This window comes from Sinomonas sp. R1AF57, assembly GCF_002224485.1.
GTDB classification, from domain to species: Bacteria; Actinomycetota; Actinomycetes; order Actinomycetales; family Micrococcaceae; genus Sinomonas; species Sinomonas flava.
This window is the reverse complement of the sequence record NZ_CP022463.1, coordinates 311798-368625: the sequence shown is the minus strand read 5'-3', so window position 1 is coordinate 368625 and position 56828 is coordinate 311798. Positions and strand designations below refer to the sequence as shown.

General features: G+C 71.8%; 50 protein-coding genes and 1 pseudogene (2 of these 51 running past the window's edge). 30 read left to right on the top strand and 21 right to left on the bottom strand.

What is annotated here, in order from left to right; genetic code table 11:
* Positions 1-547, top strand: the 3' end of a protein-coding gene (locus CGQ25_RS01815) for an ATP-dependent helicase (RefSeq protein WP_208712814.1). 4385 nt of this gene lie to the left of the window's left edge; 547 of the gene's 4932 nt are visible here — the last part of the coding sequence; its start codon lies beyond the left edge, outside the window; the stop codon is at positions 545-547.
* Positions 540-1385, top strand: coding sequence for a DNA-formamidopyrimidine glycosylase family protein (locus CGQ25_RS01810; RefSeq protein ID WP_208711545.1), 846 nt, complete (start codon positions 540-542; stop codon positions 1383-1385). Before CGQ25_RS01815 ends, CGQ25_RS01810 begins: the two co-directional genes overlap by 8 nt.
* Positions 1386-1487: 102 nt before the next feature.
* Here the strand turns inward: CGQ25_RS01810 and mgtA are convergent, their stop codons facing one another.
* Entirely contained in the window at positions 1488-4211 is a 2724-nt protein-coding gene (gene mgtA / locus CGQ25_RS01805; RefSeq protein WP_208711544.1) for a magnesium-translocating P-type ATPase, read from the bottom strand.
* A gap of 126 nt (positions 4212-4337) precedes the next feature.
* Here mgtA and CGQ25_RS01800 point away from each other — a divergent pair, with 126 nt between their 5' ends.
* Entirely contained in the window at positions 4338-5246 is a 909-nt protein-coding gene (locus tag CGQ25_RS01800) for a polysaccharide deacetylase family protein (protein ID WP_255405501.1), read from the top strand.
* A gap of 48 nt (positions 5247-5294) precedes the next feature.
* Here CGQ25_RS01800 and CGQ25_RS01795 read toward each other — a convergent pair whose 3' ends face one another.
* A complete protein-coding gene (locus CGQ25_RS01795) occupies positions 5295-6011 on the bottom strand; it encodes an SRPBCC domain-containing protein (protein WP_208711543.1) in 717 nt (238 codons plus the stop codon).
* On the bottom strand, positions 6008-6649 hold the full coding sequence (locus CGQ25_RS01790; RefSeq protein WP_208712812.1) for a helix-turn-helix domain-containing protein: 642 nt from the start codon (positions 6647-6649) through the stop codon (positions 6008-6010). Before CGQ25_RS01790 ends, CGQ25_RS01795 begins: the two co-directional genes overlap by 4 nt.
* Positions 6650-6791: 142 nt before the next feature.
* Between CGQ25_RS01790 and CGQ25_RS01785 the strand changes: the two genes are divergently transcribed.
* Positions 6792-7481 (top strand): hypothetical protein, encoded by a 690-nt coding sequence (locus CGQ25_RS01785; RefSeq protein ID WP_208711542.1) that lies wholly within the window; start codon positions 6792-6794, stop codon positions 7479-7481.
* A 95-nt stretch (positions 7482-7576) separates the two neighbouring features.
* Complete coding sequence (locus tag CGQ25_RS01780) at positions 7577-8251, top strand: response regulator transcription factor (RefSeq protein ID WP_208711541.1); 675 nt, start codon at positions 7577-7579, stop codon at positions 8249-8251.
* Here the strand turns inward: CGQ25_RS01780 and CGQ25_RS01775 are convergent.
* Entirely contained in the window at positions 8248-9942 is a 1695-nt protein-coding gene (locus CGQ25_RS01775; protein WP_255405500.1) for a GAF domain-containing sensor histidine kinase, read from the bottom strand. The genes CGQ25_RS01780 and CGQ25_RS01775 overlap by 4 nt on opposite strands.
* Positions 9943-10136: 194 nt before the next feature.
* On the opposite strand from CGQ25_RS01775, the gene CGQ25_RS01770 reads away from it, so the two are divergent.
* Together CGQ25_RS01770 and ppsA are read left to right on the top strand one after the other, a co-directional pair.
* Positions 10137-10547 carry a four-helix bundle copper-binding protein gene (locus CGQ25_RS01770; protein ID WP_208711540.1) on the top strand — a complete coding sequence of 137 codons (411 nt, stop codon included), beginning with the start codon at positions 10137-10139 and terminating at the stop codon, positions 10545-10547.
* Between the two features lie 5 nt (positions 10548-10552).
* Positions 10553-12979, top strand: a complete 2427-nt coding sequence (gene ppsA / locus CGQ25_RS01765; protein ID WP_208711539.1) for a phosphoenolpyruvate synthase — start codon at positions 10553-10555, stop codon at positions 12977-12979.
* Between the two features lie 389 nt (positions 12980-13368).
* Here ppsA and CGQ25_RS01760 read toward each other — a convergent pair whose 3' ends face one another.
* Positions 13369-13794: an Hsp20/alpha crystallin family protein gene (locus tag CGQ25_RS01760; protein WP_208711538.1), complete on the bottom strand. Its 426-nt coding sequence runs from the start codon at positions 13792-13794 to the stop codon at positions 13369-13371.
* Between the two features lie 135 nt (positions 13795-13929).
* A complete protein-coding gene (gene ppc / locus CGQ25_RS01755; RefSeq protein WP_208711537.1) occupies positions 13930-16806 on the bottom strand; it encodes a phosphoenolpyruvate carboxylase in 2877 nt (958 codons plus the stop codon).
* Positions 16807-16854: 48 nt separating this feature from the next.
* Here ppc and CGQ25_RS01750 point away from each other — a divergent pair, with 48 nt between their 5' ends.
* From CGQ25_RS01750 to CGQ25_RS01740, 3 genes are read left to right on the top strand one after another with little or no spacing between them, the layout of a single operon-like run.
* Positions 16855-17820, top strand: coding sequence for a pseudouridine synthase (locus CGQ25_RS01750; protein ID WP_208711536.1), 966 nt, complete (start codon positions 16855-16857; stop codon positions 17818-17820).
* A 53-nt stretch (positions 17821-17873) separates the two neighbouring features.
* Positions 17874-18392, top strand: a complete 519-nt coding sequence (locus CGQ25_RS01745) for an O-acetyl-ADP-ribose deacetylase (RefSeq protein ID WP_208711535.1) — start codon at positions 17874-17876, stop codon at positions 18390-18392.
* Positions 18393-19046 carry a DedA family protein gene (locus tag CGQ25_RS01740; protein ID WP_208711534.1) on the top strand — a complete coding sequence of 218 codons (654 nt, stop codon included), beginning with the start codon at positions 18393-18395 and terminating at the stop codon, positions 19044-19046. It begins immediately after the preceding gene.
* Between the two features lie 38 nt (positions 19047-19084).
* On the opposite strand, the gene CGQ25_RS01735 is transcribed toward CGQ25_RS01740, so the two are convergent.
* Together CGQ25_RS01735 and CGQ25_RS01730 are read right to left on the bottom strand one after the other, a co-directional pair.
* Entirely contained in the window at positions 19085-19396 is a 312-nt protein-coding gene (locus tag CGQ25_RS01735; protein WP_208711533.1) for a hypothetical protein, read from the bottom strand.
* A 160-nt stretch (positions 19397-19556) separates the two neighbouring features.
* Positions 19557-20345 (bottom strand): annotated as a pseudogene (locus CGQ25_RS01730) (MFS transporter); the annotation flags it as partial.
* A gap of 123 nt (positions 20346-20468) precedes the next feature.
* Between CGQ25_RS01730 and CGQ25_RS01725 the strand changes: the two are divergent.
* Together CGQ25_RS01725 and CGQ25_RS01720 are read left to right on the top strand one after the other, a co-directional pair.
* Positions 20469-21116 (top strand): LysE family translocator, encoded by a 648-nt coding sequence (locus tag CGQ25_RS01725; protein ID WP_255405498.1) that lies wholly within the window; start codon positions 20469-20471, stop codon positions 21114-21116.
* Between the two features lie 43 nt (positions 21117-21159).
* Positions 21160-21975, top strand: a complete 816-nt coding sequence (locus CGQ25_RS01720; RefSeq protein ID WP_208711530.1) for a DUF1684 domain-containing protein — start codon at positions 21160-21162, stop codon at positions 21973-21975.
* Between the two features lie 171 nt (positions 21976-22146).
* Here the strand turns inward: CGQ25_RS01720 and CGQ25_RS01715 are convergent, their stop codons facing one another.
* Positions 22147-22923 (bottom strand): 3-hydroxyacyl-CoA dehydrogenase, encoded by a 777-nt coding sequence (locus CGQ25_RS01715; protein WP_208711529.1) that lies wholly within the window; start codon positions 22921-22923, stop codon positions 22147-22149.
* 117 nt (positions 22924-23040) lie between these two features.
* On the opposite strand from CGQ25_RS01715, the gene CGQ25_RS01710 reads away from it, so the two are divergent.
* The 6 genes from CGQ25_RS01710 (at position 23041) to CGQ25_RS01685 (ending at position 30010) form a co-directional block, all read left to right on the top strand.
* Positions 23041-24264, top strand: coding sequence for a glycoside hydrolase family 76 protein (locus CGQ25_RS01710; protein WP_208711528.1), 1224 nt, complete (start codon positions 23041-23043; stop codon positions 24262-24264).
* Between the two features lie 103 nt (positions 24265-24367).
* Positions 24368-25264, top strand: a complete 897-nt coding sequence (locus CGQ25_RS01705) for an alpha/beta hydrolase (protein ID WP_208711527.1) — start codon at positions 24368-24370, stop codon at positions 25262-25264.
* A gap of 132 nt (positions 25265-25396) precedes the next feature.
* Positions 25397-26431 carry an iron ABC transporter substrate-binding protein gene (locus CGQ25_RS01700; protein WP_208711526.1) on the top strand — a complete coding sequence of 345 codons (1035 nt, stop codon included), beginning with the start codon at positions 25397-25399 and terminating at the stop codon, positions 26429-26431.
* 24 nt (positions 26432-26455) lie between these two features.
* A complete protein-coding gene (locus CGQ25_RS01695; RefSeq protein WP_208711525.1) occupies positions 26456-28036 on the top strand; it encodes an iron ABC transporter permease in 1581 nt (526 codons plus the stop codon).
* Entirely contained in the window at positions 28033-29181 is a 1149-nt protein-coding gene (locus CGQ25_RS01690; RefSeq protein ID WP_208711524.1) for an ABC transporter ATP-binding protein, read from the top strand. Before CGQ25_RS01695 ends, CGQ25_RS01690 begins: the two co-directional genes overlap by 4 nt.
* Positions 29182-29194: 13 nt before the next feature.
* Entirely contained in the window at positions 29195-30010 is an 816-nt protein-coding gene (locus CGQ25_RS01685; protein WP_208711523.1) for an MBL fold metallo-hydrolase, read from the top strand.
* 54 nt (positions 30011-30064) lie between these two features.
* Here CGQ25_RS01685 and CGQ25_RS01680 read toward each other — a convergent pair whose 3' ends face one another.
* Positions 30065-30406, bottom strand: coding sequence for an acylphosphatase (locus CGQ25_RS01680; protein WP_208711522.1), 342 nt, complete (start codon positions 30404-30406; stop codon positions 30065-30067).
* Between the two features lie 82 nt (positions 30407-30488).
* On the opposite strand from CGQ25_RS01680, the gene CGQ25_RS01675 reads away from it, so the two are divergent.
* Both CGQ25_RS01675 and CGQ25_RS01670 read left to right on the top strand, forming a co-directional pair.
* Positions 30489-32471, top strand: a complete 1983-nt coding sequence (locus tag CGQ25_RS01675; protein WP_208711521.1) for a glycogen debranching N-terminal domain-containing protein — start codon at positions 30489-30491, stop codon at positions 32469-32471.
* A 123-nt stretch (positions 32472-32594) separates the two neighbouring features.
* A complete protein-coding gene (locus tag CGQ25_RS01670; RefSeq protein WP_208711520.1) occupies positions 32595-34250 on the top strand; it encodes a GAF domain-containing sensor histidine kinase in 1656 nt (551 codons plus the stop codon).
* Positions 34251-34393: 143 nt separating this feature from the next.
* On the opposite strand, the gene CGQ25_RS01665 is transcribed toward CGQ25_RS01670, so the two are convergent.
* Positions 34394-34984 carry a YdeI family protein gene (locus CGQ25_RS01665; protein WP_208711519.1) on the bottom strand — a complete coding sequence of 197 codons (591 nt, stop codon included), beginning with the start codon at positions 34982-34984 and terminating at the stop codon, positions 34394-34396.
* 83 nt (positions 34985-35067) lie between these two features.
* Here CGQ25_RS01665 and CGQ25_RS01660 point away from each other — a divergent pair, with 83 nt between their 5' ends.
* The 3 genes from CGQ25_RS01660 to CGQ25_RS01650 all read left to right on the top strand — a co-directional run bounded on the left by CGQ25_RS01660 (position 35068) and on the right by CGQ25_RS01650 (position 37526).
* A complete protein-coding gene (locus CGQ25_RS01660; RefSeq protein ID WP_208711518.1) occupies positions 35068-35781 on the top strand; it encodes a VOC family protein in 714 nt (237 codons plus the stop codon).
* Between the two features lie 2 nt (positions 35782-35783).
* On the top strand, positions 35784-36323 hold the full coding sequence (locus tag CGQ25_RS01655) for an NUDIX hydrolase family protein (protein ID WP_208711517.1): 540 nt from the start codon (positions 35784-35786) through the stop codon (positions 36321-36323).
* A gap of 90 nt (positions 36324-36413) precedes the next feature.
* On the top strand, positions 36414-37526 hold the full coding sequence (locus CGQ25_RS01650) for a DUF6707 family protein (RefSeq protein WP_208711516.1): 1113 nt from the start codon (positions 36414-36416) through the stop codon (positions 37524-37526).
* A 102-nt stretch (positions 37527-37628) separates the two neighbouring features.
* Here CGQ25_RS01650 and mctP read toward each other — a convergent pair whose 3' ends face one another.
* The 6 genes from mctP to CGQ25_RS01620 all read right to left on the bottom strand — a co-directional run bounded on the left by mctP (position 37629) and on the right by CGQ25_RS01620 (position 43773).
* On the bottom strand, positions 37629-39287 hold the full coding sequence (gene mctP, locus CGQ25_RS01645; RefSeq protein ID WP_208711515.1) for a monocarboxylate uptake permease MctP: 1659 nt from the start codon (positions 39285-39287) through the stop codon (positions 37629-37631).
* Positions 39284-39631, bottom strand: coding sequence for a DUF3311 domain-containing protein (locus CGQ25_RS01640; protein WP_208711514.1), 348 nt, complete (start codon positions 39629-39631; stop codon positions 39284-39286). Before CGQ25_RS01640 ends, mctP begins: the two co-directional genes overlap by 4 nt.
* Positions 39632-39751: 120 nt before the next feature.
* Positions 39752-41110: a serine hydrolase gene (locus CGQ25_RS01635; RefSeq protein WP_208711513.1), complete on the bottom strand. Its 1359-nt coding sequence runs from the start codon at positions 41108-41110 to the stop codon at positions 39752-39754.
* Between the two features lie 131 nt (positions 41111-41241).
* On the bottom strand, positions 41242-41937 hold the full coding sequence (locus tag CGQ25_RS01630) for an ABC transporter ATP-binding protein (RefSeq protein WP_208711512.1): 696 nt from the start codon (positions 41935-41937) through the stop codon (positions 41242-41244).
* The gene (locus CGQ25_RS01625; RefSeq protein WP_208711511.1) at positions 41934-43076 is read right to left on the bottom strand and encodes an ABC transporter permease; all 1143 of its coding nucleotides are present in this window, start codon (positions 43074-43076) and stop codon (positions 41934-41936) included. Before CGQ25_RS01625 ends, CGQ25_RS01630 begins: the two co-directional genes overlap by 4 nt.
* Before the next feature lie 121 nt (positions 43077-43197).
* Positions 43198-43773, bottom strand: a complete 576-nt coding sequence (locus tag CGQ25_RS01620) for a TetR/AcrR family transcriptional regulator (protein ID WP_208711510.1) — start codon at positions 43771-43773, stop codon at positions 43198-43200.
* A 34-nt stretch (positions 43774-43807) separates the two neighbouring features.
* On the opposite strand from CGQ25_RS01620, the gene tgt reads away from it, so the two are divergent.
* On the top strand, positions 43808-45112 hold the full coding sequence (tgt, locus tag CGQ25_RS01615) for a tRNA guanosine(34) transglycosylase Tgt (RefSeq protein ID WP_208711509.1): 1305 nt from the start codon (positions 43808-43810) through the stop codon (positions 45110-45112).
* Between the two features lie 22 nt (positions 45113-45134).
* On the opposite strand, the gene CGQ25_RS01610 is transcribed toward tgt, so the two are convergent.
* From CGQ25_RS01610 to CGQ25_RS01600, 3 genes are all read right to left on the bottom strand, one after another.
* Positions 45135-46262 carry a CynX/NimT family MFS transporter gene (locus CGQ25_RS01610; protein ID WP_369802313.1) on the bottom strand — a complete coding sequence of 376 codons (1128 nt, stop codon included), beginning with the start codon at positions 46260-46262 and terminating at the stop codon, positions 45135-45137.
* Positions 46263-46409: 147 nt separating this feature from the next.
* Entirely contained in the window at positions 46410-47102 is a 693-nt protein-coding gene (locus CGQ25_RS01605) for a queuosine precursor transporter (RefSeq protein WP_255405496.1), read from the bottom strand.
* Positions 47103-47229: 127 nt separating this feature from the next.
* Positions 47230-48648, bottom strand: a complete 1419-nt coding sequence (locus tag CGQ25_RS01600) for an MFS transporter (protein ID WP_208711507.1) — start codon at positions 48646-48648, stop codon at positions 47230-47232.
* Positions 48649-48763: 115 nt separating this feature from the next.
* Between CGQ25_RS01600 and CGQ25_RS01595 the strand changes: the two genes are divergently transcribed.
* From CGQ25_RS01595 to CGQ25_RS01580, 4 genes are all read left to right on the top strand, one after another.
* The gene (locus CGQ25_RS01595; protein WP_208711506.1) at positions 48764-49450 is read left to right on the top strand and encodes a response regulator transcription factor; all 687 of its coding nucleotides are present in this window, start codon (positions 48764-48766) and stop codon (positions 49448-49450) included.
* Positions 49447-50919 carry a HAMP domain-containing sensor histidine kinase gene (locus CGQ25_RS01590; RefSeq protein WP_208711505.1) on the top strand — a complete coding sequence of 491 codons (1473 nt, stop codon included), beginning with the start codon at positions 49447-49449 and terminating at the stop codon, positions 50917-50919. The genes CGQ25_RS01595 and CGQ25_RS01590 overlap by 4 nt, the downstream gene beginning before the upstream one ends.
* Positions 50912-51859 (top strand): TAXI family TRAP transporter solute-binding subunit, encoded by a 948-nt coding sequence (locus CGQ25_RS01585; protein WP_208711504.1) that lies wholly within the window; start codon positions 50912-50914, stop codon positions 51857-51859. The genes CGQ25_RS01590 and CGQ25_RS01585 overlap by 8 nt, the downstream gene beginning before the upstream one ends.
* Before the next feature lie 122 nt (positions 51860-51981).
* A complete protein-coding gene (locus CGQ25_RS01580) occupies positions 51982-52215 on the top strand; it encodes a hypothetical protein (protein WP_208711503.1) in 234 nt (77 codons plus the stop codon).
* A gap of 37 nt (positions 52216-52252) precedes the next feature.
* On the opposite strand, the gene CGQ25_RS01575 is transcribed toward CGQ25_RS01580, so the two are convergent.
* A complete protein-coding gene (locus CGQ25_RS01575) occupies positions 52253-53824 on the bottom strand; it encodes a helix-turn-helix domain-containing protein (RefSeq protein WP_369802274.1) in 1572 nt (523 codons plus the stop codon).
* A gap of 154 nt (positions 53825-53978) precedes the next feature.
* Here CGQ25_RS01575 and aceA point away from each other — a divergent pair, with 154 nt between their 5' ends.
* Positions 53979-55313 carry an isocitrate lyase gene (gene aceA, locus CGQ25_RS01570; protein WP_208711501.1) on the top strand — a complete coding sequence of 445 codons (1335 nt, stop codon included), beginning with the start codon at positions 53979-53981 and terminating at the stop codon, positions 55311-55313.
* A gap of 84 nt (positions 55314-55397) precedes the next feature.
* A protein-coding gene (gene aceB, locus CGQ25_RS01565) for a malate synthase A (protein ID WP_208711500.1) crosses the window boundary here: on the top strand, positions 55398-56828 show its 5' portion. The gene runs 243 nt beyond the window's last position; only the first 1431 of its 1674 coding nucleotides appear in the window; it begins with the start codon at positions 55398-55400; its stop codon lies off the right edge, out of view.

The following is a 56828-nucleotide window of genomic DNA, read 5'->3' as shown; positions in this document are numbered from 1 at the left end:
GTTCGGCCTCCTGTACAAGGTGCTCTCGCGGCTCGAGGAATCCGGGACGTGCCGCCGCGGCTACTTCGTCGACCGGCTGGGCGCGGCCCAGTTCGCCGTCCCGGCCACGGTGGACCGGCTGCGGCAGTTCTCCCGCGACGACACGCTCGCCGCCGGCCCGGAGGCCGCGCCCGCTCGGGCAGCGCTCGCGCTCGCCGCGACCGACCCGGCCAACCCGTACGGCGCGGCCCTCGCGTGGCCGGAGGTGCCGGGCGCCGCGACCGGCCACCGGCCCGGCCGGAAGGCAGGGGCGCTCGTCGTGACGGTCGACGGCGCGCTAGCCCTCTACGTGGAGCGCGGCGGCAAGACCCTGCTCGCCTTCACGGACGACGACGCCGTGCTGGCCCCGGCCGCGGCGGCACTCGTCGGCGTCGTACGATCCGGGGCCGTGGACCGGCTCGCGATGGAGAAGGTCAACGGGCACGACCTCCTCGACACGCCCCTCGCTCGGGCGCTGACAGCGGCTGGGGCGTACTCGACCCCCCGCGGGGTGCGGATCCGTGCCTGAAGGCGACAACGTCTACCAGGCCGCGACGCGCATGCACGCGGCCCTCGCCGGCAAGAGGCTCGCCGCGAGCGACTTCCGCGTGCCTGCCTTCGCCACGCTCGACCTTGCCGGGTGGACGGTCCTCGAGGTGGTCTCCCGCGGGAAGCACCTGCTCCACCGCCTCGCTCCGCCGCCGGGAAACACGCACGACGGCGACGGCCGGCTGAGCGTCCACTCGCATCTGTCGATGGAGGGCAGCTGGCAGGTCTACGGGCCGGGCGAACGGTGGCGCAAGCCGGGGCACACCGCCCGGGCGGCGCTCACCACCGAAGACGGCACGAGCGCGGTCGGGTTCTCCCTCGGCCTGCTCGAGGTGATCCCGACCGCGGAGGAGGACTCCGCCGTCGGGCATCTGGGGCCCGACCTCCTGGGCCCCGACTGGGACCCCGCGCTCGCCGAGGCGAACCTGCGGGCGCTTCCCGAGCGGGCCGTCGGCGCGGCGCTGCTCGACCAGCGCAACCTAGCAGGGATCGGGAACATCTACCGCTGCGAGCTGTGCTTCCTGGGCCGCGTGCACCCCGCGACCCCCGTGGCCGCCGTCCCGGACCTGCCCGGCATGGTCGCGATGGCCAAGCGGCTGCTCGAGGCGAACAAGTCCCGGTCCAGGAACACCGTGGGCGGATTCGGACCGCGCAACGCCACCTGGGTGTACGGGCGCACCGGCCAGCCCTGCCTCCGATGCCGGACCAGGATCGTGCACGGCAGCCTCGCGGAGCCCCTCCCCGGGACGGGGCCGCTGCTCGGGGAGACGCGGGAGCGCGACATCTACTGGTGCCCGAACTGCCAGCCCCTCCGCTGAGCCCGCACCCGCCTCCCGCAATTGTCGGCTTGCGGCGGGTCGCAGGCCCGGCACCCGCTGTTACTCGACAATTGCGGCTCGTGGGGTGGACGGGGCAGGCGCCTACCGGCGGCCGGCTGAGACCCCGTGCCCCGGCGGCCGCCGCACCTTCGCCTTGCCGGTGTGCACGAGGAACGGGGCAGCACGGCGGTGCACCCGGGCCCGCCCGTGGTGCAGGCCCACCGCGACGCGCGCCTCGGCGCGCTCCTGGGCGCGTGAGGGCGCCTCCCGCACCGCCCTGGCATCTGCCGCGCGGTAGTAGAAGTGCTTGGCGGTCTCGACGAGCACGAGGTACAGGATCACCATCCCGACCAGCGCCAGGAAGAAGTCGGCCGGGAGGGGCCAGAACCCGATGACCGCCCCGATCGGGGTGTACGGGATGACCGCACCGATGGCCACGATGGCAAGGACGCTCGCGGTCAGCGCGACGGAGGCACGGCTGCGCAGGAACGGGATGCGCCGGGTGCGGATCGCGAAGACGATGAGCGTCTGCGTCGCGAGCGACTCGACGAACCAGCCGGCCCGGAACTCTTCCGGAGCGGCCTGGAAGACCCACAGCATGAGCCCGAAGGTCGCGAAGTCGAACAGTGACGAGATGGGCCCGAACACGAGCATGAAGCGCCGGATCGCCCGGATGTCCCAGTGCGCTGGCTTCCGCAGCTGCTCCTTGTCGACCCGGTCGGTGGGGATGGCGAGCTGGCTCGAGTCGTAGAGCAGGTTGTTGAGCAGGATCTGCCCGGGCAGCATCGGCAGGAACGCGAGGAAGGCGCTCGCGGCCGCGGCGGAGAACATGTTGCCGAAGTTGCTGCTCGTGCCCATGAGCAGGTACTTGATGGTGTTGGCGAAGATGCGCCGGCCGCCCATCACCCCGTCTGCGAGCACGCCGAGGTCCTTCTCGAGGAGCACGACGTCGGCGGCATCCTTCGCGACGTCCGTCGCCGAGTCGACGGAGATCCCGACATCGGCCCGGTTGAGCGCGAGCGCGTCATTGACGCCGTCGCCGAGGAACCCCACCGAATGCGCGCGGCGCAGGACCTTGACGATGCGGGCCTTCTGCTCGGGCGAGACCCGCGCGAAGGTCCGGGCTCCGGCGGCGGCGGCCGCGAGCGTGTCGTCGTCCATCGCCTCGACCTCAGCCCCGGTGAGCACGGTCCCCGGGGACATGCGCAGCACGGAGGTCACGTGCTCGGCCACGAGGGCGTTGTCCCCCGTGGCGATCTTGACCTCGACCCCGAGGCCGGCGAGCCGGGCGAGGGACGCCCGCGCGTCCCCCTTGGGCCGGTCGATGAAGCTCAGGTACCCGGCGAGCGCGAGCTGCCCCGCGGCGTCGTGCGCGCAGCCGGCCCCGGTCGCCTGCGCGGGGCCGCTTGCGACGGCGACCACGCGTGCGCCGCGCCGGAACAGGGACTCGAGCGCCGCGCGGTCGGCGTCGGTGACGCCGGCACAGGCCTCCAGGACGGCCTCCGGCGCGCCCTTGACGATGCGCACCGCTCCGCCGGGTCCGGCGACGGCCGTCTCCATGGTCCGGCTCTCGTGGTCGAAGGGCCGCAGTGACAGCCGCCGGTGCCCCGCCAAACGCGCGGGAAGGTCCGGGAACGCCTCCCAGAGCGCCGCGTCCACCGGGTTCTGGCCGGCACCTGTCGCACCCGGCTCTGCGGGATCCACCTCGCAGCACAGGAGCGCGAGCTCAGCGAGCCGCCGCGCGCCGTCGTCCGAGCCGAGCCCCGCGGACGGGACCGCCTCCTCGAAGCCGATCCTTCCCTCGGTGAGGGTGCCGGTCTTGTCCGTGATGAGGACGTCGAGGTTGCCGAGGTCCTCGATCGCGAGGAGCCGCTTGACGAGCACGCCCCGCTTGGCCAGCAGCCGCGAGCCCGCGGCGAGCGAGGTGCTCACGACGGCGGGCAGCAGCTGCGGCGTGATGCCCACCGCGATCGCGAGCGAGAACAGGACGGACTCGAGGAAGGGCCTCTGCAGGAGCAGGTTGATGACGAGGATCCCCGCGGTCAGGGACAGCCCGACCCACAGGAGCATGAGCGAGAACTCCTTGAGCCCGCGCTGGAACGAGGTCTCGGGCAGGCCCTGCGCGAGACCGGCCGCGATCCGCCCGAACTCGGTGCGGCGGCCGGTCGCGACGACGACGGCGCGGCACGAGCCTGCGTGGACCACCGTGCCCATGAGGATGCACGAGGAAAGCTCGGCGAGGTTCGTCCCCTCGGGAACGGGCTCAACGGCCTTGTCGACGGCGGCGGACTCGCCCGTGAGCACGCCCTCGTCCGCCTCGAGGCCCTCGGCTTCGAGGAGCCGGGCGTCCGCGGGGACGATGGCGCCGAGGCCCACGCGTATGACGTCGCCCGGTACGAGCTCGCGCACAGGCACCGGCCGTTCCGTTCCGCCGCGCAGCACGACTGCGGTGTGGGAGATGCGGCCGTGGAGGTCCGCGGCGGTCTTCTCCGCGCGGTACTCGTTGACGAATCCGAGGAGCGCGCTGCCGAGCAGGATCGCGAGGATGATGAGGGCGTTGACGCGGTCTTCGGTGGCGAAGGACAGCGCGGCGGCCGCGACGAGGAGCCCCTGGAGGGGGCTCGCGAACTGGCGGACCAGCACGTGGAACCAGCTCACCCGCCGCGCCTCGAGGACGTTCGCCCCCTCTGCGAGGCGGCGCGCGGCCTCCTCCTCGGAGAGGCCGGCGGGGCCGGAGGCGAGGTCGGCGAGGACGGCGTCGGCGGGCCGGGCAGCGGCCGCGGCGGCGGTCAGGTCTGGGCGCCCGGAGGCGACAGTCACGCTCACGGGCCACACTCTACGCGCGCAGTCCGAACGGTTGCCGCGTCATGGAAAGTCGACCGCCTCTCGCCGGCACCGGCCGTTTCCTTCGCCGGGGTACACTCTCGCTGCAGCCCAGCCAGGAGATCACCCGTGTCCACCGCAGTACCGCGCGGCTTCCGCATGCCCAGCCCGTCCCGTCGGACGGTCCTCGCGGCCGCCCTCGGCCTCGCCGCCCCCTCCCTCGCGGCCTGCGACGCGACGCCGGACGCCGCGCTCCCCCCGGAGCCGCCGGCCACCGACACCGCCCTACCCACGCCCAGCGCCACGGCGACCGCCACGCCCACGCGCCCCGCCGCGCCGTCGGCCGCCGAGATGCAGGCGCGCTTCGGCGCCGACGTCCCGCGCGAGTGGGGCCTCGAAGTCACCGGGACGGTGCTGCGCACGGGAACCACTGGCACCGCCCTGACCTTCGACGCGTGCGGCGGGCCCCAGGGGGCGGGGATCGACTCGCAGCTCATCGCGGCGCTGCGCTCCGCCAAGGTCCCCGCGACCCTGTTCCTCAACACGCGCTGGGTGGCCGCGAACAGGGCGCTCGCGCACGAGCTGGCCGCGGATCCGCTCTTCGCGATCGGCAACCACGGGTCGCGGCACCTGCCCCTCTCGGTGAAGGGCCGGGCGGCGTACGGGATCCCGGGCACGGCGAACATCGCCGAGGTCGTCGAGGAGGTGCGCGCCAGCCGGGACGCGCTCGAGCAGGAGCTCCAGCGCGACATCCCGTGGTTCCGCGCAGGGACGGCGCACATGGACGACGTCGCCGTGCGGATCTGCCGCTCCCTCGGGAACATCCCGGTGAACTTCAGCGTCAACGCCGACGCCGGCGCGACCTTCACGGCGGCCCAGGTCGCCACCCAGCTCGCGGGGCTCAAGGCCGGCGACATCGCGATCGGCCACATGAACCGCCCCGGCTCGGGGACGGCCGCCGGCTTCGCGAAGTCCCTGCCGGCCCTCGTGACACGCGGCCTCCGGTTCGAGACGCTCGCTGCGCTGAAGACGGCCTGACGGCAGGGACATGACCCCTCAACGCAGGAACATGACCCCGCAACGGGGCTAGGGGTAGAGCGTCCCGAGGTACTCGCCCCACGCCTGGGCGTGCTGCTCGGCGCGGGCCGAGCGCGCGGCGTCGGGCGCGGTGCCGAGCGAGAAGTCGTGGACCGTGAGGCCCAGACGGTCCCCGAAGAGGTTGCGGCCGAAGACGCGGACCATCGCCTCGTCCGTGCGCAGCCCGAGGAAGTACTCGTTCGCGTAGTCCACGGTGGCCTCGACCGGCCCGAGCCCGGGGAGGTCCAGGTCCTTCTTCTCGCCCTGGATCACGCCCGTGAGGGCGAACGCGGCGAGGAAGCGGTCGAACGCGTCCGGGGCGGTTGCCCCGTCGGGCCCCTGGACGTCCACGAACACGACCGGGCGGCCGTCGAAGTGCGCGAGGTACTCGCCGAGCGTGTGGAGGTAGAACGCGGTGTGCCTGAGGGCGCCGTCGTACTCCTGCTCCCAGTTGTCGGTGAGCACGCTCGAGTGCACGTAGTGCAGGTGCGTCCCGTCGGGCCCGGGCGTCAGGACATGCTCGAGCTGGTTGTACCAGCCGTCGGGGCCCTCCATGCGCTGCACGATGTGCTTCGGGTAGTCCTCGGTGAGCCGTCTGTGGGGGTAGAGGTCCTGGAGGGGGAACATCCAGGCGGCGGTGTCCTCGGTGACGGCCTTCCAGATCTGCTCGGGCGAGGCGCCGATCACCACGTCCTGCACGATCTCGAAGGGATGCTGCTCGGTCATGGCTGCACTTCCTTGGCTGGTGGGGGCTGATGGGGTTCCGGGCCGGCGGGAGGGCGGTCTTCCCTGAGCGCGGGATGGAGGGCGACGACGAGGCGGTGCCGCCGCCCCCCTGGCGCCGACGGCTCGTGGTACTTCGCGGCGAGGCGCGCCACCTCGGCGCCGAGCTCCGCCGCGAACGCCGCCCGGGACGCCGCGGACGCGAAGGTGATCTCGCCGTCGACCGCGTAGGTGGACAGCTGCTGCTTCGCCGCGACAGCCCCGGCGAGCAGCCGGCCGACCTCCCGCACCATGCGGGAGGCGAGGGCCAGCAGCCAGTAGGCACTGAAGCGGTCCCGCACGTGGGCCGGGTCCGGCTGGACCACCGAGAGCGCGGCGGGCGAGATGACGTATGATGCGGCGGTGGCCTGGAGCACGCGCTCCATGACGTTGCCCTTGCGCCGCTCCTCCACGAGGGCCACGAGCCCGTGCTCCTCGAGGGAGCGCAGGTGGTAGTTGACCTTCTGCCGCGGCAGGCCCACCTTCGCGGCGAGCCCGGCGGCCGACGACGGCGAGGCCAGCTCCCGCAGGAGTCTCGCCCTTAGGGGGTCCAGACTGGCGGCCGCTGCGGCAGCGTCCTCGATCACCACGATGTCCTGCACGCTTCCAGCGTGCATCCGACAATTTATCTTGTCAAGGAAAACGTATCCGCCGGGGCCTGCGGGTCGACCCGGCGTACCCTTGGATCAGCTACCGGCTGGGAGGCAGCAGCCCCTCGGGGCCCAGACCAGTCAAGGAGCAGCCATGTCGACGACACCACTCCCCCCGGCGCCCGCCCCGCTCGGGAGCCTCCCCGGCGACGCGTCTGCGGGCCTCGCCGGCTACACCGCCGCGGGGCTTGGCGCAGTTGCAGCGGCTGCCCTCGGAGTGATGTATGCCGTCGAGGTCCCCCGCGGCGGCCCATACGTCTTCGGCGCCGTGAACGACTTCACCGGCGGCCTGTTCTTCGCCGCCTCCATCCCCGTCATCGTCCAGATCCACCGGCGGCTCACTGCCGGGCCATGGAGCAGGGCGGCTCTCGGGGCAACGGTGACCGCTTCCGCCGGGGCCGCCGCGAGCGGGGTGCTGCTGTCGCTCGGCCTGATCGGCTTCGCTCCGTCGACGGTGGTCTCGGTCGCGGGCATCGTCACCCAGGCCGTCTGGACCATGCTCGCGAACCACAGGCTGTCCGGCCGGCCCCCGTACCCGCGGCGCCTGGCCCTGGCAGGCCGGGCGATCGGGGCCGGCATGCTCGTGGCCGTGCCCGTAGTCTGGGCGGGCCTCGCGGCGTCAGGCGCCCCGGCCCTGCAGACGGCCCTGCTCGCACTCGGCGGGGCGGTCGGAGGCGCCGCGTACCTCGCCTGGCCCGTCTGGCTCGCGTTCGCCGGGCGCAGGCTCACGGGCTCCGCGGTGCACCGGCGCCCGGCGAGGGGAGCCGCCGCCACGCCTGCCTGAGTCCCCGACACGCACGGCACTAAGTCCCTAGCCGCCCTCCCCCACGTAGCCCAGAATGGATCATCTGGGGACAGCCGATCAGGGAGGAGCACTCCGTGCACCACGAGACAGCGAGTGGGAGTGCCGGCGCGAAACCGCTCACAGTCTTCATCCTCGATGACCACGAACTGGTCCGCCGGGGCCTCCAGGAGCTCCTGGAGGGCGAGGGATTCGAGGTGGTCGGCACCTCCGGGACAGCGGCCGAGGCCACCCGCCGCATCCCGGCGCTGCACCCCGACGTGTCGGTGCTCGACGTCCGCCTTCCCGACGGGACCGGGATCGAGGTCTGCCGGGACGTCCACACGGTCGACCCCACCCTCTCGTGCGTCATGCTCACGAGCTACGACGATGAGCAGTCGCTCCGAGGGGCGATCCTGGCCGGCGCCAACGGCTATGTCCTCAAGGAGATCCGCGGCACGGAGCTCATCACCGCCCTCCGGCGCGCCGCCCGGGGCGAATCCCTCTTCGAGCCGGCAGTGAAGGAGAAGGCCCTCGCGGGCCTATCCACCATCGAGAAGCCGACCGACCCCCGGTTGGACCTGCTGAGCCCGCAGGAGCGCCGGGTCCTCGAGCTCATCGGGCAGGGCATGACGAACCGCGAGATCGGCGAGCACCTCTTCCTGGCCGAGAAGACCGTCAAGAACTACGTGTCGTCGCTGCTGGCCAAGCTCGGCTACGAGCGCCGCACCCAGGCCGCGCTGTTCATCGCCCGCAACCGCTCGGGCAGCTAGCCGGAGAGGGGCACTGCCCAGCGGAGGCGGGTCCCGCCGTCGTCCGAGGGCCCGACCTCGCAGGTCCCACCGAGCGCCTCCGCGCGCTGCTCGACGTTCTTCAGCCCGCTCCGGCGCGTCACCTCGCCCAGCCCGTCGCCGTCGTCGGCCACCACGAGCTCGAACCGCCCGGCGGCCACCGCAGCGCTGACCCGCAGCGAGTCGGCGTTCGCGTGCCGCACCACGTTGGAGACCCCCTCCGTGAGCACGGCGAGCGCCTGCCCGGCGACCTCCGCGGGCACGGCCGTGTCGATGGGGCCGTAGAGCTCGACCTTCGGCGCCGTGGGGAAGGAACCCGTGCCGTCCTGGACGACCTGGACGAGCCGCGCGCTCAGACTGTCCTTGCGCCGGGCCTCGTTGAGCGAGTAGATCGTGGTGCGAACCGCCGCGATCGTCTCGTCGAGCTCGGCGGTGATCGAGTCGATCTTCTCGTGCGCCGAGCCGACGGGCATGAAGCGCCTCAGGCCCTGGAGGCTCAGCCCGGCGGCGAAGAGCCGCTGGATGACCACGTCGTGGAGGTCCCTGGCGATCCGGTCCCGGTCGGTGAAGACGAGCAGCTCCTCGCGGAGCTTGTGCGAGCGGGCCACCTGCAGGGCCAGGGACGTGTAGGCGCAGTAGACGGAGGCCATCTCGACGTCGGCGGCCGGGAAGGGCGGCGCGTCGGCGGCCCTGCCCAGGACCATCGCGGCGACGTCCTGGCTCCCGGGCACCACGAGGACCTGCCGGATGCCGCTGTCGGCGACCCCGAACACCCCCTGCCCCTCGGACAGTATCGGCTTGCCGCTCGCGAGGGCCTCCGCGGCGAGCGCGACGGCGCCCGCACGGGCCACCTCGCCGAAGGCACCGGACGCCGGGCCCGCCACGACCGCCCACTCGACCTCCGCGCCCTCGCGCCACGGACGGGCGATGGCCACGAGAGCCGAGTCGGACAGCTCGAGCGCCTGCTCGGCCACGAGGTCCAGGCCCGCGCGCGGGTCGTCCATCCCCAGCACCTCGCCGGCCACGTCCATGCTCGCCTCGCGCCACCGCTGCCGCCGCTCCGTGTCGGCGAAGAGCCGGGCATTCTCGATGGCCACGCCGGCCGCCGCGGCGAGCGCCACGACGAGGTCCTCGTCCTCGGCGTTGAAGTCCTCCCCGTCCGCCTTCTCAGTGAGGTAGAGGTTGCCGAACACCTCATCGCGCACGCGGATGGGCACGCCCAGGAAGGTCCTCATGGGCGGGTGGTGGCGCGGGAAGCCGTACGAGTCCGAGTGGGTTCCGAGGTCGTGGAGCCGGATGGGGTGCGGCTCGTGGATCAGGAGACCCAGGACGCCGTGCCCGGTGGGACGGGGCCCGATCCTCTCGACCGTCTCCGGATCCATGCCGACTGTCACGAAGTGGCTCAGCGACGTCCCATCCGGGGCGAGGACCCCGAGTGCGGCGTACTTCGCCCCGACCAGCTCCCGGGCGGAGTTCACCACCCGGTCCAGGACCGCCTCGAGGGTGAGGTCCTCGGCGATGGACACGACGGCGGAGAGCAGGCCGCGCATGCGCTCCTGCGTCTCGAGCAGTTCGTGGGCCCGCGACACGAACTGCTTGAGCAGGTCCTCGATCCTGCTCGCAGCGGTCGCCGGGAAGATCGAGCCCGGCTCACCGTCAGCAGCTGCGTCCACGTTGCCTCCCACGTTTCAGTATGCCTACGCCGGCACCCTCCAACCACTCTCAAACACACACGTTTGCTCTTTCAAGCGAACACTCCGGGGACCAAAGACTCTCCCGCTGTTCCTCAGGGGCCGAAAGGATGGGAGAGGTGGGCGGGATCGCTGCCGAGTGCGCTCCTGCCCCGTCATGGATCAGGAGGCCCCTCATGTCGCATTCCCGTCAGGCACTCGTTGTGCACCCTGCCGCGCCGGACATGGGGGAGTCCCACCGCACCGCCCTGAGCGAGTGCATCGACGCGGCGCTCACGTGCGCCCAGGCATGCACCACGGGAGCCGACGCGTGCCTTGAGGAGCCCGAGGTCACCGCCCTGCGCCAGGCGATGCGGGCGCAGCAGAACTGCGCGGCGATCTGTTCGGCGAGCGCACAGATCCTCTCACGCTTCGGTTCCGACTTCGGCCCCACCCCCGCCTCCGTCCTGCGCGCGCTCGACGACCTCAGCGCCCTGTGCGAAGATGCCTGCCGCGTCCACGCCGGCGCCTACCCGCACTGCCGCGTCACCGCCGAGGCGTGCGCGCGGGTGCGGACCGCCGTCGTCGCCCTCTTCGCGGCGGTCTGAGCGCGATGAGCGCCCCGGCCCGCCCCGAGACGGAACTGGTCCTCGACTTCGAGGACGTCGGGATCGGCGACGTACCCCGCGTGGGAGGGAAGAACGCCTCGCTCGGCGAACTCACCCGCCACCTGCTGGCCGCCGGGGTCGCCGTCCCCGAGGGCTTCGCGACGACCTCGGCCGCCTACCGCCTGTACGTCGAGGCCAACGGGATCGGCGGCTCGCTCTCGACCCTCCTCGCCGCCTTCCGCGCAGGGCAGGCCACCCTGTCGCAGACCGGCTCCGCGGTCCGCGAACTCTTCCTCGCGGGCACCTTCCCCGAGCGGCTCACGACGGCGATCACCTCCTCGTACCGCCGGCTCGCCGAACGCCTCGGCCAGGACGCGCCCGCGGTGGCCGTGCGCAGCAGCGCGACGGCCGAGGACCTGCCCGAGGCGAGCTTCGCGGGACAGCAGGAGACCTTCCTGAACGTCACCGGCGAGCGGGCCCTGCTCGACGCGTGCCGGCGCTGCTTCGCCTCCCTCTTCACCGACCGGGCCATCAGCTACCGGGAGCTCCGGGGGATCGACCACCTCGACGTCGCCCTCTCCATCGGCGTCCAGCGCATGGTGCGCTCGGACCTGGCCGGCTCCGGGGTCATGTTCACCCTGGACACCGAGTCCGGGTTCCCCCGGGTGGTGGAGATCAGCGCCGCGTGGGGGCTCGGCGAGACGGTCGTGCAGGGGTCGGTGAACCCGGACGCGTACGAGGTGTTCTCTCCCCTGCTCGCCGAACCGGGGCTGCGGCCCATCATCGGCAGGAGCGCCGGCGCGAAGGAGCGCAAGCTCGTCTTCGCCCGCAGCGGCTCCGGGACACGCCTGCTGCAGACGTCCCGCCGGGAACGCGAATCCTTCGTGCTCGGCGACGACGAGATCCTCACGCTCGCCCGCTGGGCCGTCGCCGTGCAGGAGCACTACGGGCGGCCCATGGACATGGAGTGGGCCAAGGACGGCCTGACCGGCGAGCTGTTCATGGTCCAGGCGCGCCCCGAGACCGTCCAGGCCCGCCGCAGCGCCTCGGCCTTCCAGATCCACCACCTCACGGGCACGGGTCCGGTCCTGGCCCGCGGCGCGGCGATCGGGGACGCCATCGCCTCCGGCGAGGCGTGCATCATCTCCGACCCCTCCGAGATCGGGTCGTTCCGGGACGGCGCCGTCCTCGTCACCACCATGACCGATCCCGACTGGGTGCCGATCATGAAGCGCGCGTCCGGGATCGTCACGGACCATGGCGGCCCCACGAGCCACGCGGCGATCGTGAGCCGCGAACTCGGCGTGCCCGCCGTCGTGGGCACGGTCCACGGCACGGCGGCGATCACCGACGGCGAACCGGTCACCGTCTCGTGCGCGCAGGGCGCCGAGGGGCTCGTCCTCGGCGGCCTCATCCCGTTCACCGTCGAGGAGGCCGACACGGGGGCACTGTCCGAGACGCGGACCCGGATCATGGTGAACCTCGCGGACCCCTCCGCCGCGTTCCGCTGGTGGCGCCTGCCCGCCGCCGGCGTGGGGCTCGCGCGGATGGAGTTCATCATCAGCAACCTCATCCGCGTGCACCCGATGGCACTCGTGCACCCGGAGCGCGTCACCGATCCGGCCGACCGCGAGGCCATCGCGGAGCTCACACGCGGCTACGCCGACCCGACCGAGTACTTCGTGGACCGGCTCGCGACGGGCATCGCGAAGATCGCCGCGCCGTTCCATCCCGGCCCGGCCATCGTGCGCCTGAGCGACTTCAAGACCAACGAGTACGCGAACCTGCTCGGCGGCGCGGCGTTCGAGGAGGCCGAGGAGAACCCCATGCTCGGCTTCCGCGGCGCCTCGCGCTACCACGACGACCGCTACCGGGAGGGCTTCGCCCTCGAGTGCCGGGCCTTGAAGAAGGCGCGCGAGGAGCTCGGGTTCGCCAACGTCGTCGTGATGGTGCCGTTCTGCCGGACGCCGGCGGAGGCGGACGCCGTGCTCGCCGCGATGGCCGAGCACGGCCTGGCCCGCGGGGAGAACGGGCTCAAGGTCTACATGATGTGCGAGATCCCCTCCAACGTGGTGCTGGCCGAGCAGTTCGCCGAGCGCTTCGACGGGTTCTCCATCGGCTCCAACGACCTCACGCAGCTCGTCCTCGGCGTGGACCGCGACTCGGAGCGGCTGGCCGCCCTCTTCGACGAGCGCGAGGAGGCCGTGACCGTCATGATCGCCGAGGCCATCCGCAAGGCCCATGCCTCGGGCATCCCCATCGGGATCTGCGGGCAGGGGCCGAGCAACCACCCGGACTTCGCCGAGTTCCTCGTGGGCGAGGGCATCGACTCGATCTCCCTCAACCCCGACAGCTTCCTGAGGACCGTGCCCATCATCGCTGCGGCGGAGGGCAGGGCCGAAGGAGACCCAGGCGGCGCGGAGCGCCCCTGAGGGAGGGGCAGCACAGGCCAGCGCCGTCAGGAGGGGAGCCAGGTGTCAGATGGGGGGATCTGGCTCCCCACCCCATCTCGGGTACGCCAAACACGCCCCCACACCATCTCGGGTACGCGAAATGCACCTCCACACCATCTCCGGTACGCACGACGGCGGGTGCCCCACGGCGGCGCCCGGCCCGCCGGCGTCGTGCGTGCGGTCCCGGGCAGAGACGGCGGTCCGAGGCAGCTGCGCTGCGTACCCGTGTCCGCGTACCCGGAACGCCCCCCAGCGGATTGTGGCGCACCCGAAACGTCGGGCGGCGACTGCTGGCGTACCCGAGAACGCGGGAGGGGGACTTGTCTGTACCCGAGACAAGTCCCCCTCCAGCGGCTGCTGCCCCGGCGTCAGCCCCGCGTCACCTGGATCTTGGCCGGCGGCGGGGTCGGCGGCTGGGACGGGACAGGGACCCTCACCTCGAGGACGCCGTCCTTGTACGAGGCGGTGACGTCGTCCGCCGTCGCGCCCTCCGGCAGGGGCAGGGTCCGGGAGAAGGAGCCGTAGCGGAATTCGGAGCGGTAGGAGTCCTTCTCCTTCTGCTCGGACCTCTCCTCCCGGAACGCGCGGATGTGGAGTGCGCCGTCCCTGATGCTCACGTCGACGTCCTTCTCCGGGTCGATCCCGGGGAGCTCGGCCCGGACCACGAGCGAGTCGCCGTCGCGGACCTCCTCGACCTTGATGCCACCAGCCTGGGCGGCATCGCCCTCGAAGAGCCTCTCGATCAGCTCGAACGGCGTCCTGCGATTGTCGAACCACCTGGCCAGCTCTGACATTGCGTTTCCCTTTCTCGCGGCGGGCCCGGTCGGTCCGCCCCTTCCAGCATGCCGCGCACCGCTGGCCGAGGTGAAGGCCCTTGGTCCCCGCGCCGCGCACGGCATCCTGAGCGGCCCCCGGCCCCGGCGCGCCCCCTATCCAGTGTTGCGCAGGCCCGCCGCGACCCCGTTGATCGTGATCAGGAGGGCGCGCTGCAGCTTGTCCGCGGCCTCGCCGTCCGGGACGTCCCTGCCCCGGACGTCCCCGCCCCGCGCGCCCGAGCGGATGCGGCGCAGCAGCTCGACCTGGAGGTAGCTGATGGGGTCGAGGTACTGGTCGCGGATCTCGAGGGTCCGCTTGAGGGTCGGCGCCGTGTCGAGCAGCTCGGTCTCCCGTGCGAGGCGGCGGACCTCCGCCACGGTGAGCTCGTACTCGGCCCGGATCGCGTCGAAGAACCGGTGCAGCTTCGCCGGGACGAGGGTCGAGACGTAGTGGGACGCGATCTCGAGGTCGGTCTTGGCCAGCGTCATCTCGACGTTCGAGATCACCGAGCCGAAGATCGGCCAGCGCTCGAACATCTCCCGCAGCTCGCTGCCCTTCCCGGCCTCCCGCGCGGCCCGCAGCCCGGAGCCGACCCCGAACCACCCGGGGACGATCTGCCTCGACTGCGTCCACCCGAACACCCAGGTGATGGCCCGCATCCCCTCGAGCCCCGGCAGCCCGTCGGACGCCGTGTGGGAGTCGGGCCGGCGCGCGGGCCGCGAGCCGATGTTGAGCTGCTCGAGGAGCTCGACCGGCGTCGAGGCCATGAAGTAGGCCGGAAGGTCGGGGTCATCGATCAGGGTCCGGTACCGCGCGAACGCCGCCTCGGAGACGAGATCCATGAGGGCGCTGAACCGCTCGCGGTCCCCGAGGGCGGTGTGCGGGTCCCGGTGGAGCGCGGTGGCGCGCATGACGGCGGCGAGGGAGAGCGCGAGGTTGTCCCGCGCCAGCCCCGGCAGCGAGTACTTGTCGCTGATCACCTCGCCCTGCTCGGTGAACTTGATCTCCCCCTCGAGCACGCCGTTGGGCTGGGCCATGATCGCCTCGTGGGTCGGGCCGCCGCCCCGGCCCACTGAGCCGCCGCGCCCGTGGAAGAGCCGCAGTCGCACCCCGTGCCGGGCCGCGACGTCGCGCAGGGCCCGCTGAGCCTTGTGGATCTCCCACTGGCTCGTGAACACGCCGGACTCCATGTTGGAGTCCGAGTACCCCAGCATGACCTCCTGGAGGTCCCCCCGCAGCCGGACGAGCTCCCGGTACGCCGGGTCGGCCAGGAGGGCGTCCACGATCTGGGCGGCCTCGCGCAGCTCGTCGAGCGTCTCCAGCAGCGGCGCGAACCCGATGTGGGCGTACGGCTCCTCCCCGAAGATCCGCACGAGCCCGGCCTCCCGCGCCAGCAGCGCGGCGGCCAGCACGTCGTCGGGACCCCGGGTCACGGACACGATGTAGGTCTCGATGACGTCCGGCCCCAGACGCCTCCGGGCCTGCCGGATCACGCGCATCGTCTCGTAGACCCTGCCCGCGTGCCCGGGGAGCATCACGGGGTGCCCTGTGAGCGGCCGCCGCGAGGCAAGCTCCCGGCTCAGAACACCCTGGCGCTCCTCGCGCGAGAGCTCGAGGTACGGGCGCGGCAGCTCGGCCAGGGGATCGAGCAGCAGCCCCACGGCCTCGTGGTGGTAGTCGGCGTGCTCGCGGATATCCAGAGTCGCGAGGTGGAGCCCGCACGAGGCGAGGACCCGGCGTGCGCTGCCCAGCACGCCGTCGGCCGCGAGCGGCGAGTGGGCACGCAGCGAGCGCTCGATCACGTCGAAGTCGGCCGCGAGCTGCTCGGTGTTGACATAGTCGCGGCCGGGCTCGTGCGCGGAGCCCGAGGCGACGCGCCGGCCAGTGTTGAGAAGCTTGGCCTTGATGCACGTGAGCTTGAGCCGGTAGGGCTCGTGCGCGTTGAGCTCGAGCACGCGTGGATCCAGCGACGGCAGCCTGGCCAGATCGGTCCGGATCGACTCCTCGAGCTCCGGTCCCACGGAGGTGAGGTCGGTGGAGTTGGACAGGGAGCTGATGAGCTCGTCGACGATCCCTACCGCGATCCGGACCGCCGTCTGGTTCTGCAGCCCCAGGATCTCCCGCGTGACGTCCGGGGTGACGTTGGGGTTGCCGTCCCGGTCACCGCCGATCCAGGAGCCGAACCGCAGGGTCGCCCGACCCGGAGGGAGGGTGACGCCGTGCTCGGCGAGGAGGTCTGCGAGGTCGTCGAGGACCTCGGGCAGGGCGCGGGCGAAGATCTCGCCGAGGTAGTAGACGGCGTTGCGCGCCTCGTCCAAGGGCGCGGGGCTGACCAGGCGCACCTCGTCGGTCTGCCACATCTGGTCGATGATCTCCGCGAGGTGGCGGTCCTGGCGGCGCCGCAGGGCGGTTCCCTCCTCGGAAGGGACCTCGAGGATGCGGTCGATCGCGCGCAGCTTGTCCAGGACGGATCGGCGGGTCGCCTCCGTCGGGTGCGCCGTGAAGACGGGACGCACGTCGAGGGAGTCGACGGTCCGCTGCAGGGCCTCCGCCCCGCCCTGGGCCGCGATGTCGCGGACAGCGGCGGCCAGCCACCCGGCGTCGTCCGCGACGTCCCTGAGCTCGCGCACCCGGTGCAGCTGCTCCGCCGCGTTGGCCAGGTGGAAGTAGAACGCGAAGGCGCGGACCAGCTCGGTCGCCTCGTCGAGCGGCAGGGAGGCGAGGAGCTCGCGGACCTGGGCGGCGACGTCGGCCGCGTTCCACGGCCCGAGCGCCCCCGCGCCGCCGCGCGCGGCCTCCTTGGACTCCTTGGTCAGGAGGCGCACCTCCTCCACGAGGCGCAGGAGCCCGGGGCCGTGCTGGCGCACGAGCGATTCGCCCAGCAGCGTCGAGACGCGGCGGACGTCGGCTCGCAGCTCCGCCGCCGGCTCCGCGGCGGGGGCTGTGTCTGCCGCAGAGGCGGCATCAAGGGCATCGGCGGGCGCAGGCATGGCACTCCAGAAGCTAGGGTTCCAGCGCGAGGATACCCTTGAATGGTGATGAAATCCCCTCTCCCTGTGCGCGACGGCGTCAACGCCACCCGGCTGCGGCTGCCCGCGGAGGGGCCGTGGGAGACCGCGCTGGACTACATGCTCCACCGGTGGGGCCACATCGACCCCGAGGGCATCCTCGAGAGGTTCGACGGCGGCGAGATCGTCGGGATGGACGGCTCGCCCCTGCACCGGGGCACCCCGCTCGAGGAGCACACGTTCATCTGGTACTACCGCACCCTCCCCGCCGAGGAGCGCCTCCCGGTCGAGATCTCGGTGCTCCACCGGGACGAGCACGTGCTCGTCGCGGACAAGCCCCACTTCCTGCCGACCACCCCAGGCGGGACGTACATCCAGGAGTCGGCACTCGTGCGGCTGCGGAACCAGCTCGCGCTGCCGGACCTCATCCCCATGCACCGCCTCGACCGCATGACCGCCGGGGTGCTGCTGTTCTCCGTGAACCCGGAAACGCGCGGGAAGTACCAGGTGCTCTTCGAGCGGCGCGCCGTGCAGAAAGAATACGAGTGCGTCTCTGCGTTGGAACCTTCCGCGCTCTCCCCTGCTGTTGGTACGCACGACGCCGCGTGGGCGGCCGAGCGGTTCGCCGCGCCCGCCGTCGTGCGCAACAGGATGGTGAAGAGCCGGGACTACCTCCTGGCCTCGGTGGTGGACGGCGAACCGAATGCCGAGACGCGCGTGACGCTCGAGCGGGTCGGCGGCCCGGACGACTCGCCGCGGGCGCTGTTCCGGCTCGAGCCGCACACGGGCAAGACGCACCAGCTGCGGGTGCACATGGCCGGCCTCGGGGTTGGGATCATGCATGACCCCTTCTATCCGGTGCTCCTGGACAAGGCGCCCGACGACTACACGCGGCCGCTGCAGCTGCTGGCCCGCGGCATCAGCTTCCGGGACCCGATCTCCGGGCAGGACGTCGAGTTCCGCAGCCGGCTGACCCTGCAGGAGGCCCCGGCCTGACCGTTGCGGGGTCCCTGCCGCCGCGTTGCGGGGTCCTGGCGCACACTGGACCTATGCGGATCGAGATCGTCGAGGGCGACATCACGAAGCGGGACGTCGACGCGATCGTCAACGCGGCGAACTCCTCGCTGCTCGGCGGCGGCGGGGTGGACGGCGCCATCCACCGTGCAGCCGGGCCGGAGCTTCTCGAGGCCTGCCGGGAGCTGCGCCGCGGCCGGCTGCCGCAAGGCCTCCCGGTCGGGGCCGCCGTCGCCACGCCGGGGTACCGGCTCGCGGCCCGGTGGGTCATCCACACCGTGGGGCCGAACTGGCACGCCGGCGAGCGCGACCAGGCCCTCCTCGCGTCCTGCTTCTCCGAGAGCCTTGCGGTGGCAGCTGACCTGGGCGCCGCATCAGTGGCCTTCCCCGCGATCTCGGCGGGCATCTACGGGTGGGACCGCAGGGTTGTCGCCTCGACGGCTGTCGGAAGCGTCCTGACGGCGGACGCCGGCGGCGTGGAGGTCGTCGAATTCGTCCTGTTCGGGCCGGAGATGGCGGCCGCGTTCCGGACAGCGCTGCGCGAGGTGGGCTGAGTGGACCCAGCTCTCGCCGACGGGCTCTCGGGCCCCTGGGTGCTCGTCTGGCTCACCGTGCTGGTAGTGCTGGACGGCTTCATCCCGCCGGTCCCGTCGGAGGTCGCGCTCGTAGCGGCGGGCAGCCTCGCCGTGGAGGGGCGGATGAACGCCGTCGTGCTCGTGCTGCTCGGCACGCTGGGCTCGTGGCTGTCCGACATCGGGGTGTACCTGCTCTTCCGGCACCGCATGACCGGCTTCCTCGACCGCACCGGCTGGGGCCGGCAGACGCACCGGACAGTGCGGCGCGTGGTCGAGAGGTTCGGGGCATCGTCGACCTACGGGGCGATCATCGGCGTCCGCTTCCTCGCCGGGGGGCGCCTCGCCGCGAGCGCCACAGCCGGTGTGGGCGAGGTCCCGATGCGGCGATTCGCGGGCGCCGCAGCCATCGGAGGCCTCCTGTGGTCTCTGTGGCACGTCGCGCTCGGATACGTGACCGGACGTGCCACAGGGCTCCCCTTCTGGACGAGCGCCGTGATCGGCACTGGAGTGGGGGTCGCGGTGGGCCTCACGGTCGCCGCGGTCGTGGCGGCGCGGCATCGGCGGGGCAAGCACCGTGCAGAACTGCATCATCCAGAGCCCATTCCGCCCGAGAACGGCCCCGAAGCGCCGTGAGTTGTGTAGAAATGCGCGGCTGAGGGTCCGAGGCGGCCCTAGAGGCCGAGGGGCACCCAGCGCCCCCGCGACCGGCGCAGGACCTGGAGGCGTCCGGTCGTCGCGACGTCCTCGACGGCGTCCTGCACCGCGAGGGCGGCCCGGCGGGCGGCGGCGACCTCGTCGCTGTCATTCTCGGCCTCGACGAGGAAGCGGAGGGTGATCTGCGGCACGCCGCGGACGATGTCTATCTGGTCGGCCTCGACGTGGTGCATGGAGGCCAGCGCCCCGCGCGCCGCGTCCATGACCCGCTCCGGTGGGTTGCCCGGGCGCAGGCCCGTGATCTGAAGGACGGCGCGGTAGGAGGGCATGAGCCCACGCTACCGCGCCGCCGTCGGGCCCGGTCGGGCCGGCGGTCGGCCCCCGGGTCAGCCGAAGAGGGCAGAGGCCTTCATGAGGGTCGTGGCGATCCCGTAGAGCAGCGGAACTCCTACGAGGATCCAGCCCAGAGCGAGTCGTGCGGTCTTCATGTCAGCTCTCCTTCTCCGCGCCGGCGGCGACGGGTTCACTGGGCTCGTGGAACTTCGGATCGACCGGGCGGATGAGGAGGTTCGCGATGAACCCGACCACCAGCAGGGCGACCATGATGAGCAGGGCCGGCTGGTACGCCCCCGCTGTGAGCTTCCCGGGTGTCCCCTGGGCGTCGAGCACCGCGTTGACGATGAGCGGGCCCACGACGCCGGCCGCGGACCACGCCGTCAGGAGCCGGCCGTGGATGGCACCCACCTCGAGGGTGCCGAAGAGGTCGCGCAGGTAGGCCGGGGCGGTCGAGAACCCGCCGCCGTAGAACGAGATGATGACGAACGCGAACAGCACGAAGAGCGCCGTGGCCGTGTGGCCCGCGAACGCCAGGAGCAGGTACAGGACCGTTCCGACGCCCAGGTAGCCCATGTACACGCGCTTGCGGCCGATCACATCCGAGGTCGCGGACCAGGCGAAGCGGCCGGCCATGTTGCCGATCGAGAGGAGACCCACGAACCCGCCCGCCACGGACGCGGCGACGAGCGACTTCCCGTCCGGCTGGCGGAAGAAGTCCTGGATCATCGGCGCGGCCTGTTCGAGGATGCCGATGCCCGCGCTCACGTTGCAGAACAGGGCGGTCCAGAGGAGCCAGAACTGGCTGGTCTTGATCGCGTTCGCTGCCGTCACATTGGCGGTCGTGATGAGCTCGTGGGACCGCACGGACGCCGGGTCGAAGCCGGCAGGAGCCCAGCCGGGCGGCGGCACCTTGATGGTGAACGCGCCGAAGAGCATGTAGGCGCCAGTATTCACGCCCCCTGTGACCGGCGTTACACTCCATGCGCCGAGCGGTAGCCGCCGCGCGACGAGCGGCGGCGGGAGCACCGACGTCGTGCGCCGGCGCGCCCCACGTATCCTTGACCGGTGACCCTCACGGAATCCCTGCTCGGCTTCGCGGCGATCGCCGCGCTCATCACGGTCCTGCCCGGCACGGACACGGCGCTCGTGCTGCGCTACACGCTCAGCCAAGGCCGCCGCCATGCCTACACGGCGGCGCTGGGGATGATCTCGGGGGCCTTCGTATGGGGCGCCGCGGCGGCGACCGGGGTCTCGGCGCTGCTGACCGTGTCGACGGTCGCGTACGACGTCCTGCGACTCGCCGGCGCGGCGTACATGCTGTGGCTCGCCGTGGGCCTCTGGCGCGCCTCGTTCGCGAGGCACGACGCCGACCTGCCGCCGGGCGCTCTCCCGCAGCACAGCCTCGAGCCGCTGCGCCGCACGTGGGCGAAGGGCTTCGTGTCCAACATCCTCAACCCCAAGTACGGCATGTTCTGCATCGCAGTGATCCCGCAGTTCCTCGTCCCGGGCGTGCCGGCGGTGTGGATGGGGCTGCTGCTCTCCGTCGTGGCGAACATCGAGGCCATCGTGTGGTTCGTCGCGATCGTCGCAGCCGCACAGTTCTTCAGCAGGTGGCTCAACGGGGCCCAGTTCCGCAAGTGGATCGACCGGGTGACAGGCACGGCGCTGGGGGCCTTCGGCGTCGTCGCCATCCTCGAGACCCGCCACGCCTGAGCCGGTCTGGAAGCACGCCGGTTCCCGTGGCATTGTCGGGACCATGACTGAGACCCCCGACGACGCCCAGCTGGCCCGTTGGCAGCGCTTCCGCGACAACCGCAACGCGGCGCTCGCCGAGGAGCACGGCTGGCTCACGCTGACCTCGTTCCAGTGGCTCACTCCGGAGCCCTCAGCGGTCGAGCTCGTGCCCGGCCTCTGGCACACGGACGAGTCCACCGGCGTCGAGGCGGCGGTCCTCACCGCCCGTTCGGACGAGGGCCTCGTGTTCGACGAGGAAGGCATTCCCGTGGACGGGACCTTCAGCGCGCACCTGAGCGAGGACGAGTCGCTGAACTGGGTGCGCTACGGGACGATCGTCGTCGAGCTCGCGATGCGCGGCGGCCGGTACGCGATCAGGACGCGCGACTCGGCGGCGCCCGCCCGCACCGGATTCCGCGGTGTCCCGGTGTTCCCATACGCGCCGGAGTGGGTCATGGAGGCGCGGTGGGAGCCGTACCCCGAGCCGCGCGAGGTCCCGATCTCCACGGCCAACCCGCTCGTGGACGGGGTTCACGTCTCCGCCGGGGAGGTGGTCTTCAGCCGCCACGGGCACGAGTACCGGCTCCAAGCCGAGCAGGGCCGCCTCAAGGACCTGACCATCACGTTCCACGACGAGACCAACGGCCGCACCACCGACGACTGGCGCAAGGTCACCACTGCGGCGCCCCGCCCCGACGGGACGGTCATCGTGGACTTCAACCGCGCCATCAACTACCCGAGCGCGTTCACCCCGTACGGGACGTGCCCGATGCCGGTGCGGGGCAACTCGCTGGACCTCGCGGTCGAGGCCGGTGAGAAGATGCCCGACGGGGCGTGAGCCGCGCGGCCAGCCCGCCGAAGTCACCTCCTGTGGCGCCGAAGTCACCTCCGTGTGGCGCCGACATCACCCCCTGTGGCGCCGACATCACCCCCTTCGGGGTGACCTCGCGCCCACACGGGGTGACCTCGCGCGCACACGGGGTGACCTCGCGCGCAAGGACGGGGCGTCCTACTTGGGCGCCATCCGGATCGCGCCGTCGAGCCGGATCGTCTCACCGTTGAGCATGGCATTGTCCACGATGTGGGCCACAAGGTTCGCGTACTCGGCGGGCCGCCCCAGCCGGGCCGGGTGCGGGACCTGCTTCCCGAGCGAATCCTGGGCCTCCTGGGATAGCCCGGCCATCATGGGCGTCTCGAAGATGCCCGGGGCGATCGTGACGACGCGGATGAGGTGCCGTGCCAGCTCGCGCGCGATCGGCAGCGTCATGGCATGCACAGCCCCCTTCGACGCGGAGTAGGCGGGCTGGCCGATCTGGCCGTCGAACGCCGCGACGGACGCCGTGTTCACAATGACCCCGCGCTCGGGGCCGCCCAGCGTGGTCTCCACCAGCTCGGTTGCCGCCATCGCATCGGCCGCCAGCCGGATGACGTTGAACGTTCCGATCAGGTTCACCCGCACCACGCGCTCGAACTGCGCCAGCGGCAGCACGCCGTCGCGCCCCAGCACCTTGCCGGGCGTCGCAATCCCGGCGCAGTTCACCACGACCCGCAGCGGCCCCAGCTCACCCGCACGCACGACGGCGGCACGCACCTGCTCCTCGTCGGTCACGTCGGCGGGCACGAAGGCGGCGCGGTTGCCGAGTTCGGCGGCGAGGGCCTCGCCGGCGCTCCCGGGAAGGTCGAGGAGCACGACGGCGGCCCCTGAGGCGTGCAGGCGCCGCGCCGTCGCGGCACCGAGACCCGAGGCCCCGCCGGTGATGAGCGCGCTCGCTCCCTGAAGCTCCATGGGCCCTCCGCATCGATGCACCGAGTTAATCGTGGCTAACCGGACGCCATCCTAGCCGAGCGCGTGAGGCGGGTCACGTCCTACGCCAGCCCGACCCGCCTCGCTAGGGTGAATCGCATGGACCAGGCGCGTGGAGACCAGACAAGTCCGGCCGAATGGGCCCGCCGTGCCCAGATTGCCGCGGACAGCGTCAACGAGGGATTCGGCCATCGCCTCCTGGGCTTCGCCCCGGGAACGTGGATCGGATCCGTTGTCCGGCCCCGGCGCGTCGCGCTCCCGTGGGATCCCTGGCACTACTGGTGGCAGGCCCACTATCTGGACTGCCTCGTGGACGCCTCCTGGCGGAAGCTCGGTGGCCCTGCGCCGCAGAGGGGCGGCCCTGCCCGGCAGGGACAGGACCCCGCAACGCAGGGACAGGGCCCCGCAACAGGGGCAGGGCCGTCGGAGCCCCGGGAGCCCCGTGAGCTCCGCCTCGCCCGGGCACTCCTGCGCACCATCAGGATCAGGAACTTCCTCCAGTACCGGAATGCCTTCTACGACGATATGGCCTGGCTCGCCCTCGCCGCCGGGCGCGCCGAGTTCCTCACCCAGAGGGTCGACGAGCGGGGCATCCGGTCCGCCCGCAACGCCGCGCGCGTCCTCGGCGCCCAGCTCGCCTCGGCCAACACCGACGATCTCGAGGGCGGCCTCTTCTGGAACATGAAGCGGGACTTCAAGAACACGCCCGCGACCGCGCCCGCGGCCCTGCACTTCGCCCGGGCAGGCGACCGCGAGCGCGCCCAGCGCCTCGTCGACTGGCTCAACGCCCGCCTCCTGGACCCCGAGCAGGGCCTGTACCTCGACGGCCTGCGGATGTCCCGCGACGGGTCCACCACCCTCGTGAAGGATGTGTGGACCTACAACCAGGGGCCCGTGCTGGGGGCCCTCCTCGAGCTCGGCGGCAGCGCGAACATCGGGCGGGCGGCCGACCTCGTCGAGGCCGTGGACCGGCGGCTCACGCTGCCCCTCGGCGAAACCCGCGTGCTCCAGGCCAACGGCGACGGCGACGGAGGCCTCTTCATGGGCATCCTCGCCCGCTACCTGACGGTCGCTGCGGTAAGCAGCGGGCTTCCGGCGGAGGCCCGCTTCACGGCGCGGCGGCTCGTCATCGATACAGCGCAGGCGGTGTGGGCCGGTGCCGAGGAGCGGACCGATGGGCAGGGGCGCACCGTCCGGACGTTTCCGATGCACCCCGGCCGGCCGGCGTCGGACGCCTATCCAGAAGGCCGCGGAGTGGAGCTCTCGACCCAGCTGCAGGCCTGGATGCTCCTCGAGTTCGCGCACCAGCTCACACGGGGCTGAAGCCGCGCGCTGTGCCTTGCGTCCGCGCCAGGGACCGGACGATGATCGACACGGCGGACGCCGTCCACATCATGTCCTGCCCCTTCGGCGAGGAGGAACCATCATGGAGTCTTCTCCGGATGACGAAAGCCTCCGTGACGCCTTGCGGGCGCTCGCGCGGGCTCCGTTCACACCCGAGACGATGACGACGATCATGGGCCTGGTGCGCGGGCGGCATGAGCGGCGAGGCTATACAGCTCCGCGGATCGAGCGCGACATCGCCTACGGCCCCGACCCCCGTCAACGGCTCGACGTCCACTGCTTCGAGGGGGCCGCAAACCAGCCAGTGCTGGTGTGGGTGCCCGGCGGCGGCTTCGTCAGCGGGACGAAGTGGCAGCCGGGCACCCCGCACCAGGACAACATCGGTGCCTGGGCCTGGCGGCATGGCGCAGTCGCCGTCGTGGTCGACTACCGCCTCGCCCCCCAGCACACGTGGCCGGTCGCGGCCCGGGACGTCGCCTCGGCCATCGAATGGGTGCGCCGGAACATCGCGGCCTACGGCGGCAGTCCAGATCGGATCGTCCTCGCCGGAGGGTCGGCCGGCGCCGCCCATGTGGCCTCCTTCATGGCCGGCCACGGCGACGGCGACCCGCAGGACGTCGCCGCCGTTGCGGTCGTGTCAGGGATCTACGCCCCGGCCCTGATGGCAGAGGCACCGCACAGGGACCTCGTCCGCACCTACTACGGCAGCGACGAGGACGCGCTGCGGATGCGCTCGTCGGTGGCCGGGCTCGCGGCGTGGCCCGGCCCGCTGCTGGTCACGGTCACCGAGTTCGACCCCCCGGGCTTCCAGGAGCAGGCCCTCCTTCTGGCGTCCGAGCGGCTCCGGGTGCAGCGGGCGCTTCCGTATGCCGCCGTCGTCCCCGGCCACATGCACGCCTCGGATGTGTTCTCGCTGGGGATCGATGACTCGGCGCTCGACCTGATGCTGCGCCAGCTCCTGGCCCGGATCAGGGGCTGACGCATTAGCGAACGCCACATTTGCGTAATTGACGTGATTTCGCCCACAATGGTGGCTGATTCGCCCCGCTCTTAGGCTTGGCTAACCTACAGTCGATCACGAAGAACCCGTGATCGCAGGAAAGAGAACCCCATGACGTTCCGCCCCCGCGCGCTTGCCGGCCTCGCGCTGGCCGCCGTCGCCGCCCTCGGCCTCTCGGCCTGCGGCGGCTCCTCCGCGAACCAGTCGTCCCAGGATCCCAACACGCTCGTGGTCTACAACGCCCAGCACGAGACGCTCACGAAGGAGTGGATCGACCAGTTCACCGCGGAGACCGGCATCAAGGTCGACTACCGCCAGGGCGACGACAGCGAGATGTCGAACCAGATCATCCAGGAGGGCGCGAACTCCCCCGCGGACGTCTTCCTCACGGAGAACTCCCCGGCGATGACGCAGGTGGAGAACGCCGGCCTCTTCGCGGACATCGATGCCGCGACCGCCGCGCAGGTCCCGGCCCAGTACCGCCCCTCGACCAACAAGTGGACGGGCATCGCCGCCCGGTCCACCGTGTTCGTCTACAACAAGGACAAGGTCTCGGAGGCGCAGCTGCCCAAGTCGCTGCTCGACCTCCAGAACCCCGAATGGAAGGGCCGGTGGGCCGCGTCGCCGTCGGGCGCCGACTTCCAGGCCATCGTGTCCGCGCTCCTGGAGACCAAGGGCGAGGACGCCACCAAGGCGTGGCTCGCGGGCATGAAGGAGAACGCGAAGGCCTACAAGGGCAACGTCACCGCGATGAAGGCAGTCAACACCGGCGAGATCGACGGCGCGGTCATCTACCACTACTACTACTACGGCGACCAGGCCAAGACCGGCGAGAACTCGAACAAGGTGGGCCTGCACTACTTCAAGAACCAGGACCCGGGCGCCTTCGTCTCGATCTCCGGCGGCGGCGTCCTGAAGTCCTCGAAGCACCAGGAACAGGCCCAGGCCTTCCTGAAGTTCATCACCGGCAAGAAGGGCCAGGAGGTCCTGCAGAAGGGCACCTCGTTCGAGTACGCCGTCGGCTCCGACGTCCCGTCGAACGAGAAGCTCGTCCCGCTCGCCGACCTCCAGGCGCCGGCCGTCGACCCCGCCAAGCTCAACTCGAAGAAGGTCACCGAGCTCATGACGCAGGCAGGCCTGCTCTAACCCTTGGCAACGCTCCCAGCCCCCTTGATCCCCGCCGCACCTGCCGCGTCGGGCGGGGCGAGCACGACGGCGGGCGAGGGCAAGCGCCCTCGCCCGCCTCTCGGCGTCGTCCTGCTCTCCTGCCTCATCGCGGCGGCCTCGCTCATCCCGCTCGGTTTCGTCGTCGTCATGACGGTCGCGACCGGATGGGACACGGCGGTCGCGCTCATCGTCCGGCCGCGCACGCTCGAGCTTCTGGGCAACACACTCCTGCTCGCCGCGATCTCGGTACCGCTGTGCATCGTGATCGGCGTGGGCGGGGCATGGCTCGTGGAGCGGACGAGCCTGCGGGGGAACCGGATCTGGGCCGTGCTGCTCGCCGCGCCGCTCGCGATCCCGGCGTTCGTCAACTCCTACGCGTGGGTGTCCGCCGCCCCGGGCCTCGAGGGCCTCTTCTCGGGCGTGCTCATCGCGACCCTCTCGTACTACCCGCTCGTGTACATCCCCGCGGCGGCCACCCTCTCGCGGCTCGACCCGGCGATCGAGCAGTCGGCGGCCTCGCTCGGGCTCGGAGCGTGGCGCGTCTTCTTCCGGGTGGTGCTCCCGCAGCTGCGCATCGCCGTCGCGGGCGGCGCGCTGCTTGTGGCGCTGCACCTGCTGGCGGAGTACGGCGCGTTCGCGATGATCCGGTTCGACACCTTCACCACCGCGATCATGGAGCAGTACCGCTCCACGTTCAACGGCACCGCCGGGAACATGCTCGCGTCCGTGCTCGTGGCCGTCTGCCTGGTCTTCCTGCTCGCCGAGGCGCGGCTGCGCGGCAACGCCCGGTACGCGCGGATCGGCTCGGGGGCGCAGGCCACGCCCACGCGGCTGCCGCTCGGCACGTGGCAGCCGCTCGCCCAGGCCGCGCTCGCGGCAGTGGCCGTGCTCGCCGTCGGGGTGCCCCTGTGGGTCGTCGGCCGCTGGGCGATCGCCGGCGGCGCGCGGATCTGGGAGACGTCGGAACTGGCGGGGGCGCTCGGCTCGAGCCTGTGGCTCGGGCTGCTCGGCGCGATCGTGACCACGGTCGCCGCGTTCCCGCTCGCGTTCCTCGCCGTCCGGTTCCCGGGCTGGCTCTCCCGCGCGCTCGAGCTGTCCAACTACGTGACCAGCTCGATGCCGGGGATCGTCCTCGCCCTCGCGTTCGTCACAGTCGCCCTGCGAGCGGTCCCCGGCGTCTACCAGAGCACGGGCCTCCTCGTCGCCGCCTACGTGCTCCTGTTCCTCCCGCGCGCGCTCGTCAACCTCCGCGCCGGCCTCGCGCAGGCGCCCAAGGAGCTTGAGGAAGCGGCGCAGGCGCTCGGCAGGCCGCCCATCATGGCGTTCGTGCGCGTGACCCTGCGGCTGGCCGCCCCCGCGGCCGCCGGCGGTGCAGCGCTCGTGTTCCTTGCCGTCGTCAACGAACTGACCGCGACCCTCCTCCTCTCCCCGATCGGCACCAAGACCCTGGCCACCGAGTTCTGGAGCCTCTCGAGCGAGATCGACTACATGGGCGCGGCGCCGTACGCGCTCCTCATGATCGCCCTCTCGGCGCCCATGACGTACCTGTTGTTCCAGCAGTCCAAGAAAGCAGCCGGACAGTGACCGAACAGATCCCCACCCCCACCGCCGCGGCCCGGCTCCCCGAGCCGCGCATCGCGCCGCAGATCGCGGAGACGGCGGACCACCACCTCGACATCGAGGCGGTGACGAAGAACTTCGGCCACCAGCAGGTCCTCAAGGGGATCAACCTGTGGGTGGCGCGCGGGGGCACCACGGCGATCGTGGGCCCGAGCGGGTCCGGCAAGACGACCCTCCTGCGGCTCATCGCCGGCTTCGAGGCGCCCGACACGGGGCGCATCCTGCTGGGCGGCCGCGAGGTGGCCGGCGACACGTGGGTCCCCGCGCACCGGCGCAACATCGGCTACGTGGCCCAGGACGGCGCCCTGTTCCCGCACCTGTCCGTCGGGCAGAACATCGCGTTCGGGCTGGACCGCGAGAAGTTCCGCGGACGGGCCGCCGTGGCGCAGCGGATCGAGGAGCTCCTGGACATGGTGGCCCTCGACCCCTCCTACGCCAAGCGGCGTCCCCACCAGCTCTCGGGCGGCCAGCAGCAGCGCATCGCACTCGCCCGCGCCATGGCGTGCGAGCCGGAGATCATGCTCCTCGACGAGCCGTTCTCGGCGCTCGACGCCGGCCTGCGCGTGGCCACGCGCCGCGCGATCGGCAAGGTCCTGCACGAGGCCGGCGTGACCACGATCCTCGTGACCCACGATCAGGCCGAGGCACTCTCGTTCGCCGACCAGGTGGCCGTCATGCGCGGGGGCAAGCTCGCGCAGATCGGCAACCCGTTCGTCGTGTACACGCGGCCTGCGGACCGGGCCACCGCCGAGTTCCTCGGGGACGCGGTCATCCTCGACGCCTGGCTCGAGGGGTCCCTCGCCATGTGCTCGCTCGGGGCCATCCCCGTCCGGCGCCCGCCGGCCCAGGGCCGCGTGCAGATCATGCTGCGCCCCGAGCAGATCCGCATCGCGGCGGACTCCCGGATCCACGGCACCGTGCTGGACTGGGACTACTTCGGCCCCGAGTCCTCGGTGCGGATCAAGCTCCCCGAGCGCCCCGCCGACCCGCGCATCCCCGGCGGCGGAGAGATCATCACGATCCGCCACTGGAACGCGGCGATGGCCCGCTCCGGGATGGACCTGGCCCTCAAGGTCATCGGCGAGGGCGTGGCCTTCCCGGTCGAGTAGCTAGGCTGGGCGCATGGCCGACGACGTCTCCTCCTCCCCCGGCACCCCCGCTCCGGCAGCGCGGTGGGTCGAGAGCTCCGCGCTGACCCGGTACCGCCTCGCCCCGAACCCGGGGCCGATGAGCCTGGACGGGACCAATTCGTACGTGGTGTCGGCTCCGGGCTCGGAGTCGGTGGTCGTGGTGGACCCGGGCCCGCTGGACGGGACGCACCTGGATGAGCTGGCCGCGGCCGGCCGGGTCGAGCTCATCGTCCTGACCCACCACCACCCCGACCACACGGAGGCCGCGGAGGAGTTCCACCGCCGCACGGGTGCACCGGTCCGCGCCCGCGACGCCGCGCTCTGCATCGGCGCCCCGGCGCTCGACGACGGCGAGCGGCTCGACGCCGCGGGCGTGCGGATCGAGGTCCTCGCCACACCGGGGCACACCGCGGACTCGGTCTGCCTCCACCTCCCCGACGACGGCGCGCACGGCTCCGTGCTCACGGGCGACACCATCCTGGGCCGCGGGACCACGGTGATCGTGTTCCCCGACGGCCGGCTCGGCGACTACCTCGCGTCCCTGGCCCGCCTTGAGGCCCTCGGCCCGGCGACCGTCCTCCCGGCCCACGGGCCCGTGCTCCCGGACGTCTCCGAGGTTGCCCGCGCCTACCTCGCCCACCGCGAGGAGCGGCTCGGCCAGATCCGCTCCGCGCTCTCCCAGCTGGGGCAGGACGCGCCGATCGCCGCCGTCACCGACGCCGTCTACAGCGACATCGACCCCAGCGTCCGTCCTGCCGCCGAGAACTCAGTCGCGGCGCAGCTCGACTACCTGCGCGGCTGGGCGTAGCCGGCCGCAGGGCGCAGCAGCGGGGCGCAGCCGGCGGCCACAGGGGCCGCAGCGTCAGAACACGCGGAACCGGGAGAACTCGCCGGTCCCGGGCCCGATGGAGGCCTCGACCTCGTCCACGCGTCCCGGGGCGTCCTCCGACCGGAGCCACGCCAGCAGGGCTTCGACATCCTCCCGGGACCCCTCCGCCGTGACCTCGACAGTCCCGTCTGGGAGGTTGCCCGCCGAGCCGACGAGCCCGAGCCTGTCCGCCTCGCCGAGCGTGGAGTAGCGGAAGCCCACCCCCTGCACCATCCCGGAGACGGTCGCGTGCAGGCGCGCCTCGGGGGCCTCGCCCGCCTGCGGCGGTGACTGGCCGTCGTCGTGCTCGGCGCGGCGGCGTCGGAAGATCGACATGCCCCCAGTCTCCGACGCACCCACGCGCGCGCGCCACCCTCGGGCCTGTTGGAGTGTCGGACCGCGGCGGTAGCGTGGCGGCATGAGCGCCCCCCTCCAGCCCTCACTCCACCGGCAGCACGTGGCCCTCGCCGCGCCCACGCAGATCTGGCTCGGGCCGGACGGCCGCCTCGCGCCCGAGCCTCCCGGAGGCGGTGTCACGGGGGTCTTCCACGCGGACACGCGCTTCCTCGACCGCGCCCTCGTCATGGTCGACGGCGCCGAGCCGCAGCCCGTGGGCGTCACCGGCCGCGGGCCCCGGCTCACGGTCGACGGCCTCGCGAGGAACATCCCCGGCCCCACCCTCGACCCGGCAGTGCGGGTCCGGCAGCACTGGAGCGTCGAACCCGGCAGGGTCCGGCACCGGATCGAGCTGAGCACGTCCCTGCCCCGGCTCGAGTGCACCCTCACGGTCCACCTCAGCGCCGACTTCGCGCCCATGGACGCCGTGCGCGTGGGGCGCGCCGCCGGCACCGTCCCGCCCGAGGGGCCCGGCCCGCAGGGCAGCGGGACGCACGACCGCGGAGGGCTGGCCTGGGCGCACGGCGAGCACCGGGCGGTGCTCACGGCAGGGCCGGGGCTGCCCGGAGGCGGGGCCGCGAGCGTCACGACGGCACTCGACAGCGACGGCGACGACACCGACGGCTTCCCCACCGGCCACCCGGCCCTGTCCTGGCGCGCCGTCCTCGAACAGGGCGAGCCGTTCCGCGCGGAGTGGAGCGTGGAGCTCGAGGACGCCGGCGCCGTCGTGCGCGCTGCCCCGGACGGCGGGGTGGAGGCGGAAGCGCGGCAGGACGCGGTCGGGCGGCTGGTCGCCGGGTCGCTGGCGGAGTTGGCCGGGCTGCGCCTGGCCACCGCGAAGGTGCCGGACGCGCCGTTCCTCGCGGCGGGCGCACCGTGGTACTTCACCCTGTTCGGGCGCGACTCGCTGTGGGCCGCACGGCTCCTGCTCCCCCTCGACACGGCGCTCGCCGCGGGCACCCTGCGCACGCTCGCGGCCTATCAGGGCCAGCGGCACGATCCCTCCTCCGCCGAGGACCCAGGGAAGATCCCCCACGAGGTCCGGGCACGCGAGCTCGTGATCGACGGCGGCCCGGGCGGGGACCAGCTGCGCCTCCCGCCGGTGTACTACGGGTCGGTCGACTCCACTCCCCTGTGGCTGTGCCTCCTCGGCGAGCTGTGGCGCACGGGCCGGGCGCCCGAGGTCGTGCGGGCGCTGCTGCCTGCCGCGCGACGTGCCGCCGCCTGGCTGCTCGAGGCCGGAGCGGGCGGGTTCCTCGCGTACCGGGACGAGTCGGGGCACGGGCTCAGCAACCAGGGCTGGAAGGACTCCGCGGACGCCATGCAGTTCCTCGACGGGCGCCGCGCCGAGGGGCCGATCGCGCTCGCGGAGGTCCAGGCCTACGCATTCCAGGCGGCGCACGAGGCGGCGGCGCTGTTCGAGGAGCTGCGCGAGCCCGGGGGCGGCGCTGGCCTGCGCGAGCAGGCGGCGGCCCTGCGCGACCTCGCCGCAGGGCTCCGGCGGCGGTTCCGCGAGCAGTTCTGGGTGGACGACGGCGCGGGCCCCTTCCCGGCCATGGCTCTCGACGGCGCCGGGACGCCCTTGGACCCGCCCGGATCCAACATGGGGCACCTTCTGGGCACGGGACTCCTCGACGCCGACGAAGCCGAACGGGTGGTGGAACGGCTCACGGGTCCCGAGCTGTTCAGCGGCTTCGGGATCCGGACGCTCTCCACCGCCGCGGCGGGCTACTGGCCGCTGAGCTACCACTGCGGCTCGGTGTGGAGCCACGACACGGGCATCGCCATCCGTGGCCTGCTGGCCGACGGGTTCCGGGCCGAGGCGGCGGCCGTGGCGCGCGGGCTCGTGCGGGCGTCGGAGTCGTTCGGCCACTCCCTCCCCGAAGTGTTCTCCGGGGAGGGATCGGAGGAGGCGGACCGGGCCCTGCCCTACCCCTCCTCGTGCCGGCCGCAGGCGTGGAGCGCGGCCGCGGCGCTCGTGGCCGCCCAGGCCCTGGGGCGCTGAAGGAGCGCCCGTCCCGCCCCCGCGAAGGCCGCCGAGCCTTGCCTGACCAGTTCGTGCCGCTGATGATGGGGGCAGCCATGCTCGCCCCACGTCCTCCCGGGAGTTGCGCTCATGCCTCACAGAATGCCCCGCAGGGCCCAAGAGCTGCTGAACGAGTTCATTGAACGTGCCCACGAGCTGGTGCGCGTGCAGGGCCACATGAACGGCCTCATGACCGCGATCGTGTCGATGGCGGAGGACCTGAGCCTGCAGTCGGTCCTCGAGCAGTTGGCCCAGTCCGCGGCGGAACTCCTCAATTCGCGCTACGCGGCGATCGGCGTGGTGGGCCCCGACGACACGCTCACCCACTTCATCACCGTGGGCATCGACGAGGATCAGCAGCGGGTCATGGGGGACGTGCCCACGGGACACGGGGTCCTGGGGCAGCTGATCCGCGAGCCGAAGCCCCTGCGGCTCCACGACCTCCACGAGCATCCGCTCTCCGTAGGGTTCCCGGAGAACCATCCTCCGATGACGACCTTCCTCGGCGTCCCGATCAGGGTGCGGGAGGCGGTCTTCGGCAACCTGTACCTGACCGAGAAGGCAGGCGGGGAGGACTACACGGCGGAGGACGAGGAGCTGGCGGCCGCGTTGGCGGCGGCGGCCGGCGTCGCGATCCAGAACGCCCGGCTGTACGAGGACAGCCGCCGGCGGCAGCGGTGGCTCGAGGCGGGCATGGAGGCCAGCACCTCCCTCATCGTCGAGGACTCCCCCTCGCCCGACGCTGATCTGGACCTCGTGGCGGAGCACGCGCTGCGGGCCTCGGACGCCGTGCTCGCAGTCGTCGCTGCCCCGGACGGGGAGTCGATGGAGGTGTACACGGCGGTCGGCGCGCTCGCCGTGGTGGCCGGGCAGGAAGTCCTCTGCCCCCCGTCCCTGAGGGATGCGGACGCGGAGCGGAGGCCGCTGGTGCTGCGGGATCCCGAGGAGGTGTTCGGCCCGGGCAGCGGCGAGAAGCTCGGACACGTGCTGGCGATCCCGATCGGGCACGGCACCTCCGGTGACAGGCTCCTGCTGCTCGCACGCCAGGCCGGCGGCAGCCAGTTCACCCAGGCGGACCTTGAGTCCGGGGCCGCGTTCGGCTCCCACGTGGGGCTGGCCCTCGACCTGAACATCGCCCACCGGCAGCGCGAAGAGGCGCTCATCTCGGTGGACCGCGACCGCATTGCCCAGGACCTGCACGACCTGGTGATCCAGCGCCTGTTCGCCGCGGGCCTGGGCATCCAGAACCTCCGGCGCTTCGCCACGGACCCCGCCGCGGAGGCGCGCATCACGAAGCTCACCGAGGAACTGGACGAGAGCATCCGGGAGCTGAGGAACACCATCTACTCGCTCCGCGCCAAGCAGACGGACCGCGAGGGCCTCTCCCGCTCGCTGTTCGACACGGTCCACGAGTGCCTCCGGAGCACGGGCATCACCCCCAAGATCACGGTCGAGGGCAGGCTGGAGGACCTGCCGTCTCCGCTGGCCCGGCAGGTCCTGGCCGTCGTGACCGAGACAGTCAGCAACGCTGCCCGGCATTCGGGCGCCACCAGCATCACGGTCGCGCTGACCGCCCTCGCCGATGCCGTGGAAGTGCTCGTCGAGGACGACGGGAAGGGATTCGCCAGCCCGGCCCGGGCCAGCGGGCTGGCCAACATCCAGCGCCGGGCCCGCTCCCTGGACGGGACAAGCAGCATCGACAGCATCCCGGGTGCGGGTACCCGCGTCTCGTGGCGCGTGCCCCTGACGGCCGGCTAGGCAGGGAGGGCCGAGGGCTGTGAGCCCCGCGTGTCCACGAGGGCCAGCTGCGGGAGGAGGACACCTCGGGTGTTGCCGTTCTGTCCCAAGGACCACGCTCCCCCCAGCATGGCCCGGCCAGCAGAGGCGAAGGGGGCAGGGGGTCAGGGCCGTCTCTTCTGCGGGTAGGGCGTCTCGTGCCGCGCGAGCATCGCCACGAACTCGGCGATCTTCCGTGCCCGGGTCTCCGGCCGCTTCACATCGGTGACGCGGTACACCAGGGCGAACCGGTTCGTGGAGGTGAGGACGTCGAACATCGCCTGCGCCTCGGGGACGGCGGCGATCGCAGCAGCGAGGTCGTCGGGCACCTCAACGGTCGCGGCCCCGCCGTAGGCCGCCTCCCAGCGCCCGTCCGCCTTGGCGGCGTCGACGACGGCCCGGCCCGCCGCCGTCATCCGTCCCTCGGCCTCGAGCCGGGCCACGCGCTCGACGTTGGACCGCGACCACCGGCTCCCCTTGCGGCGGGGCGTGAAGCGGATCGCCGAGCTGGCGGCGTCGCGGGCGCGCAGCTGGCCGTCGATCCAGCCGTAGCAGAGCGCCTCGAGGACCGCGTCCTCGTACTGCAGGGCCGTCACCGTTCCGCCCTTCTTGGTCAGGACGAGCCACACTCCCGGGCTCTCGGCGTGGTGGGCGGCGAGCCATCCGTGCCACGCGGCGGCGTCGGCGACGAGGAGTTCGGGCAGTTCCGGGGCCATGCGCCAAGCCTCTACGCGAGCGGCCCGAAGGCGCAAGGAGACAGGCCCCGGTGGGAGGATGGGAACGACCGAAAGGAAGCCTGATGCTGCGCGTCCGCCCCACCCGCTACACGTCCGCCCTGCCCGAGCTCCGGAGGCTCCTGGAGGACGTGGGCCTCGTCGTCACCGAGGAGGGCAGCGGCTGGGCCGTGCTCGACGCCGGGAGCGGCCGCGTCCGGCTCCGGGCCGTCCCCGCAGGCTCGCCCGGCGACGGGATGACGTCGTTCGGGGTGGAGATCCGCGAGCCGGAGGCCTTCACCCGCCGCACCCGGCAGGACGGGGGGCGCGCGAGCATCGAGGACGCGATCGGCGGTGTGCGCGTGCGGATCACCGGGCCGGACGGGTTCAGCTTCCTGGCCGAGCCGTCCGCCCACGGTGCCACGTGCGCCGACGCGGACCGCGCCCTCGCGGTCCGCATGGAGTGGCTCACCCCTGACCTTCCGGGGGCGGCGCTCGCGCTCTCCGCGATCGGCGCCAGACCCCGCACAGCGGGAGCCCCCGCCCCGGCTACCGAGTTCACCGCGAAGAACGGCGGCGTGCTGGCCCTGCGCGAGGCGCCGGTGCTGCGCGGCGGAGACCTGGTCCTCGAGTACGACGGCGACGTGGGCACCCTCGCCTCACGGCTCGCGCGGGCCGGGTGGTCACCCGAGGTGGGCGAGGCGCAGGGGCGGCAGGGCGCCGTCGTGCGCGTCCCGACGCCGGACGGCGGTGAGGTCACGATCCTCACAGCTCCGCCCAGTCATGGGGTAGAACAGTAGGCATGGCTCTGCGCACTCCCGACCCGTATCCCGGCTGGCTCTCGCCCGAGGACCTCTACGAGGCGCGGAATCGCCTGCCGATGCTGTACGTCGAGGCGCTGCCGGTGCGGCTCGACCCGCTCGGCTACGTCAACGAGGTCGGACTCCTGCTCCAGGCCGACGACGAGGGCAACATGATGCGCAGCCTCGTCTCCGGACGCGTGCTGTACAAGGAGACGATCCGCGGCGCCCTCCTGCGCCACCTCGAGAAGGACCTCGGACCGCTCGCCCTTCCCCAGCTGCCCGTCAGCCCCGTGCCGTTCACGGTCGTGGAGTACTTCCCGTCGCCCTCGCAGACGGGCTTCACGGACGAGCGCCAGCACGCCGTCGCGCTCGCGTACGTGATCCCGGTGGCCGGCGAGTGCCAGCCCCGGCAGGACGCCCTTGAGCTGACCTGGATGTCCCCGGCCGAGGTGCTCAGCGGGCCGGTGCAGATGGAGTTCGTGGGCGGGCGGGGCGAGCTCGTGCGCCAGGCGCTCGCGTTCGCGGGCCTTCCGGCGTAGGGTCGGAGGCTTGGGCCAGCGCGCCTGAAACACTCCGTTACCAATCCTTTATATGGTGGTCACTGGACCGACAGCCACCACGGAGGACCCATGCAGCACAGCTCGGGACCGCACGAGCGGCCCGGAACCACCGAGTTCCACGCTATCGACGCCCACGACCTGAGGCCCGGCCAGCGGCTGCTCCTGCCCGACGGCAAGGACAGCGCGGAGGTCCTCGAAGTGGACACGGTCCTCGACGACTACGGCCAGCCCGCCCTGTACTTCGCGGTCCTCGACAACCACACCAACCTCCGCGTCGCCCACGGCACGCGGGTCCGCGCGGCCCGCGGCAATGCCGTGCGGCCCGCCGACCTCCTCTTCGCCGGCCCCGCCGCGAGCGCGGGGGCTTCGGCTGCCGAGGCGGAGGCCCCAGACGCCGAGGTGACGGCTCCCGCCGACGAGGCGGGCGCCCCGGCCGTTGCACCCCCCACGGTCGAGACAGTTCCGGCGGCGCCCCTCCGCGGCCCCTCGGACATCGCCCTGGACACCGGAGAGGTGGTCCACGTCCCCGGCGCGGCGTCGGCACGTCCCGAGCGCGCGAACGCGTCGATCCTCGCGCGCCTCCCCGCGCCCGAGGACAAGCCCGAGGACCTCATGCGCGCCATCGACGCCGCCCACCCCGGGCGCCATGCGGTCCACGAGCTCGCCGCGCGCCTGGCCAGGGGCGTCAACGTCAAGTCGGGCGCGTGCCTGGCCGACCTGCGGGCCCTCGCCTACGAGCTCTACATCGGCCAGCGCGACGCCGAGGGGGCGCTCAAGGTCGCGGACCTGCTCGCCGTGCTCCCCTACGACGGGAACCCCGCGCGCTGGGCGTCGATCGAGTCCGCGCTCGGCCTCGCCGCGCACCTGGCGAGGGAGGCCGGGCAGGAGGACCGCGCGGCCGCCTACGGCGAGCTGCTGCGCACCCCCGAGGACGCCGAGACCGACCCGTTCCGGGCACGCATGGCGCAGCGCGTGCGGCAGCGGGCCCTCAACGAGCCGAACCTGTACGACAAGGAGATCACGCGGGCTGTCAGCGCGAAGGACCACGCCGAGGAGCGCGGCTGGCGGATGCTGCGGCTGGGCAGTCTCCTGCACCTGCGCGCCCATGGGGGGTCCACGGCCTTCGAGCAGGACGAGCTGGACCGGCGGATCGAGGTCGAGCTCGACGCCGTCCGCGCCTGACACTCCCTCCAACGGTTGAGGGGTCATGTCCCTAGCTTGAGGGGTCATATCCCTGGCTCCTCAACCTAGGGACATGACCCCTCAACGGGCCGGAGGGACCTCCTACGCGATGGGGCCCATCTGGTTCGTCGCCTCGATCTGCTTCACCTTCGGGTCCGTCTCGTCGGCCCCGAAGTCGGACGGCCGGGTCTCGTCGAGCCCCTGCGGGACCTTGAACGCCCGCAGGATGAGGGTGAGCACGACGGCGACGATCAGGTTGAGCGCGAACGCGGTCACCGCGATGTACACCGTGAAGTTCGTGCCCGGGATCGCGGCCGTCGAACCGCCGAAGTGCGCGTGCGTGACGGGGTTGACCACGTTGTACGCCGAGATGGTGCCGAAGGCGATGCCGACGGCCCAGCCCACCAGGAGCGCCCACCGGTCGAACCACCTCGTGTACAGCCCTCCGACGACGGCCGGGAAGGTCTGCAGGATCCAGATGCCTCCGAGGAGCTGCATGTTGATCGCCGCTGACTGGTCCATGCCGATCACGAAGACGAGCGCCCCGACCTTGACCACGAGCGAGACGATCTTGGACACGTTCGCCTCGGTCTTCGGGTCCGCGTCCGGACGGAAGAAGTCCCGGTAGACGTTGCGGGTGAACAGGTTCGCCGCCGCGATGGACATGATGGCCGCCGGCACGAGCGCACCGATCGCGATGGCCGCGAGCGCGATCCCGGCGAACCACGAGGGGAAGTGGTCGAGGAAGAGCTGCGGCACCACGAGCTGCGGGTTGGTCGACCCGTCGAGGTCGATCGGCTTGGTCCCGGCCTTGATCGCCACGAAGCCCAGGAGCGCGAGGAACCCGAGCATGAGCGAGTACAGCGGCAGGATCGCGGCGTTGCGGCGGATCGTGTTGCGCGCCTTCGAGGCCAGCACGCCCGTGACGGAGTGCGGGTACATGAACAGCGCCATGGCGGAGCCGAGCGCGAGGGTCCAGTACGCCGAGTAGCTGCCCTCGGTCGGGATGAACACGCCGGCCGGCTTGCCCGTGGCCTGGCTGACGGTGCCGAGCTTGGTCTGCGCCGCGCCGAAGATGGTGTCCCAGCCGCCGAACTTGATCGGCAGGTAGATCACGGCGACGATCACCGCGAGGTAGATCAGCAGGTCCTTGACGACGGCGATCATCGCCGGCGCGCGGAGGCCGGACGTGTAGGTGTACGCGGCGAGCACGACGAACGCGAGGATGAGCGGCAGGTCGGTCAGGAGGGCGTTGTCGGGGCTCCCGAGGCCGAGCACGGTGAGGACGGCCTTGATGCCCACGAGCTGCAGGGCGATGTACGGCATGGTCGCGACGATGCCGGTGACGGCGACGGCGAGGGACAGCCAGCGGCTCCCGTAGCGGCCGCCCACGAAGTCCGCGCTCGTGACATACCCGTGCCGGTGCGACACCGACCAGAGCCGGCTCATGATGATGAAGATGATCGGGTACAGCACGATCGTGTAGGGCACGGCGAAGAACCCGCTGACGGCGCCCGTGGCCCACATCGCGGCGGGGACGGCCACGAACGTGTACGCCGTGTAGAGGTCGCCGCCGAGCAGGAACCAGGTGATCCACGTGCCGAACCCGCGTCCGCCGAGGCCCCATTCGTCGAGGCTGTGCAGGCCCGTCTCCTCCTGCGACCTGCGCCAGCGCGCGGCCAGGAACCCCATGACGGCCACGATCGCGAACAGCAGGATGACGATGATGAGCGCGACCCAGTCGATCGGGCGCCCGTTCACCGCCGCTCACCCCGGTCCCGCATCGCTCCGCCGGACGACGGCGCCCTGCCGCCGCCCGCTCCCGGCGAGCCCGGCGCGCGGGCCGCCACGCGCCGTCGTCGGTCCTCGCTGGTGACGAGCCAGTACGCGATGCCGCTCAGGGCCGCCGAGATGGGAACCCAGAGCAGCTGGTACCAGTAGAAGAACGGCATGCCGCCCCAGCGCGGCTGGTCGTAGGAGTACAGCTGCGGCATGAGCGGGAGAATGATTGCCGCCGCGAGAAGGATTGCAGCGATGATGTACGGCAGGGGCCTGGCCGGCGCGCGGGTCGGGGTGTCGCGCGTGGGCCCGTTGAGATCGGACAACGAAACCTCCTGGTCGTCCCGTCCGGCCTCTGGCCCCCCAGTGGGCCAGGGACTGGGCGAAGGTTTATATGTCCCCCATAGTTTTTGTACTCCGGTACAGCGCGTTCCGGAAGATGCGAGCTAGCCGAGGTCCGCGAGCAGGCCCTCGAGGCGGTCGAAGAGGATGGCCGGTCCGTTCGGGTTCGGCAGCTGGGTGTTGATCAGGATCGCCACGGTGGTTCCGGTTGCCGGGTTGTAGAGCGTCAGGGCCTCGTAGCCCAGGCCCGTCCCGGAGTGGCCCCACCAGCCGTCGATCTCACCGGCCGCCAGACCGTACGCCGTGTAGTAGGGGCTCCCCGGATTGTCCGCGCCCGGGTCGGAGACGGCGGCGAGCCGCTGCGACTGGAGCCCGGGCGGCAGGAGCTGCCCGGATCCGAGGGCGCGTCCCCACGTGAGCAGGTCTGCGATGTTTCCGAAGTAGCCTCCCGATGCGCCGTAGAGGGACGGGCTGACCTGGGCGAGGCTCTCAAGGCCGGAATCGCCGGTCTGGTACGGGGTCGCGACGGGACCGGCCGGGTCCTGCGCCCCGGAGTACGCCACGGAGGTGAGCCCGAGCGGCGCGAGGACGCGCGCCTGCACCTCCTGGTCCCAGGGTGTGCCTGTGACCGCGCGGACGACCTCGCCGAGGAGCACGTAGTTCGTGTTGCTGTACTCGTACTGGCTGCCCGGGGCGAAGTCGAGGGGCTCGTCGAAGGCGTAGCCCAGGAGCTCGCTGTCCGAGAAGGAGCGGGTGTAGTCGGCGTCGAGCCTGTCCGAGAACTCCTGCGTGCCGGAGAACTCGGCGAGGCCGGTGCGCATCTCGAGGGCCTCCCGCACGGTGATCCGGTCCCCGGCGGCGGTGCCGTCGAGCTCGACGCCGGCGACGTCGGGCACGTACCGGGCGACGGGGTCGTCGAGCCCGAGCCGGCCCTCCCCCACCAGCTGGAGCACCACCGTGCCCACGAAGCTCTTGGTGATGCTGCGGTACGCTGACCGGGTGTCCTCAGTCCACGCGGTGCCCGCGGCGGCCTGGCCCGCCGTCGTCAGGTAGCGCGCGGACGCCGTCCCGCCGCTCCCGGTCGATACCGCGACCGCGAGTCCCGCGGCGCCCTGCTCGTCGAGGAAGTCCTCGGCGATGGCCGCGATGTCCGCGGGCATGTCCTGCCAGGCCGGCTGCGGGTTCGCGGGCGACGGCGTCTGGCTGGGTGGCGCGGTGGCGGTGGGTGCCGCTGGGGCCGGCGACGGCGTGACCCCGACGGCCGAGGGCGGCGGAGTGGGGCCCTTGCCCCGGGACGCGGAAGCGGCACGGTTCCGGTCCGTGCCCTGCCCCGCCACCGCCCCGACCGCAGCCCCGCTGAAGAGCACGGCGACGATGACGACGAGGATGAGGCGGCGGCGTCGTGCGCGTGCCGAGCCGCCCAGGAGGTGGCGGAACCATCCTGGCCGTCGCCTGCCCGGCATGTGCACCGCCTTCCCCGCGCCCCAGAGGCGGTCCCTTTTCTTTCCAGCAGGGTACGGGCGCCGGCTGTGCCATCGCTGTGGCGCGGCATAGGCGGTGCACAGCCTGGGCCGTGGCTGGCACCGGTGCCGCATCACGCCATCAGTGCCACCTCGCTGAGCCGGCCGTCGGTCATCTCGAGGACGCGGTCGCAGTGCGAGATCACGTCGTGGTCGTGGGTGACCATGACGACCGCGACGCCGGCGGCGTGCGCCTGCTGGGCAAGGAGCTCGACGACCTCGTGGCTTCGGCGCCGGTCCAGCGCTGCCGTGGGCTCGTCGACGAGGAGGAGGGACGGGCGGTTCACGAGCGCCCGGGCGATCCCTACCCGCTGCCGCTCGCCGCCCGAGAGCTGGCCGGGACGGTGCCCGGCGCGGTGGCCCATGCCGACGGCCTCGAGCAGCGGCTGCGGGTCGACGCGCCGTCCGGCGAGCTTCGCCGCGAGCCGCAGCTGGTCCGCGGCGCTGAGCGCCGGGATGAGGTTGCCCGACTGGAACACGAACCCGACGGTCTCACGGCGGAACTTCGCGGCCGCGCTCTTGCCGAGGGCGGTCACGTCGGTGCCGTGGACGCGCACGACGCCGCTCGTCGGCTTCCCGAGCAGGCCGGCCATTGCGAGGAGCGAGGACTTCCCGGAGCCGGAGGGGCCGACGACGGCGGTGAATTCGCCCGGCTGCACGGCCAGGGACACGGAGTCGAGGGCGCGGACGGTGGCGTCGCCGTCCCCGAGCTCCAGGACGGCGTCGACGATCTCCAGCGCGGGTGCGGCGGCGTTGGCTGGCGCGGTCATCGGGCTCCTCCGAGGGCGTTGATGGGGTCGATTCGGGCGATGCGCAGGATGGCCACTCCCGCGCCGATGAGCCCGAGGACGAGGGTGAGGGCCGTGGCGAGCGCGATCGGCGCGGCCTCGAGGGCGAACGGGACGGCATCCGGGATCATGGCACCGAAGCCGACGCCCACGGCCACGCCGAGCGCCGTGAAGCCGACCAGGAGGATCGCGGCCTGGGCGTGGCCGTCGCGCAGGAGGTAGCGGGCGGAGGCGCCCATGGCGCGGAGGACGGCGAGCTCGTGCGTGCGCTGGATGGTCCAGACGGTGAAGAACGCACCGACCACGAGGGCGCAGATCGCGTAGAGGAAGGCCTGGATCATGCTCAGGGTCATGGTCTCGGCCTCGTAGCCCGGGGAGGCGTTGAAGGCCTTCGCCTTGGTCATGGTCATGGTGCCGGCGGTGGCGTCGGAGCCCGCGAAGTCGGGGGACGCGCCATCGGCCGCGCGGAGCGCCACGACGCTCGAGTAGGCGTAGTCCGCGGCGTCGAGCTGCGCCTGGGTGGGCACGCCCGGCTTGGCGGTGTTCGAGGCGAGGAGCCGCCACGTGCCGATCGGCAGGTAGGCGACGTCGACATGCCCGAAGGTTGCCTGGCCGTCGGTGAATCCGACCACGGTCAGCTCCGTGCCGACCCGGTCCAGGGTGATCTTGGTGCCGAGCTCGACGCCGGCGGACTTCGCCGTCTCCGACACGACGATGCCGTCCGGGGCGTTCAGCCCGGTACCGCTGGACACCGCGGGGGCGAGGAATCCGGCCGGCTCGATGCCGAACAGAGTCAGGTCGACCTGCTTGCCGGACCCGGTGGTCCCGTTGACGATGCTGACGCCCATCGGCTCGGCGTCGGCCACTCCGGGGGCCTTCTTCCACGCGTCGAGCTGCTTGGGATCGACGAGGGAGCGGCTGAAGGCGTTGTCGGTGATGGTGCCCTTGTCGAAGGCGAAGGCCGTGGCCGGCGTGGCCTTCAGGCCCGAGACGCCGTCGTTGACGAGGCCGGAGGACAGGCCGGAGAGCAGCACGACGAGCACGGCGATCAGCGCGATCACTGCGCCCATGAGCGTGAACCGGCCGCGGGCGAATCTGAGTTCGCGCAGCGCGAGGAACATGTGGGGTCCTTGGGGGCCGAGGATGAACAAGATTTTTTCCGACACGCTGTCGGAAACATTCCGACAGTACGTCGGAATCATGGGCGCGCACAAATCAACCCGGGTGTCCCTGCCTCGGGCGTCAGCGGGGCAGGCCCTCCAGGACAAAGGTCTGCACAGCAGCAGAGACCGCCTCGTGGTCCGCCCCGTGGTCGATGAGCCTGAGGGCGCCGTTGAGGGTCCCCTCGATGAGCGCAGCCCACGAATGGCTGTCGGTGAGGCCGAGTTCGGCGAGCGTGGCGGCGAGCGGCGCGAAGAGCGCGTCATGGAGGGCGCGGATGTCCTCATGCCGGCTCGGGGTGAGCTCGGCCTGCTGGAGGACCGCGGCGAGGTCGTGCTTGCCGTCGGCGGCCATCCGCAGCGTCGTGGCGATGTACGCCTTAAGCCGCTCCGTCCCCGGAGCCCACCGCGCCAGCTCGGCCTCGATCTCCCGGCGCCACTGCTCGAAGGCCTTGGTGGCGACGGCGACCAGGAGTTCGTTCTTCGAGGGGAAGTAGTCGTAGAAGCTGGACCGGGCCAGTCCGGCACGCTCAGTGACGCTGCGGGCGCCCACCCCGGCGACGCCGTCGGCGAGGAGGATCGCCTCGGCGGCCCCGATGAGCGCCGCTCGCTGGGCCTCGCGGTGCTCCGGGACGGAGGGGGCGGAGATCTTCGGCATCCACCCATTATCGGGCGGGTGGCAGACTGGACGGGTGCCAGATTCCGCTCCCGTCGCCCCCGAAGCCGCCCCGGCGCCGTCGTCCGCCGCCGCATCCCACCCGCGCCAGTCCGAGTTCTCCTTCGCGGTCGGCACCCGCCTCGAAGGTGGGGACGGGGCGCCGACGCTCGGCCGCACCGGCACCATCACCACCCCGCACGGGACCATCCAGACGCCGGCGTTCATCGCCGTCGGCACCAAGGCCACGGTCAAGGCGGTCCTGCCCGAGTCCATGGCGGAGCTGGGCGCGCAGGCGCTCCTCGCGAACGCCTACCACCTGTACCTGCAGCCGGGTGCGGACATCCTCGACGAGGCCGGCGGGCTCGGCCGCTTCATGAACTGGTCCGGGCCCACGTTCACGGATTCGGGTGGGTTCCAGGTCATGAGCCTGGGCTCCGGGTTCAAGAAGGTCATCGACATGACGGGCCCGCAGAGGGACGCCACGCCCGGATCCGACGATGCCGTGGCGCCCGGCAAGGAGCGCCTCGCCCACATCGACGACGACGGCGTGTGGTTCAAGAGCCACCTCAACGGGGACAGGCACCGGTTCTCCCCCGAGATCTCCATGCAGGTCCAGCACCAGATCGGCGCGGACATCATGTTCGCGTTCGACGAGCTCACCACCCTGCACAACTCGCGCAGGTACCAGGAAGAGGCGCTCGAGCGCACGCGGAAGTGGGCCGAGCGCTGCGTCGCCGAGCACTTCCGGCTGACCGACGAGCGCGTCGGCAAGCCGTACCAGGCGCTCTTCGGGGTCATCCAGGGCGCGCAGTACGAGGACCTGCGCCGCAAGGCGTGCGGCGACCTGGGCGCGATGCCGTTCGACGGCTTCGGGATCGGCGGCGCGCTCGAGAAGGAGAACCTCGGCACGATCGTGGGCTGGTGCTCCGAGGCGCTTCCCGAGGACAGGCCGCGCCACCTGCTGGGCATCTCTGAGCCGGACGACATCTTCGTGGCCATCGAGGCCGGCGCAGACACGTTCGACTGCGTCTCCCCCACCCGCGTGGCCCGCAATTCGGCGTTCTACACCGCCGAGGGACGGCTCAACCTCTCCGGGGCCAAGTACAAGCGGGACTGGGGCCCTCTGCAGGACGGCTGCGACTGCTACACGTGCGCCAACTACTCCCGCGCGTACATCAGGCACCTCTTCAAGGCTTCCGAGATGCTCTCGCACACCCTCATCTCGATCCACAACGAGCGGTTCGTGGTCCGGATGGTCGACGACGCGCGGCGGGCGATCGAGGAGGGCACCTTCCACGACTTCAAGGCCGAGACGCTCGGCCGCTACTACGGCCCCTGACGCACGACGGCGTGTGCCCGGCTCAGCCTCGCCGGTGGGCGGCCATCCGCAGGCCGGCGAACGTCCCCACCGCGAAGCACAGGACCGACCCGAGCACCATGAGCAGCGGCGGCGTCCACGATCCTGCCGCGGCGTGGACGGACCCGATGAGCGTGGGCGCCACCGCCCCGAACGCGTAGCCGACCCCCTGCACGATCGCGGACATGCGTCCCGCGGAGGCCTGGTCCCGGGCGATCGCGAGGATGGCGCTGAAGATCAGGGTGATGCCCCCGCCCTGCGCGGCGCCGCCCAGCGAGGACCACACCGCCCACAGGCTCGGCGCGGCCAGAAGCCCCACCGGAACGGCGAGCCACAGCACGCCGAGCGTCACGACGGCGGTCATGGTCCCGGCACGGCGGGCCAGGAGCGGCGTGCCGAGCGCGCCGACGATGGCGAGGATCTGGAACAGCGACGCCCCGGCGCCGGCCGACGTCGAGGACAGCCCGAGCTCGTCGGACAGGAGGCTCGGCAGCCATGCGGTGACGCCGTAGTAGGAGAAGGCCTGACCGCCGAAGCCGACCACCAGCGCAACGGTGACGGCGACGCCCCGGCGGCGGCCGCCGTCGTGCGTCCTGCCTCCCTCGGCGGCGACGGGTTCGGGAACCGCGGCGCGGCGCACCCCCACCGCGGCCGCCCAGAACACGAGGGCCACGACGGCGAAGAGGGCGCTCGAGGCGAGCGACAGCCGCCAGCCCCACGCGTCCGCGAGGGGTGCCGACGCCACGGACGTCACGAACGAGCCGACGTTGAGCGCGGCCGTGTAGACGCCCATCGCCATGCCCTGGCGGGCGGGGGTGAAGTCGCGCCGGATGATGAGCGGGACGGCGATGTTGCCGACCGTGATGGCAACACCGAGGAGGACCGTGCCGAGCATCGTCACGACCGTGCCGTCGAGCGAGCGGAGCACGACCCCGGCCAGCACGCCGAGGAGGTTCAGCGTCACGGCCACCTCCGCCCCTAGGCGCCGGGCGGAGAGGGAGGCGAGAGGTGAGGCGAGGGCGAAGCACAGGACGGGGATGCCCGTCAGCAGCCCGAGCTCCCACGCCGAGAGGCCCAGTTCGTCCTCGAGGTGGCGCACCACGGGCGCCACTGCGACGAAGGGGCCGCGCATGGTCAGGGCGATGAGGCCGATCGAGACCAGGAGCAGTCCGACGCCGGCGGTCCGGCGGGGTGGGCGGGTGGCAGCGGAGGCGGGGCTGGGACGGGGGGTCATCCCCATGTTCGTATCACGGGGACGGTCCGTGGCCGAAAGGGCGTACTAGGCGTGGACACGTTCGGTCGCGACGGCGTAGCTCGGCTCGAGACGCTTCACCCACCGGATCACGAGGGAGGTGACCGGGACGAAGAGGAACTCGACGCCGGTCTTGTAGACGAACCCGACCAGGACGTAGTTGACGAACGCGCCGGCGTCCGCGATTCCGATGACGGGGGCCGCGACCGCGCAGAAGATGAGCGTGTCGATGAACTCACCGGCCACCGAGGAGCCCATGAGGCGGGCCCACAGGGTGCGCTCGCCCACCTGCGCCTTCATCTTCACGAGGATCCAGGAGTTGGTCAGCTGGCCCGCGAGGAACGCGAGGAGGGAGCCGACGACGATCTGCGGCACCGGGCCCAGCGCGCCCTCGAGGGCGGCCTGCTTCGCGGCGCCGAACTCGTCGTCGAACCCGGGCAGGGCGATGATGGCCCAGTAGCAGGCGGAGGCGAAGAGCGAGAGCGAGAACGTCGTCACGATGGCGGTCCGAGCGGCCCGGAAGCCGTACACCTCGCTCACCACATCACCGAGGATGTACGCGAGCGGGAACAGGAAGAAGCCGCCGTCGGTGATGATCGGGCCGAGCTGGACGCCCTTCGAGGCTCCGATGTTGCTCAGGATGAGGACCACGGCCATGGACGCGAGGAACACGGCGAAGAAGGGGCTGCCGATGGACGCGTAGCGTGCGGGGGACTTCACGGCGAGTATTCTTCCACCTCTTCCCCGTCTCCCCTCTGCCCCGTCCTCTCCCCCGTCTAAGGGTCACGTCCTGTTGGTCAATGACAGGACATAGACCAACAGGACGTGACCTTCAGACGAGTCCGGGTCAGCCGACCCGGGAAGGTTCGCGGCCGTCGTCGTCCGCGGTGGCGGAGGCGCCGAACGCGGCGCCGAACTCGGCGTCGAGCGGGGTGTGCTTCTTGTTCGGCAGGAAGAAGATGTACACCACGAGCGAGATCACGATGGTGATGGTCACGTAGGTGAACAGCCACTCCTTGTGCCCGGCGCTGGAGAGCCACTCGCCGATGAACGGCACCGTGCCGCCGAACAGCGAGTTCGCCACGGCGTAGCCCAGGCCAACGCCGAGGGCGCGGACGGAGGACGGGAAGAGCTCTGCCTTCACGAGGGCGCTGATCGAGGTGTAGTTCACCACGATGACGAGGCCCGCGAGCATGAGCAGGAACGCGATCATCGGGTCCTTGACCCCGGCGAGGGTGGACATGATCGGCCAGGTGAAGATGGCGCCGAGGACGCCGAACACGATCAGCTGCGGGCGGCGGCCGAGCTTGTCCGAGAGCAGCCCGAACACCGGCTGCAGGAGCATGAACACGAACAGCGCCCAGAAGTTGATCACCGAGGTCTGCGTCTTCGGGATGCCCGAGACGTTGTTCATGAAGCTCAGGATGTAGGTCGTGTAGAGGTAGAACGCGCAGGTGCCGCCCATGGTCAGGAACACGACGACGGCGAACGGCTTCCAGTGCTTGGTGAAGAGGAGCTTGAGCGTTCCGGGCTGGACCGCCTCGAACTCGCCCCCCTCACCGGACGCGGAGCCATGGCCCTTCGCAGCAGCGACCTGTTCCATGGAGATGGTCTCGTCCATGGTGCGGCGCAGCCACAGGACGATCAGGGCGGCGACGGCGCCGATCGCGAAGGGGATGCGCCAGCCCCACGCCTTGAGGTCGGCCTCGCCGAGCGTGGACTGGAGGATCACGAGTGAGAGGAGCGCGAGGACCTGCCCGCCCACGAGCGTCACGTACTGGAAGCTCGAGAAGAAGCCGCGGCGCTTCGCGGTCGCAACCTCGGACATGTAGGTGGCGCTCGTGCCGTACTCGCCGCCCACGGAGAAGCCCTGCAGCAGGCGCGACGCGTACATGAGGACGGTGGACCACACGCCGATCTGGGCGGTGCCGGGCAGCACCGCGACGAGCAGCGAGCCGACGCCCATGAGGCTCACGCTGAGCGTCAGGGCGGCGCGGCGGCCGTGGCGGTCCGCGTAGCGGCCGAAGAACCACGAGCCGACGGGACGCATGAGGAAGGTGAGCGCGAACGTGAGGTACGCATCGATCTGCGCCTGGGCAGGATCCTTCGCGTTGAAGAAGTAGCTCGCGAAGTACGCCGAGAACGCCGCATAGACGTAGAGGTCGTACCACTCGATGAGGTTCCCTGCGGAGCCCTTGAGGGTGTTGGCGATGGCTCGCCTGGTCTGAGCAGCGCTGCTCGAAGACCCGGGGTGTGTGATGCTCATGGACACCGACGCTAGGGTGACGCGGGACACTGCCCCAAGCCGGAGGGCGCATTCCTAACAGTTCCTTAAGTCTTCGGCTCGGGTAGTCTCGGGCGGGGATGCGGAGGGAATGTCAATGCGGGTGCTGATCGTCGAGGACGACGACGCGATGGCCTCCGCGCTGCTGGCCTCCGCCCGCTCCGCGGGGCATCAGGCGGCCCGCGTGGGCCGCGGGGCGGACGCCCTCCTCGCGCACCGCGAGCACGACATGATCCTGCTCGACCTCGGCCTTCCCGACATGGACGGCCTCGAGGTGCTCCGCAAGCTGCGCCAGGTCACCGACGCGCCCATCCTCATCCTCACCGCGCGCGACGACGAGCGCAGCGTGGTCCTCGGCCTCCGCTCCGGCGCGGACGACTACCTCGTCAAGCCGGTCAAGCTCATCGAGCTGCTCGCCCGCATCGAGGCGGTGGCCCGGCGCGCGGCGCGCGGGGGCGGCACCGAGCCGCACCGGCTCCAGGCCGGGGAGGTGAGCGTCGACCTCGACCGGCGAGTGGCCGCCGTCGGGCCCCGGGAGCTGAACCTCACCGCGACCGAGTTCGAGCTCCTCGCGCTCCTGGCCAGGCACGCCGGCTCGGTCGTGACACGGGAGCAGATCCTGGATGCGCTCTGGGGGGACGCATTCCTCGCCAGCTCCCGCTCCCTCGACGTCCACCTGAGCGGCCTGCGGTCCAAGCTCGGGCTGCCGGGATTCATCATCAACGTCCGCGGCGTGGGGTACCGCATCGAGGGCGGCGTCCCGGGCCAGGGGACGACCGCGTGAGGCTGCGGGTGCTGGGCATCCTGAGCCTGTTCTCGATCCTCATCGTCGCAGTGGTCTCCGCCTCGATCCTCGCCTCCGTCAGCCGCGAGCTGACCCAGGAGCTGCAGATCAACCGCGTCGCGGCGCTCAACCGGTTCGCGCAGGTCGCGGATGACGCGGTGGCGTCTGGGGAGACGTCCCAGCTGCAGCGCGAGATGGACCGGTACTCGGCGCTCTACGGCGAGGGGATCGTCATCCGCACCCCGCAGGCGACGCTGGCCTCCGGCGGCCTCAGCCCCGACCGCCCGGACGTGCGCGATGCGCTCGGCCGTGCCCGGCTCAACCTCAGCGACACGACACTCGCGCCCGTGCAGCCGTTCGGCCCGCGGTCCGAGGTGGTCGCCCGCTCCTTCGGGACGGCGAGCCAGGTGCTCGGCGAGGCGGTGCTGGACGTCGATCTGGGCGCGGCCGAGCAGAAGCTGCGCGAACGCTGGCTCCTCGTGGGCCTCGGGGCGCTGGCGGGGTGGGCGCTCCTCATCGTCGGCGCCGAGCGGGCCACCGGGTGGGTGCTGCGGCCCGTGCACCGGCTCACGGCCGCCGTCGCCGACTTCGAGGAGTCCGGGCGGGCCACCCGGCTGCGCGGGGAGGGCCCGCCCGAGCTGCAGGAGCTCAGCCGGGCCTTCTCGGCGATGGCAGAGCACGTCGGAGCGAGCATGGAGGCCCAGCGGCAGCTCATCGCGGATGCCTCCCACCAGCTCCGCAACCCCATCGGCGCGCTGCGCCTGCGGGCGGACCTCCTGGCGCTCGAGCTCACGACCCCGTCCCAGCGGGCCGCGGCGGCGGGCGTGACGAACGAGCTCGAGCACGTCGAGGAGATCCTGGACGGGCTGCTTCGCCTCGCCGCCGCCGAGCACAGGGTCCACGAGGGCTCCGGGCCCGGCGGCGCGGGCGCCTCGTTGGGTGAGCGCGCAGCGCTCCTGGATCCCTGGACGGTGCTCCAGGAGGCCGTCGAGCGGGCCGCGCCCGCCGCGGCCCGCTCCGGGGCACGGCTCGTGCTCGAGGACGCCCCCGTCCCGCCGCTGCGGCTTGTGTGCAACAGCTCGGACCTCGCGGACATGGTCGGCGAGCTGCTCGAGAACGCCGTCAAGTACGCCCCCGGCGCCCGCATCCGGGTCAGCGCGGCAGCCGGGGACGGCGCGGTGGCGATCGAGGTGGCCGACGACGGCCCCGGCCTCTCCCCCGAGGAGCTCGCCTCCTCGACGACCCGCTTCTGGCGGTCGCCGCGCAACCGGGACACCCGCGGCACCGGGCTCGGGCTCACCATCGTGGAGCGGCTCGCCGGTGCGAACGGCGGGCGGCTCGCCCTCGCCGCCGCCGAGCCGCACGGCCTCGTCGCCCGGCTGGAGTTCCCCGCCGCGCCCAGCGCCGCGCCGGCTGCCGCGCACGACGGCGCCCTCCCGCACGACGGCGTGGAGGCCACCGATGCCTGATTCCGCCTCAGGAGGCTTCCCCCGCCGGACTGCCCTCCGCGCGGGTCTCGCGGCTGCCCTCGCCGGCGCCGTGCTCCCGGCCGCGGCCTGCGGCCCGAACCCGCCGGGAGGGACGATGACCGTCGCCGGCGGCGAGCCCGGCGGCTTCTACCTCGAGTTCGCGACCCTCCTCGCGGGCTCCCTCCGCCGCCACGGCGTAGCGGCGGAGGCGTCCGCCCTCGAGACCGGCGGCAGCCTGGACAACATGGACCGGCTCGCCCGCGGCGAGGCCACGCTGGCCATCGCGCTCGCGGACGCCGCGGTCCAGCGCGGCGGGGGGATGACCGCCCTCGGCAAGGTGTACGAGAACTACGTCCACTGCGTCGTGCGCACCGACAGCGGCATCGCAGCTGTGACGGATCTCGCGGGCCACGCGGTCGCCGTGGGCGATCCACGCTCGGGGACGTCGCTCACGGCGCACCGCCTGCTCGACGCGGCGGGAATCACGGTCCGCGCGATGCCGCTCGGGCTGAACCAGGGGCTCGCCGCGCTGCGGAGCGGGACCGTCGAGGCGCTCTTCTGGTCCGGCGGCGTCCCGACCGCCGCGATCGCCGCGGCGACGAAGGAGGTGAGCCTGCGCCTGCTGGACCTCTCCCCGCTCATCCCGGCCATCCGGGCAGCCTACGGCGGCTTCTACGACCGGGTGCTGGTCCAGGAGGACAGCTACCAGGGCATCCCGGCCGTGTGGACGGTGGGAGTCGCCAACCTGCTGCTCTGCCGCGAGGACCTCGGCGCGGAGGTGGTCCGCGCGACCGTGGACCTGCTGCTGCAGCACGCGAACGAGCTCGTGCCGGCCTCGAGCCTCGGCGTGCAGTTCCTGAGCCCGGAGACCCTCATCAACACCAGCGGCATCCCCCTGCACCCCGCGGCGGAAGAAGCGTACCGCGCGTTCCACGGCTGAGACTGCGGCCGCCCACGCCGTGGGACGGCGGCGCCCGGGGCATCACGGCCATGCTCCCCTAGACTTCCCAGTCCCCCGGCGTATCGTGAAAAGGTGATGTGATCCACCTACGGGAGGTCAGGATGAGCCTGTTCAAGAAGCGCACGGATTCCGATCACGAAGCCCAGCCCGTGTCGGAAACGGGTGCGACAGCCGAGGCAAGGCAGAAGCCCGGCAAGCGCGAGGTCCATGCGTTCCGGCAGGTTCCCCCCTACGAGATGAACGAGGAACTCGCGGAGCGCATCGCCATGCGGGCCTACGGCGACGGCGACCACGACGGCAAGGCGGACATCCCGGCCGCGCCCTTCCCCGGCTGAGCTCCGGCGTTCCCGCCCGGGACCCCTCCCGGTCCGCTCAGGCGCCGGAGTGCGCTTCGAGGAACGAGTAGACCTCGGTCTCGTCCACGCCCGGGAACGCCCCCGGCGGCATGGCCGCGAGCAGGTGCGAGTGCGCCCGTGCCGACGGCCAGGCGTAGCCGGCCCAGTGGTCGCTGAGCTCCATGGGCGGGCGGCGGCAGCAGTCCGGGTCGGGGCAGCGTGAGACGGCGCGCGCCGTCGTTTCCCTCCCCCGGAACCACTTCACGTGCTGGTACGGGACCCCGATGCTCAGGGAGAACTCCCCGCTCGCGCTGCGCTCTGTCCGGGCCGTGCACCAGAACGTGCCTGTGACCGTGTCCGTGTACTGGCTGTAGGAGCTGAACTTGTCCGGCACGTCGAAGACCGCCCGGCTCGTCCAGGCCTTGCACGAGGGCTGTCCCTCGATCGCGCCGGTGTGGTCCATCGGGAAGTTGACGCCGTCGTTCTCGTAGGCCTTGTAGATGATCCCGGACTGGTGGGTCTTCTGGAAGTGGGTGGTGAGGCCGAGGTGCTGGGTGGCCAGGTTCGTGAACCGGTGCGCGGCGGTCTCGTAGCTCACCGCGAACGAGTCGCGCAGGTCCTCCACCGAGATCTCCTTGGCGGCCTTGGCCCGCTGCAGGAACTCGACCGTGGCCTTCTCGGGGAGGAGGAGCGCGGCGGCGAAGTAGTTGGTCGCAACGCGCTGTGCGAGGAAGTCCCCGTAGGAGCGCGGGGTCTCGTGCCCGAGGACGTAGTGCCCGAGGGCCTGGAGGAGCACCGAACGGGGGTCGTGGTCGGACCGCTGGTTGTGCGTCAGGTAAATCCTGCGGTTCTTCAGGTCGGTGACGGACCGCGTCGAGTGGGGCAGGTCCCCCACGTGGTACAGGGTGAAGCCCAGGTGCGTGGCGATGTCGGAGATCGTGTGCTGGCTCAGCGGCCCGGACGTGTAGCCGACCTGGGCGAGGACCTTCTGCGCCTCTGCCTCGTACTCGGGGAAGTAGTTGCCGCGCTCGCGCATCATCCTGCGCAGCTCGCCGTTCGCCCGCCGGGCCTCCTCCGGCGTGGCGACCTGCTCGTTCATCTTGCGCTCGAGCTCGCGCAGCAGCCCCAGCTGGGACTCGAGCACGTCCAGCGGCAGGCGTGAGGAAACGCGGATCTTGGGCAGGTTGAGGTTCTCGTAGAGGGGGCTGCGCTGGTAGCGCTCGAGCTCGATCTCGAGGGCGGCTCGGCGGCTCGGCGGCTCGGCGCCGAGGAGCGCGTCGACTCCCACGCCGAGGGCACCCGCAAGCTGCTGCAGCAGGCTGAGCTTGGGCTCGCGCTTGCCGTTCTCGATGAGGCTGAGCTGGCTCGCGGCCGCGCCCACCGCGGCGCCCAGGTCGTCGAGCGTGAGCCCGGCGGCCTTCCTCAGGTGGCGTACACGACGGCCGAGCGCGATGACGTCGACGCCCGCTTCGGGCGCGGTGGTCCCGGTCCGGCGCACGACGGCGGCGGGCGGCTCTGCGGGGCGGCCCCACCCGGCGGCGGGCTGGGTGCGGGCGGGGGCGGGCGACGTCGAACGCGGCATTTCTTGAGAATACGTGAAGATCCGCATTTCTTTCCAGCATTTTTCCCTGTTGCGGGGGTTGCAGACACGGAAAAGTTGTTCCCACGAAGAACAGCACGGTGGTTGAGCGAAGCCCACGGTGGTTGGGCGAAGCCGAAACCACCGCCGCACCATCACCGCACCGAGTCGAAGGAGACCCGCCATGACCGCAGAGTTCGAGCCCCAGAGCCAGTCCCTCGAGCAGCAGGCCGAGGCACTGAAGCTCGAGTGGTCCGCCGACCCCCGCTGGGAAGGCCTCACCCGCGACTACTCGGCCGAGGACGTCATCCGCCTCCGCGGCCGCGTGCCGGAGGAGAACACGCTGGCCCGTCGCGGCGCCGAGAAGCTGTGGAAGGCCGTGACCGAGGGCCGCGAGAACGGCACCGGCTACATCAACGCCCTCGGCGCCCTCACCGGCAACCAGGCCGTCCAGCAGGTCAAGGCCGGCCTCAAGGCCATCTACCTCTCGGGCTGGCAGGTCGCCGCGGACGCGAACCTCTCCGGGAACACCTACCCGGACCAGTCGCTCTACCCCGCGAACTCCGTGCCCGCCGTCGTGCGCCGCATCAACAACGCACTCCAGCGCGCTGACCAGATCGAGTTCTCCGAGGGCAAGCAGACGGTCGAGGACTGGCTCGTCCCGATCGTGGCCGACGCCGAGGCCGGCTTCGGCGGCCCGCTCAACGCCTACGAGCTCATGAAGTCCATGATCCAGGCCGGCGCCGCGGGCGTGCACTGGGAGGACCAGCTCGCCTCAGAGAAGAAGTGCGGCCACCTCGGCGGCAAGGTGCTCATCCCGACCCAGCAGCACATCCGCACCCTCAATGCTGCTCGGCTCGCCGCCGACGTTGCCGGCGTGCCGAGCGTCATCATCGCCCGCACCGATGCCGAGGCGGCGACGCTCATCACGACCGACGTGGACGAGCGGGACCGCGAGTTCATCCTCCGCGAAGAGGGACAGCCGGTGCGGACGGCCGAGGGCTTCTACCGGGTCAAGAACGGCATCGAGCCGTGCATCGCCCGTGCCAAGGCCTACGCCCCGTACTCCGACCTCATCTGGATGGAGACCGGCACCCCGGACCTCGCCCTGGCCCGCAAGTTCGCCGAGGCCGTCAAGGCCGAGTACCCGGACCAGATGCTCGCCTACAACTGCTCGCCGTCGTTCAACTGGAAGAAGCACCTGGACGACGACACCATCGCCAAGTTCCAGCGCGAGCTCGGCGCGATGGGCTTCAAGTTCCAGTTCATCACCCTGGCTGGCTTCCACGCCCTCAACTACTCGATGTTCGACCTCGCCCACGGCTACGCCCGCAACGGCATGAGCGCCTACGTCGACCTCCAGGAGCGCGAGTTCGCCTCCGAAGACCGCGGCTACACCGCAACCAAGCACCAGCGCGAAGTGGGCACCGGCTACTTCGATCTGGTCTCCACGGCGCTGAACCCGAACGCCAGCACTCTCGCCCTCGTGGGATCCACCGAAGAGGGCCAGTTCCACTAACGATTCGGCACAGGCCGACGACGCCGGTGGGCTGGGACCGCATCCCGGCCCACCCGGCGTCGTACATCACCCAGGAGACCTCCCATGAACACGTTCACCGACAACTTCACGATCAACGGCGTGACCCTCACGGCCCAGCCGATGGCCCGCCAGAACGAGATCCTCACCCCGGACGCCCTCGAGTTCGTCGCGCGCCTCCACCGGGCCACGGCCGAGCGCCGCCAGGAGCTCCTCGAAGCGCGCCATGCGCGGCGCGCCGAGATCGCGAAGGGTGTCGACCCGCGCTTCCCCGCCGAGACCGCCGAGATCCGCAACGACCCGAACTGGCGCGTTGCACCGCCGGCGCCCGGCCTGACCGACCGCCGCGTCGAGATCACCGGCCCGGTGGACCGGAAGATGACGATCAACGCGCTCAACTCGGGGGCGAAGGTCTGGCTGGCTGACATGGAGGACTCCCAGACGCCGTCATGGCGCAACGTGATCCGCGGCCAGATCAACCTGATCGACGCGCTCGAGGACCGCATCGACTTCACGAGCCCTGAGGGCAAGGAGTACCGGCTCCGCCCATTCGAGGAGCGGCCGACCATTGTCGTGCGCCCCCGCGGCTGGCACCTGCCCGAGAAGAACATGCTCGTGGACGGCAAGCCGATCGCGGGCGGGATCGTGGACTTCGGCCTGTTCTTCTTCCACAACGCCAAGCGCCTGCTCTCCCTCGGCCACGGCCCGTACTTCTACCTGCCGAAGATCGAGAACCGCTTCGAGGCCCGCCTCTGGAACGACATCTTCGTCCTGGCCCAGGACCTCCTCGGGATCCCCCAGGGCACCATCCGCGCCACGGTGCTCATCGAGACGATCACGGCCGCCTTCGAGATGGAGGAGATCCTCTTCGAGCTGCGCGACCATGCCGCGGGCCTCAACGCGGGCCGATGGGACTACATCTTCTCCATCATCAAGAACTTCCGCACCCGCGGACCGCGCTTCGTGACCCCCGACCGCTCCCAGGTCACCATGACGCAGCCGTTCATGCGGGCCTACACCGAGCAGCTCGTCCGGGCGTGCCACCGCCGCGGTGCCATGGCGATCGGCGGCATGGCCGCCTTCGTGCCCAACCGCAAGGACCCGGAGATCAACGCGACCGCCTTCGAGAAGGTCCGTGCCGACAAGCAGCGCGAGGCCGACGACGGCTTCGACGGCTCGTGGGTCGCGCACCCGGACCTGGTGCCGGTGGCGCGCGAGGTGTTCGACTCCGTGCTGGGCGACAGGCCGAACCAGATCGACCGGCTCCGCGAAGACGTCACCCCCGACGACCGCGCGCTCATCGACCTGAGCACGTGCCAGGGCACCATCACTGAGGGCGGGATCCGCAACAACATCGAGGTCGGCATCCGCTACATCGAGGCGTGGCTGCGGGGCTCCGGCGCGGTCGCGATCCACAACCTCATGGAGGACGCCGCGACCGCGGAGATCTCCCGCTCGCAGATCTGGCAGTGGATCTACTCCCGGGCCATCACTGAC

What these genes read in the sequence shown, in the direction of transcription:
- CGQ25_RS01610 (WP_369802313.1), bottom strand. Translation starts at nt 46,262, where the DNA reads ATGCGCGGCCCCTTCGTCGCAGTGGCGCCCGTGGTGCGCCACCTCGAG.
- CGQ25_RS01720 (WP_208711530.1), top strand. Translation starts at nt 21,160, where the DNA reads ATGACTGAGACCCCCGACGACGCCCAGCTGGCCCGTTGGCAGCGCTTC.
- CGQ25_RS01655 (WP_208711517.1), top strand. Translation starts at nt 35,784, where the DNA reads ATGGCTCTGCGCACTCCCGACCCGTATCCCGGCTGGCTCTCGCCCGAG.
- CGQ25_RS01625 (WP_208711511.1), bottom strand. Translation starts at nt 43,076, where the DNA reads ATGTTCCTCGCGCTGCGCGAACTCAGATTCGCCCGCGGCCGGTTCACG.
- CGQ25_RS01650 (WP_208711516.1), top strand. Translation starts at nt 36,414, where the DNA reads ATGCAGCACAGCTCGGGACCGCACGAGCGGCCCGGAACCACCGAGTTC.
- CGQ25_RS01620 (WP_208711510.1), bottom strand. Translation starts at nt 43,773, where the DNA reads ATGCCGAAGATCTCCGCCCCCTCCGTCCCGGAGCACCGCGAGGCCCAG.
- CGQ25_RS01675 (WP_208711521.1), top strand. Translation starts at nt 30,489, where the DNA reads ATGAGCGCCCCCCTCCAGCCCTCACTCCACCGGCAGCACGTGGCCCTC.
- aceA (WP_208711501.1), top strand. Translation starts at nt 53,979, where the DNA reads ATGACCGCAGAGTTCGAGCCCCAGAGCCAGTCCCTCGAGCAGCAGGCC.
- CGQ25_RS01705 (WP_208711527.1), top strand. Translation starts at nt 24,368, where the DNA reads ATGGAGTCTTCTCCGGATGACGAAAGCCTCCGTGACGCCTTGCGGGCG.
- CGQ25_RS01760 (WP_208711538.1), bottom strand. Translation starts at nt 13,794, where the DNA reads ATGTCAGAGCTGGCCAGGTGGTTCGACAATCGCAGGACGCCGTTCGAG.
- CGQ25_RS01770 (WP_208711540.1), top strand. Translation starts at nt 10,137, where the DNA reads ATGTCGCATTCCCGTCAGGCACTCGTTGTGCACCCTGCCGCGCCGGAC.
- CGQ25_RS01580 (WP_208711503.1), top strand. Translation starts at nt 51,982, where the DNA reads ATGAGCCTGTTCAAGAAGCGCACGGATTCCGATCACGAAGCCCAGCCC.
- CGQ25_RS01635 (WP_208711513.1), bottom strand. Translation starts at nt 41,110, where the DNA reads ATGCCGGGCAGGCGACGGCCAGGATGGTTCCGCCACCTCCTGGGCGGC.
- CGQ25_RS01585 (WP_208711504.1), top strand. Translation starts at nt 50,912, where the DNA reads ATGCCTGATTCCGCCTCAGGAGGCTTCCCCCGCCGGACTGCCCTCCGC.
- CGQ25_RS01685 (WP_208711523.1), top strand. Translation starts at nt 29,195, where the DNA reads ATGGCCGACGACGTCTCCTCCTCCCCCGGCACCCCCGCTCCGGCAGCG.
- CGQ25_RS01700 (WP_208711526.1), top strand. Translation starts at nt 25,397, where the DNA reads ATGACGTTCCGCCCCCGCGCGCTTGCCGGCCTCGCGCTGGCCGCCGTC.
- CGQ25_RS01680 (WP_208711522.1), bottom strand. Translation starts at nt 30,406, where the DNA reads ATGTCGATCTTCCGACGCCGCCGCGCCGAGCACGACGACGGCCAGTCA.
- CGQ25_RS01600 (WP_208711507.1), bottom strand. Translation starts at nt 48,648, where the DNA reads ATGAGCATCACACACCCCGGGTCTTCGAGCAGCGCTGCTCAGACCAGG.
- CGQ25_RS01745 (WP_208711535.1), top strand. Translation starts at nt 17,874, where the DNA reads ATGCGGATCGAGATCGTCGAGGGCGACATCACGAAGCGGGACGTCGAC.
- CGQ25_RS01575 (WP_369802274.1), bottom strand. Translation starts at nt 53,824, where the DNA reads ATGCGGATCTTCACGTATTCTCAAGAAATGCCGCGTTCGACGTCGCCC.
- CGQ25_RS01710 (WP_208711528.1), top strand. Translation starts at nt 23,041, where the DNA reads ATGGACCAGGCGCGTGGAGACCAGACAAGTCCGGCCGAATGGGCCCGC.
- CGQ25_RS01750 (WP_208711536.1), top strand. Translation starts at nt 16,855, where the DNA reads ATGAAATCCCCTCTCCCTGTGCGCGACGGCGTCAACGCCACCCGGCTG.
- CGQ25_RS01670 (WP_208711520.1), top strand. Translation starts at nt 32,595, where the DNA reads ATGCCCCGCAGGGCCCAAGAGCTGCTGAACGAGTTCATTGAACGTGCC.
- CGQ25_RS01785 (WP_208711542.1), top strand. Translation starts at nt 6,792, where the DNA reads ATGTCGACGACACCACTCCCCCCGGCGCCCGCCCCGCTCGGGAGCCTC.
- CGQ25_RS01660 (WP_208711518.1), top strand. Translation starts at nt 35,068, where the DNA reads ATGCTGCGCGTCCGCCCCACCCGCTACACGTCCGCCCTGCCCGAGCTC.
- CGQ25_RS01665 (WP_208711519.1), bottom strand. Translation starts at nt 34,984, where the DNA reads ATGGCCCCGGAACTGCCCGAACTCCTCGTCGCCGACGCCGCCGCGTGG.
- CGQ25_RS01735 (WP_208711533.1), bottom strand. Translation starts at nt 19,396, where the DNA reads ATGCCCTCCTACCGCGCCGTCCTTCAGATCACGGGCCTGCGCCCGGGC.
- ppsA (WP_208711539.1), top strand. Translation starts at nt 10,553, where the DNA reads ATGAGCGCCCCGGCCCGCCCCGAGACGGAACTGGTCCTCGACTTCGAG.
- ppc (WP_208711537.1), bottom strand. Translation starts at nt 16,806, where the DNA reads ATGCCTGCGCCCGCCGATGCCCTTGATGCCGCCTCTGCGGCAGACACA.
- CGQ25_RS01630 (WP_208711512.1), bottom strand. Translation starts at nt 41,937, where the DNA reads ATGACCGCGCCAGCCAACGCCGCCGCACCCGCGCTGGAGATCGTCGAC.
- CGQ25_RS01795 (WP_208711543.1), bottom strand. Translation starts at nt 6,011, where the DNA reads ATGACCGAGCAGCATCCCTTCGAGATCGTGCAGGACGTGGTGATCGGC.
- CGQ25_RS01715 (WP_208711529.1), bottom strand. Translation starts at nt 22,923, where the DNA reads ATGGAGCTTCAGGGAGCGAGCGCGCTCATCACCGGCGGGGCCTCGGGT.
- CGQ25_RS01595 (WP_208711506.1), top strand. Translation starts at nt 48,764, where the DNA reads ATGCGGGTGCTGATCGTCGAGGACGACGACGCGATGGCCTCCGCGCTG.